At 65.5% G+C, this 57,671-nt stretch carries 52 protein-coding genes, 1 pseudogene and 1 riboswitch (2 of these 54 cut by a window edge); of the genes and pseudogenes, 22 read left to right on the top strand and 31 right to left on the bottom strand.

What is annotated here, in order from left to right:
* The 5 genes in view from purT to G6N32_RS25030 are tightly spaced (at most 34 nt apart) and all read left to right on the top strand, a layout consistent with a single transcriptional unit that may run on beyond the window.
* Positions 1 to 458, top strand: partial view of a formate-dependent phosphoribosylglycinamide formyltransferase gene (gene purT, locus G6N32_RS25050; protein WP_115318430.1) — the 3' portion only. It extends 721 nt beyond the left edge of the window; only the last 458 of its 1,179 coding nucleotides appear in the window; its start codon lies beyond the left edge, outside the window; it ends in the stop codon at positions 456 to 458.
* A complete protein-coding gene (locus G6N32_RS25045) occupies positions 455 to 895 on the top strand; it encodes an Rv0361 family membrane protein (protein WP_115319034.1) in 441 nt (146 codons plus the stop codon). Before purT ends, G6N32_RS25045 begins: the two co-directional genes overlap by 4 nt.
* Positions 896 to 929: 34 nt before the next feature.
* Entirely contained in the window at positions 930 to 1,343 is a 414-nt protein-coding gene (locus G6N32_RS25040; RefSeq protein ID WP_115318431.1) for a rhodanese-like domain-containing protein, read from the top strand.
* Positions 1,340 to 2,560, top strand: coding sequence for an O-succinylhomoserine sulfhydrylase (locus tag G6N32_RS25035; protein ID WP_115318432.1), 1,221 nt, complete (start codon positions 1,340 to 1,342; stop codon positions 2,558 to 2,560). The genes G6N32_RS25040 and G6N32_RS25035 overlap by 4 nt, the downstream gene beginning before the upstream one ends.
* Before the next feature lie 2 nt (positions 2,561 to 2,562).
* Positions 2,563 to 3,009, top strand: coding sequence for a hypothetical protein (locus G6N32_RS25030; RefSeq protein ID WP_115318433.1), 447 nt, complete (start codon positions 2,563 to 2,565; stop codon positions 3,007 to 3,009).
* An 8-nt stretch (positions 3,010 to 3,017) separates the two neighbouring features.
* Here the strand turns inward: G6N32_RS25030 and G6N32_RS25025 are convergent, their stop codons facing one another.
* Positions 3,018 to 3,881: an SDR family oxidoreductase gene (locus tag G6N32_RS25025; protein ID WP_115318434.1), complete on the bottom strand. Its 864-nt coding sequence runs from the start codon at positions 3,879 to 3,881 to the stop codon at positions 3,018 to 3,020.
* 131 nt (positions 3,882 to 4,012) lie between these two features.
* Between G6N32_RS25025 and G6N32_RS25020 the strand changes: the two genes are divergently transcribed.
* Positions 4,013 to 4,489 (top strand): GNAT family N-acetyltransferase, encoded by a 477-nt coding sequence (locus G6N32_RS25020; RefSeq protein WP_115318435.1) that lies wholly within the window; start codon positions 4,013 to 4,015, stop codon positions 4,487 to 4,489.
* A 19-nt stretch (positions 4,490 to 4,508) separates the two neighbouring features.
* On the opposite strand, the gene G6N32_RS25015 is transcribed toward G6N32_RS25020, so the two are convergent.
* A complete protein-coding gene (locus tag G6N32_RS25015; protein ID WP_115318436.1) occupies positions 4,509 to 5,243 on the bottom strand; it encodes an MBL fold metallo-hydrolase in 735 nt (244 codons plus the stop codon).
* A gap of 73 nt (positions 5,244 to 5,316) precedes the next feature.
* Between G6N32_RS25015 and fgd the strand changes: the two genes are divergently transcribed.
* Positions 5,317 to 6,327: a glucose-6-phosphate dehydrogenase (coenzyme-F420) gene (gene fgd / locus G6N32_RS25010; protein WP_115318437.1), complete on the top strand. Its 1,011-nt coding sequence runs from the start codon at positions 5,317 to 5,319 to the stop codon at positions 6,325 to 6,327.
* Here the strand turns inward: fgd and G6N32_RS25005 are convergent.
* The 5 genes from G6N32_RS25005 to G6N32_RS24985 form a co-directional block, all read right to left on the bottom strand.
* The gene (locus G6N32_RS25005) at positions 6,324 to 7,409 is read right to left on the bottom strand and encodes an NAD-dependent epimerase/dehydratase family protein (protein ID WP_115318438.1); all 1,086 of its coding nucleotides are present in this window, start codon (positions 7,407 to 7,409) and stop codon (positions 6,324 to 6,326) included. The two genes, fgd and G6N32_RS25005, sit on opposite strands and share 4 nt — an antisense overlap.
* The gene (locus G6N32_RS25000) at positions 7,406 to 8,494 is read right to left on the bottom strand and encodes a Gfo/Idh/MocA family protein (protein ID WP_115318439.1); all 1,089 of its coding nucleotides are present in this window, start codon (positions 8,492 to 8,494) and stop codon (positions 7,406 to 7,408) included. Before G6N32_RS25000 ends, G6N32_RS25005 begins: the two co-directional genes overlap by 4 nt.
* Before the next feature lie 82 nt (positions 8,495 to 8,576).
* Complete coding sequence (locus G6N32_RS24995) at positions 8,577 to 10,118, bottom strand: lipopolysaccharide biosynthesis protein (protein WP_115318440.1); 1,542 nt, start codon at positions 10,116 to 10,118, stop codon at positions 8,577 to 8,579.
* Positions 10,119 to 10,224: 106 nt separating this feature from the next.
* The gene (locus G6N32_RS24990) at positions 10,225 to 11,292 is read right to left on the bottom strand and encodes a glycoside hydrolase family 6 protein (RefSeq protein ID WP_163789446.1); all 1,068 of its coding nucleotides are present in this window, start codon (positions 11,290 to 11,292) and stop codon (positions 10,225 to 10,227) included.
* A 95-nt stretch (positions 11,293 to 11,387) separates the two neighbouring features.
* Complete coding sequence (locus tag G6N32_RS24985; RefSeq protein WP_163789444.1) at positions 11,388 to 12,632, bottom strand: O-antigen ligase family protein; 1,245 nt, start codon at positions 12,630 to 12,632, stop codon at positions 11,388 to 11,390.
* A gap of 257 nt (positions 12,633 to 12,889) precedes the next feature.
* On the opposite strand from G6N32_RS24985, the gene G6N32_RS24980 reads away from it, so the two are divergent.
* Both G6N32_RS24980 and G6N32_RS24975 read left to right on the top strand, forming a co-directional pair.
* Positions 12,890 to 13,978 carry a glycosyltransferase family protein gene (locus G6N32_RS24980; protein ID WP_115318443.1) on the top strand — a complete coding sequence of 363 codons (1,089 nt, stop codon included), beginning with the start codon at positions 12,890 to 12,892 and terminating at the stop codon, positions 13,976 to 13,978.
* A gap of 115 nt (positions 13,979 to 14,093) precedes the next feature.
* Positions 14,094 to 15,020 (top strand): DUF6492 family protein, encoded by a 927-nt coding sequence (locus G6N32_RS24975; RefSeq protein WP_115318444.1) that lies wholly within the window; start codon positions 14,094 to 14,096, stop codon positions 15,018 to 15,020.
* 25 nt (positions 15,021 to 15,045) lie between these two features.
* Here G6N32_RS24975 and G6N32_RS24970 read toward each other — a convergent pair whose 3' ends face one another.
* The 3 genes from G6N32_RS24970 to G6N32_RS24960 form a co-directional block, all read right to left on the bottom strand.
* Positions 15,046 to 15,873, bottom strand: coding sequence for a glycosyltransferase family 2 protein (locus G6N32_RS24970; RefSeq protein WP_163789442.1), 828 nt, complete (start codon positions 15,871 to 15,873; stop codon positions 15,046 to 15,048).
* Between the two features lie 37 nt (positions 15,874 to 15,910).
* Positions 15,911 to 16,540 (bottom strand): WecB/TagA/CpsF family glycosyltransferase, encoded by a 630-nt coding sequence (locus G6N32_RS24965; protein ID WP_163789440.1) that lies wholly within the window; start codon positions 16,538 to 16,540, stop codon positions 15,911 to 15,913.
* 170 nt (positions 16,541 to 16,710) lie between these two features.
* On the bottom strand, positions 16,711 to 18,087 hold the full coding sequence (locus G6N32_RS24960; protein ID WP_419538670.1) for a tyrosine-protein kinase domain-containing protein: 1,377 nt from the start codon (positions 18,085 to 18,087) through the stop codon (positions 16,711 to 16,713).
* A gap of 443 nt (positions 18,088 to 18,530) precedes the next feature.
* Here G6N32_RS24960 and G6N32_RS24955 point away from each other — a divergent pair, with 443 nt between their 5' ends.
* On the top strand, positions 18,531 to 20,507 hold the full coding sequence (locus G6N32_RS24955; RefSeq protein ID WP_115318448.1) for a hypothetical protein: 1,977 nt from the start codon (positions 18,531 to 18,533) through the stop codon (positions 20,505 to 20,507).
* Between the two features lie 24 nt (positions 20,508 to 20,531).
* Here the strand turns inward: G6N32_RS24955 and G6N32_RS24950 are convergent, their stop codons facing one another.
* Together G6N32_RS24950 and G6N32_RS24945 are read right to left on the bottom strand one after the other, a co-directional pair.
* The gene (locus tag G6N32_RS24950) at positions 20,532 to 22,217 is read right to left on the bottom strand and encodes an FAD-dependent oxidoreductase (protein WP_115319035.1); all 1,686 of its coding nucleotides are present in this window, start codon (positions 22,215 to 22,217) and stop codon (positions 20,532 to 20,534) included.
* 12 nt (positions 22,218 to 22,229) lie between these two features.
* A pseudogene (locus G6N32_RS24945) lies at positions 22,230 to 23,138 on the bottom strand (aldo/keto reductase); the annotation flags it as partial.
* Positions 23,139 to 23,961: 823 nt separating this feature from the next.
* On the opposite strand from G6N32_RS24945, the gene G6N32_RS24940 reads away from it, so the two are divergent.
* The gene (locus G6N32_RS24940; protein ID WP_115318449.1) at positions 23,962 to 24,927 is read left to right on the top strand and encodes an NAD-dependent epimerase/dehydratase family protein; all 966 of its coding nucleotides are present in this window, start codon (positions 23,962 to 23,964) and stop codon (positions 24,925 to 24,927) included.
* 8 nt (positions 24,928 to 24,935) lie between these two features.
* Here the strand turns inward: G6N32_RS24940 and G6N32_RS24935 are convergent, their stop codons facing one another.
* Genes G6N32_RS24935 through G6N32_RS24920 form a run of 4 tightly spaced genes read right to left on the bottom strand, consistent with a single transcriptional unit; the run spans position 24,936 to position 31,423 of the window.
* A complete protein-coding gene (locus tag G6N32_RS24935; RefSeq protein WP_115318450.1) occupies positions 24,936 to 26,672 on the bottom strand; it encodes a glycosyltransferase family protein in 1,737 nt (578 codons plus the stop codon).
* On the bottom strand, positions 26,669 to 28,600 hold the full coding sequence (locus G6N32_RS24930) for a hypothetical protein (protein WP_115318451.1): 1,932 nt from the start codon (positions 28,598 to 28,600) through the stop codon (positions 26,669 to 26,671). The genes G6N32_RS24935 and G6N32_RS24930 overlap by 4 nt, the downstream gene beginning before the upstream one ends.
* 32 nt (positions 28,601 to 28,632) lie before the next feature.
* Entirely contained in the window at positions 28,633 to 30,060 is a 1,428-nt protein-coding gene (locus G6N32_RS24925; protein WP_232077320.1) for a glycosyltransferase family 2 protein, read from the bottom strand.
* Positions 30,053 to 31,423, bottom strand: a complete 1,371-nt coding sequence (locus tag G6N32_RS24920) for a hypothetical protein (RefSeq protein WP_147291984.1) — start codon at positions 31,421 to 31,423, stop codon at positions 30,053 to 30,055. The genes G6N32_RS24925 and G6N32_RS24920 overlap by 8 nt, the downstream gene beginning before the upstream one ends.
* 361 nt (positions 31,424 to 31,784) lie before the next feature.
* Between G6N32_RS24920 and pta the strand changes: the two genes are divergently transcribed.
* A complete protein-coding gene (pta, locus tag G6N32_RS24915; protein ID WP_115318453.1) occupies positions 31,785 to 33,869 on the top strand; it encodes a phosphate acetyltransferase in 2,085 nt (694 codons plus the stop codon).
* Positions 33,869 to 35,056: an acetate kinase gene (locus tag G6N32_RS24910; protein WP_115318454.1), complete on the top strand. Its 1,188-nt coding sequence runs from the start codon at positions 33,869 to 33,871 to the stop codon at positions 35,054 to 35,056. The genes pta and G6N32_RS24910 overlap by 1 nt, the downstream gene beginning before the upstream one ends.
* A 17-nt stretch (positions 35,057 to 35,073) precedes the next feature.
* Here G6N32_RS24910 and G6N32_RS24905 read toward each other — a convergent pair whose 3' ends face one another.
* The 3 genes from G6N32_RS24905 to G6N32_RS24895 all read right to left on the bottom strand — a co-directional run bounded on the left by G6N32_RS24905 (position 35,074) and on the right by G6N32_RS24895 (position 38,513).
* Positions 35,074 to 36,429 (bottom strand): alpha/beta hydrolase, encoded by a 1,356-nt coding sequence (locus tag G6N32_RS24905; protein ID WP_232077318.1) that lies wholly within the window; start codon positions 36,427 to 36,429, stop codon positions 35,074 to 35,076.
* Complete coding sequence (locus tag G6N32_RS24900; RefSeq protein WP_163789436.1) at positions 36,426 to 37,658, bottom strand: lipase family protein; 1,233 nt, start codon at positions 37,656 to 37,658, stop codon at positions 36,426 to 36,428. Before G6N32_RS24900 ends, G6N32_RS24905 begins: the two co-directional genes overlap by 4 nt.
* Before the next feature lie 111 nt (positions 37,659 to 37,769).
* Complete coding sequence (locus tag G6N32_RS24895; RefSeq protein ID WP_115318457.1) at positions 37,770 to 38,513, bottom strand: DUF899 domain-containing protein; 744 nt, start codon at positions 38,511 to 38,513, stop codon at positions 37,770 to 37,772.
* Between the two features lie 80 nt (positions 38,514 to 38,593).
* Here G6N32_RS24895 and G6N32_RS24890 point away from each other — a divergent pair, with 80 nt between their 5' ends.
* From G6N32_RS24890 to G6N32_RS24880, 3 genes are read left to right on the top strand one after another with little or no spacing between them, the layout of a single operon-like run.
* Complete coding sequence (locus G6N32_RS24890; protein WP_083118059.1) at positions 38,594 to 38,929, top strand: ArsR/SmtB family transcription factor; 336 nt, start codon at positions 38,594 to 38,596, stop codon at positions 38,927 to 38,929.
* Complete coding sequence (locus tag G6N32_RS24885) at positions 38,926 to 39,369, top strand: SRPBCC family protein (protein WP_115318458.1); 444 nt, start codon at positions 38,926 to 38,928, stop codon at positions 39,367 to 39,369. Before G6N32_RS24890 ends, G6N32_RS24885 begins: the two co-directional genes overlap by 4 nt.
* A gap of 27 nt (positions 39,370 to 39,396) precedes the next feature.
* Positions 39,397 to 40,188, top strand: a complete 792-nt coding sequence (locus G6N32_RS24880) for a cytochrome c oxidase assembly protein (protein WP_115318459.1) — start codon at positions 39,397 to 39,399, stop codon at positions 40,186 to 40,188.
* Here G6N32_RS24880 and G6N32_RS24875 read toward each other — a convergent pair.
* Genes G6N32_RS24875 through glnX form a run of 3 tightly spaced genes read right to left on the bottom strand, consistent with a single transcriptional unit; the run spans position 40,185 to position 44,729 of the window.
* The gene (locus G6N32_RS24875) at positions 40,185 to 42,437 is read right to left on the bottom strand and encodes a serine/threonine-protein kinase PknG (RefSeq protein ID WP_115318460.1); all 2,253 of its coding nucleotides are present in this window, start codon (positions 42,435 to 42,437) and stop codon (positions 40,185 to 40,187) included. The two genes, G6N32_RS24880 and G6N32_RS24875, sit on opposite strands and share 4 nt — an antisense overlap.
* Entirely contained in the window at positions 42,437 to 43,405 is a 969-nt protein-coding gene (locus tag G6N32_RS24870; RefSeq protein ID WP_115318461.1) for a glutamate ABC transporter substrate-binding protein, read from the bottom strand. Before G6N32_RS24870 ends, G6N32_RS24875 begins: the two co-directional genes overlap by 1 nt.
* A gap of 4 nt (positions 43,406 to 43,409) precedes the next feature.
* A complete protein-coding gene (glnX, locus tag G6N32_RS24865; RefSeq protein WP_115318462.1) occupies positions 43,410 to 44,729 on the bottom strand; it encodes a protein kinase G-activating protein GlnX in 1,320 nt (439 codons plus the stop codon).
* 151 nt (positions 44,730 to 44,880) lie between these two features.
* Between glnX and G6N32_RS24860 the strand changes: the two genes are divergently transcribed.
* Complete coding sequence (locus G6N32_RS24860; RefSeq protein ID WP_115318463.1) at positions 44,881 to 45,462, top strand: NUDIX hydrolase; 582 nt, start codon at positions 44,881 to 44,883, stop codon at positions 45,460 to 45,462.
* Here G6N32_RS24860 and thiE read toward each other — a convergent pair.
* Positions 45,455 to 46,132: a thiamine phosphate synthase gene (thiE, locus tag G6N32_RS24855; protein ID WP_115318464.1), complete on the bottom strand. Its 678-nt coding sequence runs from the start codon at positions 46,130 to 46,132 to the stop codon at positions 45,455 to 45,457. The genes G6N32_RS24860 and thiE overlap by 8 nt on opposite strands.
* Positions 46,133 to 46,156: 24 nt before the next feature.
* Positions 46,157 to 46,266: riboswitch (TPP riboswitch) on the top strand.
* Between thiE and thiO the strand changes: the two genes are divergently transcribed.
* From thiO to G6N32_RS24835, 4 genes are all read left to right on the top strand, one after another.
* Complete coding sequence (gene thiO / locus G6N32_RS24850; RefSeq protein ID WP_115318465.1) at positions 46,261 to 47,304, top strand: glycine oxidase ThiO; 1,044 nt, start codon at positions 46,261 to 46,263, stop codon at positions 47,302 to 47,304. (Overlaps the previous riboswitch by 6 nt.)
* On the top strand, positions 47,301 to 47,498 hold the full coding sequence (thiS, locus tag G6N32_RS24845; protein WP_115318466.1) for a sulfur carrier protein ThiS: 198 nt from the start codon (positions 47,301 to 47,303) through the stop codon (positions 47,496 to 47,498). The genes thiO and thiS overlap by 4 nt, the downstream gene beginning before the upstream one ends.
* Complete coding sequence (thiG, locus tag G6N32_RS24840; protein WP_115318467.1) at positions 47,491 to 48,249, top strand: thiazole synthase; 759 nt, start codon at positions 47,491 to 47,493, stop codon at positions 48,247 to 48,249. The genes thiS and thiG overlap by 8 nt, the downstream gene beginning before the upstream one ends.
* Positions 48,250 to 49,017, top strand: coding sequence for an SGNH/GDSL hydrolase family protein (locus G6N32_RS24835; protein ID WP_115318468.1), 768 nt, complete (start codon positions 48,250 to 48,252; stop codon positions 49,015 to 49,017). It begins immediately after the preceding gene.
* On the opposite strand, the gene G6N32_RS24830 is transcribed toward G6N32_RS24835, so the two are convergent.
* Both G6N32_RS24830 and G6N32_RS24825 read right to left on the bottom strand, forming a co-directional pair.
* Positions 49,008 to 49,703 (bottom strand): TIGR03943 family putative permease subunit, encoded by a 696-nt coding sequence (locus tag G6N32_RS24830; RefSeq protein WP_115318469.1) that lies wholly within the window; start codon positions 49,701 to 49,703, stop codon positions 49,008 to 49,010. The genes G6N32_RS24835 and G6N32_RS24830 overlap by 10 nt on opposite strands.
* Positions 49,700 to 50,677, bottom strand: coding sequence for a permease (locus G6N32_RS24825; RefSeq protein ID WP_115318470.1), 978 nt, complete (start codon positions 50,675 to 50,677; stop codon positions 49,700 to 49,702). Before G6N32_RS24825 ends, G6N32_RS24830 begins: the two co-directional genes overlap by 4 nt.
* Positions 50,678 to 50,732: 55 nt before the next feature.
* Here G6N32_RS24825 and G6N32_RS24820 point away from each other — a divergent pair, with 55 nt between their 5' ends.
* Positions 50,733 to 52,223, top strand: a complete 1,491-nt coding sequence (locus tag G6N32_RS24820) for a M28 family metallopeptidase (RefSeq protein ID WP_115319037.1) — start codon at positions 50,733 to 50,735, stop codon at positions 52,221 to 52,223.
* A 76-nt stretch (positions 52,224 to 52,299) separates the two neighbouring features.
* On the opposite strand, the gene G6N32_RS24815 is transcribed toward G6N32_RS24820, so the two are convergent.
* From G6N32_RS24815 to G6N32_RS24790, 6 genes are all read right to left on the bottom strand, one after another.
* The gene (locus G6N32_RS24815; protein ID WP_163789435.1) at positions 52,300 to 52,782 is read right to left on the bottom strand and encodes a hypothetical protein; all 483 of its coding nucleotides are present in this window, start codon (positions 52,780 to 52,782) and stop codon (positions 52,300 to 52,302) included.
* Between the two features lie 155 nt (positions 52,783 to 52,937).
* Positions 52,938 to 54,203, bottom strand: a complete 1,266-nt coding sequence (locus G6N32_RS24810; protein WP_115318472.1) for a uracil-xanthine permease family protein — start codon at positions 54,201 to 54,203, stop codon at positions 52,938 to 52,940.
* On the bottom strand, positions 54,157 to 55,392 hold the full coding sequence (locus G6N32_RS24805; RefSeq protein ID WP_232077828.1) for an APC family permease: 1,236 nt from the start codon (positions 55,390 to 55,392) through the stop codon (positions 54,157 to 54,159). The genes G6N32_RS24810 and G6N32_RS24805 overlap by 47 nt, the downstream gene beginning before the upstream one ends.
* Before the next feature lie 260 nt (positions 55,393 to 55,652).
* A complete protein-coding gene (locus G6N32_RS24800) occupies positions 55,653 to 55,913 on the bottom strand; it encodes a DoxX-related protein (RefSeq protein ID WP_115318473.1) in 261 nt (86 codons plus the stop codon).
* Between the two features lie 17 nt (positions 55,914 to 55,930).
* Positions 55,931 to 57,412 (bottom strand): flavin-containing monooxygenase, encoded by a 1,482-nt coding sequence (locus G6N32_RS24795; RefSeq protein ID WP_115318474.1) that lies wholly within the window; start codon positions 57,410 to 57,412, stop codon positions 55,931 to 55,933.
* 106 nt (positions 57,413 to 57,518) lie between these two features.
* A protein-coding gene (locus G6N32_RS24790; RefSeq protein ID WP_115318475.1) for an alpha/beta hydrolase family protein crosses the window boundary here: on the bottom strand, positions 57,519 to 57,671 show its 3' portion. It continues 468 nt past the right edge of the window; 153 of the gene's 621 nt are visible here — the last part of the coding sequence; its start codon lies beyond the right edge, outside the window; it ends in the stop codon at positions 57,519 to 57,521.

Here is a 57,671-nt window from a genome sequence, read left to right as displayed (position 1 = left end):
CGAAGTCCGTGGCCGCACGCATCGTGCGGGCGCTCGGCGGCCGCGGCGTGTTCGGGGTGGAGCTGCTGGTACGCGGCGACGAGGTGTATTTCTCCGACGTCAGCGTGCGTCCCTACGACAGCGGGCTGGTCACCATGCGTACCCAGCGATTGTCGGAGTTCGAGCTCCACGCGCGTGCGGTTCTGGGGCTGCCGGTGGACACCATCATGATCTCGCCGGGCGCCGCGGAGGTCACCTACGGCGGCGCCGAGGAGAGCTCCGGTCGCACCGACATCAACCCCGCGGTGCTGGCCGAGGCCCTGGCCGTGCCAGAGAGCGATGTGCGCCTGCTGGGCAGGCACGAGGGTGCCGCGCGGTTGCGGCTGGGCGTCGCCCTGGCCACCGCATCCGATGTCACCGCCGCCCGCGATAGGGTTCGCCAGGTGTCGACCGCCCTGCACCGCGTGTGGCAGCCGTGACCGAACGTGAGGACGACGGCGCCAGCCCGATGCCCATCCTGATCGCGCTGGGTGTCGCGGTGCTGGTGCTCGCCGCGGTGGGGATCGCCTGGCTGGTCGACGACAGGAAGCCGATGAGTGAGGACGTGCTGGTCGGCCGCGCCGCGGTCGGGCAGAACGACGCGCTGCAGCGCGACAACTACCCGGATTTCCGCAAGTACACCTGCGCCGCGCAGCAGGGTGTCGAGGCGGATGTTCTTGGCGGCCAACAGAAGTCGAAGGCCGCACATGGTGCTCGATACGTCGACGATGTCACCGACGTGAAGATCGATGGTGACAAGGCCACCGCAACCGTCGTCTACCACTTCGAGAAGGCGGCGGATGCCAAGCTCAAGACCCCGATGACCTTCGTCCGGGAGAACGGGGAGTGGACCGTCTGCTCGCCCGGTCCGGTCTGAGAGCCATCCAGAATCGTGTGGAAGGATCGGACGGGTGAGTTACGCAGGAGATATCACCCCTGAGGAGAGCTGGAAGCTGCTCAGCGAGAACCCCGAGGCGGTGCTGGTGGACTGCCGTACCAACGCCGAGTGGCGCTGGGTCGGTGTGCCCGATCTGTCCAGCCTGGGCCGCAATGTGGTGTTCGTGGAGTGGAACCGCAGCAACGGCCAGCGAAACGAGGACTTCGTCGCCGAACTGAACGCTGCGGGCGTGACGGCCGGGGAGCGCCCGGTGGTGTTCATCTGTCGCTCCGGAAATCGTTCCATCCCCGCAGCCGAGACGGCGACTGCCGCGGGAATCGCGCCGTCCTACAACATGCTTGACGGGTTCGAAGGCCAGCTCGATGCCGACGGACACCGCGGCAGCAATGGCTGGCGTGCGCTGGGTCTGCCCTGGAAACAGTCATGACCGACTCGACTGATCCGGTGCCGTCGGTCCGGATCCCCGCGCCGCTGCCCGACGGGGTTAGCCAGGCGACCATCGGGGTTCGGGGTGGCCTGCTGCGCTCGGAGTTCGAGGAGACCGCCGAGGGGCTGTATCTCACCTCCGGGTACGTGTATTCGTCGGCCGCCGAGGCCGAGAAGGCTTTCACCGGCGAGATCGACCGGTACGTCTACTCCCGCTACGGCAACCCGACGATCTCGATGTTCGAGGAACGCCTGCGGCTGATCGAAGGTGCGCCTGCCGCATTCGCGACCGCGTCGGGCATGGCCGCGGTGTTCACCGCGTTGGGCGCGCTGCTGGGTGCCGGTGACCGGCTGGTGGCCGCTCGCAGCCTGTTCGGATCCTGCTTCGTGGTGTGCAACGAGATCCTGCCGCGCTGGGGTGTGGAGACCGTCCTCGTCGACGGTGACGACCTCTCGCAGTGGGAAGAGGCACTCTCGGTTCCGACGCAGGCAGTGTTCTTCGAGACCCCGTCCAACCCGATGCAGTCGCTGGTCGACATCGCGGCGGTTTCCGAAATGGCGCACGCTGCCGGGGCAAAGGTAGTGCTGGACAATGTGTTTGCCACCCCGCTGCTGCAGCAGGGTATCCCGCTCGGCGTGGATGTTGTGGTGTATTCGGGTACCAAGCACATCGACGGTCAGGGCCGGGTGCTCGGCGGTGCGATCCTCGGCGATAAGGAGTACATCGACGGCCCGGTGCAGAAACTGATGCGCCACACCGGCCCCGCGCTGTCCGCGTTCAACGCCTGGGTGCTGTTGAAGGGTCTGGAGACGATGGCGGTGCGGGTGGATTATTCGAACCGCTCCGCGCAGCGGGTAGCCGAGTTCCTGGAAGCCCAGGCCGGCGTCAACTGGGTGAAATATCCCTTCCTGGAATCACATCCGCAGTTCGATCTCGCGAAGCGACAGATGCGCGGCGGTGGCACCGTGGTGACGTTCGAACTGGACGGCGGCAAGGCACGCGCCTTTGAGGTGCTCGACAGGCTTCAGGTCATCGACATCTCGAACAACCTCGGCGACGCCAAGACGCTGATCACGCATCCGGCGACCACTACGCACCGTGCGATGGGGCCGGAAGGGCGCGCGTCGATCGGGCTCGGTGACGGAGTGGTGCGGATCTCGGTCGGCCTGGAAGGCACCGAGGACCTGATCGCCGACCTGGATCGCGCGCTGGGCTAGCGGTGTCCAGGAAATCCGACGCCAAGAAGGCCCGCCGCAAGAAGCGGCAGGCAAGCCGTGACGAGCGCTGGTTGCCCGGCGACGTCAAGGGCGCCCTGGACGACGTCGACGTCGAATTGGCCCAAGCGGTCGAGACATTCGATGAGTGGCTGACATCGCGCGGCTGGACGTTCGACGCGGAATTCTCCACCGACACTCTGATCAGCTGGTTCTTCGAGCCGTCGGCTGCCGCGGTGATGGACGAGGGATACGAGCCGGTCACCCGGATCTGGATCACGGCCTCCGGGGAGGACGATGACTTCCCGGCGGGGGTGAAGGCGGTGCTGGTCGGCACTGGCGAAGACGCGGGTGCGCTCTACACCGTCGAGCCGGAAGTTCTTCTCGCCCAGATCGGTCCGATCGAGGCCTACCGGCCCGGCGATGCCGTGCCGGTCCTCGGCGACGCCTAGGCGCCCGGCTAATCCTGCTGCGGGTCCTCCACCACGCCGGTGGCGCTCTGAGCCCGCTTCTCGTAGGCGGCGCGGGCCGTTGTGTCGAAGTCGAGGAACACCCGGTCGGTGCCCATCTTCTTGGACAACCAACGCCGGCCGCGCGGAGGGAGGAACATCACGGCGGTGGCCAGGAAGCGTGAGTAACCCGGAACGGAGATCGACGTTGTCGGGTTGTCCAATGCCTTGACCACGGCGGCGGCGATGTCCTCGGGCTGCACCGGTTTGGTGGCCGCGGTGGTGTGGGTGCCTGAGATCAGTTCGGTGTTGGTGAATGTCGGCATGACACAACTGATCTGGACGCCCTGGGGCGCGTACTCGTCCGCAAGCCCGGTGGACAGCCCGACCACGGCGAACTTCGTCCCGGCGTAGAGCGCCTGGCCGGGCACGGCGAGCATGCCGGCCATCGAGGCGATGTTGACGATGTGGCCGCTGCGACGCCGGACCATCTCCGGCAGCGCCAGGCGGCAGCCGGTCACGACACCGTAGAAGTTGACCTCCACAGCGGTGCGCACCGCCTGATCGGAGTGGTCGAGGAACGGCCCGACCGGCATGACCCCGGCGTTGTTGATCAGCACGTCGATGTGTCCGCCGCCGTCGGCGCGAGCCTTGTCCAGGAAGGTCGCGAACGACTCGGGATCACTGACGTCGAGGGGGTAGCCCGAGACCGGCCCGAGCTTGCTGAGCTGGGCGACGGCCGACTCCTCGAGCGTCACATCCCGGTCGCCGATGACCACGCGCGCGCCGCGCTGCAGAAGGGCCCGTGCGGTCGCGAAACCGATACCCCGGGCCGCGCCGGTGATCGCGATGGTTTTGCCCCGGATGTTGTCCATGACCCGAAACTTTACAGGTGTCAACTTTTGGAGGAAAGGCTGTTTGTAATCGACCGTGCATTCAGGGTCTCGAGCGTGCGTCCAGGTCGAGATTTCGTCCGAATCGTCGCACTGAGTGCACACTCGATTCAGTGAACGCAGTGCGCTTCGTCCCCGTCGACTTCGACGATGCGCTGGCAGAGCCACTATTGGCCGAGCTCGCCGTCGAGTACGCCACCCGCTATGAGGCTCCCGAAGCGGGGGTCGCGCGGTGGCTGCGCGACCATCCGGCCGACCAGTTCCACCCGCCCGACGGCGGCATGCTGATCGGGCTGCTCGGCGATCAGCCGGTGACGGGCGGAGCGTTCTGTCGCTTCGACGACGACACCGCCGAACTCAAACGGATCTGGACCGACAGCCGGCATCGGCGTCAAGGCCACGCCGCCGCGCTACTCGCGGCCCTGGAAACCGAGATCGCCCGGCGCGGGTATCACCGCATCTACCTCACCACCGGCAACCGGCAGCCCGAGGCCGAAGCGTTGTACGACAGCGCCGGCTACAGCCGCCTCGATCAACCGCTGCCCAGCGATGCCGAGCAGTATCCGATCGCCTTCGTCAAAATGCTCTGAGGGCAAGCGAATTCACGGCTCAACGAGGCATCGCCTGACGTGCCGCTTCGCGGACAGGTCCGATCCACAGGTCGCCGTGCCCGGGAATCAGCACATCGATGTCCAGCGTCGCCAGCGCTGACAGGCTGCGCACACAGCCCGGTTCGTCATGGTTGAACACCCGGTGCAGTAGCTGCGGCCCCTTGGTCGGGGACAACGGATGCCCGGTCACCAGAGCGTCGCCACTGACCAGAACGTCGTCGACGATGTAGGAGCAGTGCCCGCCGGTGTGGCCCGGCGTCGGCACAGCTTGCGGCCGGCCGGGCAGCGTCTCGGCGACGGCCGGCGTGAGGACGCCCGCTGTCGGAATCCCGTCGTGGCGCAGCGCGCCCTTGCGCACGATGTCCAGCGACCACTTCACCCAGCGGGGCTGCCAGGCATGCAAGACCAGATCGACCGGGGATGCCTGTTGCAGGTACTCGCGTTTGGCGTGGCCGACCTCGTCGGCGTGGCAGTAGACCGGGGTGCCATGTGTGTTGGCGAACCAGATCGCCGTGCCGAGGTGGTCGACGTGGGCGTGGGTCAGCAGGATTGCCGTCACATCGGTCGGGCCGAACCCGAGTTTCCGCAGCGAGCCCAGGACGTCATCGCGGCTGCCGGGGAATCCAGCGTCGATCAACATCACGCCCGCGTCATCGGCGACCACCGTCCAATTGACCAACGGGGTCTGCGCCATGTGCACGCGATCGGTGATAGCGGTGAGATCCACGGCCATGCCGCGAGTGTAGGCCGCGCTCGACTAGGACTCGGCCACTCGCTGTGCACCAAAGGGGAGTAGAAACGAGAGCGTGGCTGAACTGAAACTGGGATACAAGGCGTCGGCGGAGCAGTTCGCGCCGCGTGAGTTGGTCGAGCTGGCGGTGCTGGCCGAGGCGCACGGGATGGACAGCGCGACGGTCAGCGACCACTTCCAGCCGTGGCGTCACGAGGGCGGGCATGCACCGTTCTCACTGGCGTGGATGACGGCGGTGGGGGAGCGCACCAAGCGGCTGGTCCTCGGCACGTCGGTGCTGACCCCGACCTTCCGATACAACCCCGCCGTGATTGCACAGGCGTTCGCCACAATGGGATGTCTGTACCCGGATCGGATTTTCCTCGGGGTCGGCACCGGAGAGTCGCTCAACGAGATCGCCACCGGCTACGAGGGCGAGTGGCCGGAGTTCAAAGAGCGGTACGCGCGGCTGCGCGAGTCGGTGCGGCTGATGCGGGAGCTGTGGCTGGGCGACCGGGTCGATTTCGAGGGTGAGTACTACAAGACCAAGGGTGCTTCGATCTACGACGTGCCCGAAGGTGGCATCCCGATCTACATCGCCGCGGGTGGTCCGCAGGTGGCCAAGTACGCAGGCCGTGCGGGTGACGGGTTCATCTGCACCTCCGGCAAGGGCGAGGAGCTCTACAAGGACAAGCTGATCCCGGCGATGAAAGAGGGTGCCGAGGCGGCGGGCAAGAACCCCGACGACATCGACCGGATGATCGAGATCAAGATCTCCTATGACACCGATCCCGAACTGGCGCTGGAGAATACCCGGTTCTGGGCGCCGCTGTCGCTGACCGCCGAGCAGAAGACCAACATCCACGATCCACTCGAGATGGAGAAGGCCGCCGACGAGCTGCCCATCGAGCAGGTCGCCAAGCGGTGGATCGTGGCCTCCGACCCTGACGAAGCTGTCGAGAAGGTCGGCGACTACGTGAAATACGGTCTCAACCACTTGGTGTTCCATGCGCCGGGCCACGATCAGCGCCGATTCCTCGACTTGTTCCAGCGGGATCTGGAGCCGCGGTTGCGCAAGTTGGGCTAAGTGCGGTCCGAATTCTCGAAACCGGCGAAGCGCAGCCACTTTCCGGCTGCCGTCATCAGTTCATCAAACGGCTTGAGCTGCAGCTCGGGATACTGCTCGGCGAACTTCGTCGACGGTAGTTTCCTTGCGGTGCCTTGAAGCCACCAAAGCTGTTTGGTGACAGTAGGTTCGGGCTCGATGGGCTGAGGTTCGGTAATCGGTGGCGAGATGCGATCCTGCAACTGCTGCTTCAGCCGGCCTTTGGTGCCGGCGCTGAGTCGACGTTTGATGGCGCGGGCCGGCGCAATGTTGAGGATCTGCTGGATTTTCTGGAAGTTGCTCTCGTCGTACTTTGCATCGCCAAGCAGACGTATCGTCGATGGATCAACGCCCACTTCGTGTGCAATGGCGCGATAGTAATCGGCCCAGGTGAGCGTCTCGTTGTCGGCGATGTTGAAGACATCGGAGCGGGGCGCAGCGGACTTCGCCAGTTGAACCAGGTGCTCGATGAGGTTGTCCACGTGGATCAGATTGCAGATCCCGCGCCCGCCGTTCAGCAGGTACGCGGTGCCGTCAATCAACGCCTTGGCCGGCTCCACGAGCCATCCCGACCCTGGGCCCCAGATCAGTCCCGGTCGCAGGATGACTGTCTGCACCGGCCCGGCGGACTGGGAGCGCAACCACGCTTCGGCAGCGGATTTCGCCTGGGCGTACTCCATCCAGTGCTTTCCATCTGGTACCGAATCGTCGTTCAGACCGTGAGTCTCTGCCCGGCCGAATACCTCAGCGGAACTCATGTGCACGAACAGGGGAACGTCCGCCTTCTGGCATGCGGCGTGAATGGACTGAGCGTCGCCGACCGTGCGCTTGTCGTCTCCCATGGTCAGGTTCACCACCGTTCCGCACCCCTTCAGTAGCGGAACCAGAGATGCCGGATCGGAAGCATCACCATGCACGGTGCGAATGCCGAACCGCGCCAACCGACCCTGACTGCGCGGGGATCGGACGATGGGCACGAGGGGTATGTCGCCGCGAAGTTCGGCACGTTCTATGAGACGGGCGCCGACGAAGCCCCCGGCCCCGATGATGGCGATGGGTTTCATTGCGGCTGACCGGCCTTCCAGTGCTTGGCCCGCGCGGCCACCTGTTCGTCTTCCGGCAGCCAGGGACACTCCAGCGGCTCGGCTCGCTCGTAGGCCTGGTCAATGGCGGCTTGCACACTCGCGGCCTGGAGGCCGGTCACGGGAAATGCTTCGCCGTAGCGAATGCATCTGAGCATGGCGATCAACTCGGCCTCGAAGCACGGGCCGTAACCGGCGGGCCGGGTCCGCTTGCCGCCCGTTGGCGCAAGGTCCACGGGCCACGATGTCTCGGCCGGTACCAGCGACCATCCCTGAGGGGTCTTGCGGCGATAGGTGCGAATGTCGGCATTGTCCAGAATCACCTCACCTGAGGAACCCCGGATCCGCAGACCATTATTCAGCGGGTACTCCCAGCTGACCTGCATGACGCCGCGGCCTCGCGGAAACACCAGCGACAGAAGCGAATTAGTCTCGACTCCACCTTCGAAACTGTCGTCGAAAGAGCGAGTTACCACCGGATCGCCGAAAATCCAGGCCAACTGATCCAGCATGTGCACGCCGATGTCCAGCAGCACGCCGCCGCCCGAACGTTCGCGTCGGAATGCGGCGTCGGTGGCCGCCTTCCAGCCATAGGTGCCCCCCTCGCGGTAGGTGAACTCGAGGTCCTCCCCGAGGTCGCCGTTCGCGACGAGTCGTGCGACGTCGGCGAAATTCGAGTAGAACCGCCGGGGATACGCCACCCCCAGCGTCCTGTTGGCTTTCGCTGCTGCCGCGTTCATGCGATCCGCATCGGCCACCGTTGTCGTCATGGGCTTCTCGCACAGCACATGGCAACCGTGTTCGAATGCCGCACACGCATGCTCGGCATGCAGAGCCGGCGGTGAGGCGATGATGGCGAGATCGTATGAGCCGTCCCGAAACGCCGCCGCGCAGTCAGGGTACGCGCGCGCCCGCTTGAACTTAGACGCGATCTGGCGCCCTCGTGATTCGTTGGGGTCGACGACGCCCAAGACCTCGACGGCCTTCGCCTTTTCCAGTCGCTGCAAAGGGAATTGGTAGAGCTCCTCAACCACGGCTCCTGCACCGATCAGGAGGATACGGATCATCGACAGCCTCTCTGCGCGGAGCCCCGCCCCTACCGGTTCATTCTCGAGCCAAGCCTAGTACCCCGGGGACGGGCAGATAGGTCTAATCCTGTTCTGCGCGCCCCGCGGTAGGCGGCACCAGCAGCCGCAGGACCCGGGAAATCAGCGGTTCGAGCCGCGCAGGGGTATGCGACATGAGTCGACTCGGCAGCGTGGGGTCGACCATCGGCAGTATCGCAAATACTCGAAGACCGATGAGGTAGGTGATGACCGCGGCGGGTAAGGCGACCACCAACGACCATGCGCCGCCTATGTTTAAGACCACCACATACGCCACCGCGCCCTGTGCCACCGCGGCAAGTGTTATCGCTCCCAGCGCGCGATACGGTGGGTGGAATCCGGTTTGTATTGCCGTGCAAATGATTTCGATGGCAATGACCAGTACTTGGACGATCCCTCGTGACCAGGCTGCTCCCATCAACCCGTATCGGGGTATCACCAGGAAGCTCAGCAGGATCAGAGCGACCAGGCCAACGGCGTTGGACACCACGAGAATCTTGGTCTTACTCAGGCTCAGCATGAGGTTGTTGTTGGTACCGCCGACACTGCAGATCCCAACGACGATCAGCAGTATCGATGCAACCGAGGCGGCTTCGGCGAATTCATCACCGAAGATCAGCGGGACCAATACCGGCGTGATCGCCGCAAGGCCGAGGCAGAGCGGAAACATCACCAACGCCATCAGCGCGGTCATCGTCCGGTACAGGCGCATCATGTGGTCGTGGGCGCCTTGACCGCTCTGCTCGCTGAAACGTGGGAGCAGGGCCGACAGGAAGAGCTGCGGCAGTTGCGACGCCATCTCGGCCACAGTCAGTGCGGCCGCGAACAGGCCAACGGCGGCGAGCGTGGCGTAGTGCTCGAGGAAGACGATCTGCGTTCGGCCGAACAACAGCTGGCCGGTCAGCGCGATCATCCAGCTCACCAGCGTGAACCTGAAGACTTCTTGTCTGAGGTCCGGACGGACGCGGGGCTTGTTGCGTAGCAGCGGCAAGGCCCGGCGGGCGGGGAGGATAGTGGCGGCGATATTGCCGGCGAGAGCACCTGGGACCCCGAACAGCCAGGCGCCGAGCACCGTTGTTGTCACCCTCAGCAGAGCCGAGACGGAGGAGATGCGAGCGAGCTTGTCGAATTGCTGCTCGCCTCTGAGATTGTAGAGATACAGGTCAGACAGTCTCCAGCAGATGAACCACGTCAAAGCGACTGCGATGACGACGATCTGGGAGGTATCGGAAAGCCCGGTGAGTGCACCTCTGCCTGGCCCGCTAAGGTAGAAGAACAAGACCACCGCAGCCACGATCGCGACAGCCACGGACAGCCGCAGGATCGCTCCGACCAGGGCGGCTACCTCATCGTCTCTGCCCATGGCACGGAGGCTGGGGATGAATCGCTGCTGTACGACATCGCTGCCCACGGTCGCGACCGCCACGGTGAGCGTGACGCACCAGATGATGTAGGCAACGACGCCAAGGTCGTCAGGCCCGAGCAGTCGGGCGGCAATCGCGCTGCCGACGAAGCCGGAGAGAGTGACGGCGGCACCGGAGATGGCGCCGAGAAGTGTGTTGCGGGCAAAATTCGGCGGCGCCAACCTTTATTCCTTCGAACATGACTGGCCGAGCCCGATGCGGTGCACAGGAGTCATGGTGTCATCTCCACGGAGCGAAGAAGGAAAGATCGGCATGTGGTCTCCGGTCTCACCGAGCGGTTCGGCGCCTCTTGACGACGACCCAGCCGATCAAGGCCGCCAATACCGCCAGTGCGGCAACGGCCGCGACCGAGTATCCGATCCATCCCGGAGCACCTCGATCGCGTGCCGCCGCCCCATCCAGCCCGAGTAGGCCCAGCGCGGCCGCTGGCCAGAACCCAACGTCCGGGCCACCCCGACAGGCCGATCCGTCGGTCTCTCCGGGATTCTTCACCCACAGCAGCCCATCGAGTGTGCCGCCGTGGAACAGCTGAGGTGGCTGTCCCAATCGCGCTCCCGGCGGGTTGCAGGTGGTGTCTTGGGTGCCTGCGCCGTTTCGGCTGATGTCGATCACGTAGTGCGCGTCGTCGATGCCGAGCTTGCTGAGTTCGATACGCACGCTCTCGGCATACCGGACTTCGCCTTCTGTCGTGTTGAAGTTCGACACGTTGAGGCTGAAGCCGGCAACTTTGTCGACGTCGACCTTTTTCAATCGGTCCGCGGCCTCGGCTGCGCTCAGCCAGTTCTCATGTCCTGCATCGATATAGACCCGCGCCCCCGTCGCCGAAAGCGTGTCGACTGCATATCGCAGCGTGCCCAGGCGATCGCCCTGCTCGCACTGTCCCAGCTGCGGAAGTGCGTCGGGTTCGAGGATGACGATCGCGTTGACATGACCCATCAACGCGGCGGCGGCGCCGTCGACCCAGTCCCGGTACTCCTGCTCATCGCGTGCACCGGTGTAGACCTGATCACCGGGCGTGGGGCCGCCGCAATCGAGATGAGGGATCCGGTAGAGCACGATCGTCGGGATTGCATTCGCCAACGTCGCGCCCCAGAGGTAGTCGCGAATGTCATGCTGGACAGTCGTAGTCGTGGACCAATCGGAGAACCACTTGGCTTGCGGCGTTTCGGCGATCGGATTGAATCGGGAGTCCTCCCGCGCCGCCGCGATCGCCTGCAGTTGTGGATCGCGATACAACGTCGCGCTGACCGGCTTACTGCCCTCTATCGTTCCCGAAGCGGGGCCATCTGACCGTTGCCCCGAATAGGCGACTGCAGCGAAAGCCAGCAGGATCACGAAGACTGAAGCCGCACCCGTAGCGAAAACGGTGCGCTTTTCTCCTCGCTTGACGCGCCGCCACCATGACGAAATCGGACCGGCTCGCCGATCGCTCACCGGCTAGGGCTTTCTTGGTGTACTTCTTCACGTCGCGCCAAGAACAAGATCGCAAGTGGAACGATTGTGACGGTCCAGTTCGTCGACCAATCGACATAACCCAGCGGCACCTCCAGCCATCCACTGACGGCAATCGCGGCGACAATCATTGCGCCGATTACCAAGTAGCGGCTTTTCGGCGCCGTGATGACATACATCTGCACGAGCAGCGACCCGAGAGCGAGGACGGCGAGCACAGCCCCGCCGGTGGCGACGAACTGTACGAACTGATTGTGGCCTGAGTAGGCCCCCGAGATCAGAGTGGTTGTTTCGCTCTTCGTGATTCGCGAATACCAATCCCTGCCGCCACCAAACAGAAGCGCCCGCTCGACCCAATGCGTCAGCGACCCGTTCCAGATGACTCCACGGCCGGTGTAGGCATCGGGATCCCATCCGCTGGACGACAGCCATCCCGTCAACGGCACCACGCACATGACCACAAGTAACGCGCCGGTTGCGAGACGGGCCACCGTTGACGCCACACGGCGCCAGCCGAACTCGGCAATAACCCAGATAACGGCACCCAACAGCAGGGAAACCGCCGCTGCGAACATGGAATTACGAGCCGACGACCACGCGATGGCGAATGCCACGATCGCCAACCCCGGGAACCGCAGCCACCAACGCGGCAGCAGGACCACCGCTGCGATCCCGACGGAAAGATACACACCCAGGCTGTTCTCCTGGGTGAACATTCCCTGCAGCAATCCCAGGGAGGGGAACACCGCCTTGTCGGGGCGGACGCTCAACACCCCTTCCGCAAGATGCGCTCGGCCGGCATCCGGCAGCAAGACACCGAACGCGATCGCGATGGCCGCCGTCAGCACCACGAGCACTCCCAGCGCGATGAGCACACGAGGGCGGGGGCGCAACGCTGCCAGCGCCAAAATCAGCACCACGTAGAGCACACCCTCGGGGGTTGGCCAGCTGCCGGAATACAGGTTGCGAATGATGATGTACAGCCAGGGCGCCAGCAGGACAGCGAGCCGCCACAGGCCCGGCCGGGTGACGTCGTTGATGCGGAAGATGATGATGCCGACGCACAGAAGGACCGCAAGCAGGTAGAACAGTTTGGAGACGGCGTTGGCGGCGGGCGGCCAAATCGGATCTGCACCGATCGGGACGAACACCTTTTCTGCAGTGATCGATAGGGCGATGAGCGAGCCGATTGCCCGGACCCACAGAATGACGATGAGCAACACCGCTGCTGCATCACACGTGATGAACAGCCGGCCTCTCCGGTGCATCGGTCCCTCCGCTCGCACTGCCCGGACCGTGCCATCGCGATGGTGCACGCACGGGAAGTGTGGATGTTACCGGCTGGTGAGCATCACTATCGGCAACGCGCTCCCTGCTTCACCGGGCTTTCCTTGGCCGCCGCGACGCTTCCAAGCTACCGTCACGTGGCGGGCGTTCTGGTGGTTGCTGTCCGAAGTGCGCAGCGCGAGAGGGGAAGCCGATGAGTGCACCACGACTGAAGGTCCTGATGTCGACGGGACCGCTCAAGCACCATGACAACCCATACCTGCAGCAGCTGGTCACCGATCTGAGTGATCAGGTAGACGTGCAGCCACTATCGTGGCGCACCGCCCTCTTCTTTCGTCCTGACGTCTTCCATGTGCACTGGCCTGAGCAGCTGTATCGCGCCAACGGGCGAGCGAAGACGATGGTCAAGCGGGTCTTGGTGGCGATACTGCTTCTGCGGTTGCGTGCGCGCCGAGTGCCTGTCGTTTTGACCGTGCACGACCTCGCGCCCCACGACCAAGACCGAGGCTTCGAGCGGTTGCTGTCGCGCGCTCTGGAGCGAATGTTCGCCCTCCGTATCTACCTCAACGAGTCGGAGCTCAACGACCCAGCGCGCGGGGTGGTCATTCTGCACGGGGACTACCGTGGCTGGCTGCAAAAACAAGGTGTCGACCTGACGCCACGGGAGCCCCACCGAGACGTCATCCTGTTCGGATTGCTGCGGCGATACAAAGGGATCGAAACCCTCATCACCGCGGCACGCGATGCGGATGCAACGCTGACGATTGCCGGGCGGGCGATCGACGAATCCTACGAACGTGAGCTGCGCGCGCTCGTGGCAGACGTCCCTTCCGCGGTGCTCGACATCAGGCACCTGGAAGATGACGAACTCACCGCCGAGATTTTCAATCACCGAATCGTGTGCCTTCCGTACACGCATATGCACAACTCGGGAGCGCTGGTCTACGCGCTCAGTATTGGGCGCCCGGTTCTTGCCCGGCGCAGTCCTTTCAACGAGGTCATTGCGCGCGAGGTGGGCGAGGAATGGGTGATGCTGTACGACGGCCCGTTGACCGCGCAAGATTTGAAGGACGCACTCAGTCGGACTCCACCTGCGGGACTGCCAGACCTCTCCCGGTGGGATTGGTCGACGGGAATTGCTTTGCATATGGCTTGTTACCGCGGTCTCGCCACAATGGCGCATGATCGACGGCCTCCCGCGAGGGTTGTCCAGGCGCTTCTCGAGGCCGAGCCCGGATTCGCCGCGCACTCGGCCTTTAATGCCCCGGTTGAGATTTCGTAGTCACAATTTCGCGAATGTCGCCAATACATCGGGCAGGGGCAAATGCGGTGCGCTGTACACTATGGACGTTCCCACCACGCCGGTTGGGACCCCGGATCGGTCAGAAGCGGAGCCAATGAGCGGAAACTCGGTCCAGCTCATTACGTGCTCCTACAGTGGCGACCTTGAGGTGTGTCGGCTGCTGTGCGCGAGCGTCGATCGATTCGCGCCAGAGGATGTGACCCATAGGCTTTACGTCCCCAGGCGGGATCTTCCACTATTTGCCGATCTCGCGACGTCGCGGCGGATTCTCGGCGCGCAGGAGGACCTGCTGCCGAAGTGGTTGTGGAAGGTACCGCTGCCCGGGCCGAAATGGCGTGCGAGACTTCGACTTCCCCGGCGCAACGTGTATTTGACCCCGTTCACCTTGCCCGTTCGTGGCTGGATTGCGCAACAGATGATGAAAATCGCTGCCACCCTCCGCAGCGATGCCGACATCGTCGTCCATGTCGACAGCGATAGCGCATTCATCCGTCCTTTCACCGCCTCGTCGTTCATGATCGACGACAAGACCCGCTTTCATAAGAGTGAAGAGTCGCTGCGACTCGAAGCGCACATACCCTGGTACGCGGCAGCGGCGCGGTTGCTCGGCCTTCCGGAAGCCGATTACTACACCACTGAATACATCGATCAGATCGTGGTATGGCGGCGCACGGTAGTGGAGGCTATGACGGCGCGAATAGAAGAAACGACGGGAGAGAACTGGGCAAAGTCCCTCGCCAGGACACCCCACCTCGCCGAATACGTGCTCTATGGGGTCTTCGTCGATCAAGTCCTCGGATTGGAAGCCGCGGGATTGTCGAATCAATCCCGCTCGCTGTGTCATTCGCGGTGGACGGGGGACTTCACTGGGCCGGCCGACGAGGCGGCCTTTGTCGATAGTCTGTTGCCCGACCCCATAGCCTGCGCCATTCAGTCGACGAATTCGATAGACGTCGAGGGGCGCAGACGAATTCTCGAGCGCGTCACCGAGCGCGCCGCGGAACAGGACTCACAGCGCTAGCAAATATCGGCGTGCGAGGCCCGGTTCAGACCTTGTAGGCCTCGCGCCAGAACCCCAACGGGTTGCGGATTGCTCGGCCGAGCTTCTCGCGCTGCATCCGGGCGTGCGCCTTCTTCAATTCCGGTGCGAACGGGCCTGGGCCCGCAGTGAGGTAGCCCCACAGCAGCGCGAGCGCGCCGATCACGTATGGACGTCGCGCAATGTAGCGGGCGCAATGCACGAGGAAATAAGTGAAGTCGTAGCCGATCCAGCGACTCGTCCGGCCATTGCGATACCGCCCCTGGATCTCTCCCGCGCTTGCGCCGATAGCGCGCGTCAGCTCGAAATGAGCGCCGGTGTCCACGCGGGTTTCCAAACCCGTGTGGTAGCTGACCGCGATCTCGTCGATCGCATCGAAGCCATGTGCCGTGGCCAGCGACTCGGTCGCCCGGTACGCGTCGATCGTGTACAGCTTGACCGCACCGGGCACGTGGAACTTCTGCTCGGCCATCCCTCGCGTCGCGATGACGCCGCCTGCGATGCCGACTCGACCGCTCGCAAGCGGCACGATCCGTTCGAGGTAATCCGGGGCCAGTCGCGCGTCGGCGTCCAGCTTCATCACGTGCGAATAGGGTTTCTGGGGCAGCGCCCTTTCGACGCCGAAGCGCCATGACCTGAACTCCGACCCGGAGAGCAGTCCGCCGTCGTTCTTCTTCGACAGGATGGTGGCGAACTTGTCGGTATCGAGTTGCGCAAGACGGTCGGCGGTGCCATCGGTGCTGCCGTCATCGACCACTACCCAATCGAAGTCCCGGAATCGCTGCGCCTTGAGGCACTCGAGGAGGCCCGCCACGTTGTCGACCTCGTTGTACATCGGCGTGACGATGAGCAGAGTCATATGTCTTCCCCCATTATTCCGAGTTGGCATGAGACTGCCGGACAACCCGCAGAAACGGAACCACGTCGCCGACATAACGCTTCAGGAGTCGGCCGGGATCGGTCAGAATGCGGTGCAACCATTCAATCCCGAGGCGCTGCATCCATTTCGGCGCGCGGCGGGCCGTCTCGCCGGCGATGAAGTCGATGGAAGCGCCGACGCCCATCAGCACCGCGGTCACCCCCTGCGCGCTGAGCAGGCTGACGGCGACCCGCTCCTGTAACGGAGAACCGACGCCGATCAGCACGAGATCTGCGCCGAATGCGGCCACCCGCGCGGCGAGCTCACGCATATTGTCGGCTGAGCCAAGCCACCCCATAGGAGCTTGCTCCGACTCGACGAGCCAACCATTTTCGCGGAAGACCGCCGCAGCCGCTTCGAGCGAGGCCGGCGTGGAGCCACCGACGAGGAAAACGCGATGGCCCCCGCCGTAGGTATGCGCCAAGGTGTATGTGATCCCACTTCCGGTGGAGCGGCCCGAAATCCCAGCACCCAGGCTTTTCGCGAGCCGCACTACCGGCCAGCCGTCGGCCAGAATCAGCCTGGCACGCTCGTAGATCGATCCGAACTCAGCTGAGGACTGAAGTCGAGCAACGTGATTCATGTTCGGTGTCACAACCAGGTGGGGCGCTCCCGCGGATAGCGGAGCACTACGCGTCAAGATCGCCTTGATAACCTCTGGCTCGCTTATTTCTGAAATGTTGAAGCGTGCATGGCGTGTGACTATCGGTCGCGGCATCCGCCGCTCATCCCGCCGACGTCATCTGCCGGTCATCATCGATCGGATGTCGCCTCATCGTTTCGGTCCTTCTCTTCGGCGGGCGCCGACTGCTCATCCTTGCGAACTCGCGACAACACAACACCCAGGATTTTAGCTCCGGCGTGCCGCAGGGAGTTGGTGGCAAGCAGGAACTCCTTACGTCGCGTATTGACCGCTTCGGCGACCACCACGACGTCCTTGATGTTCTGAGTGAAGAGCGAACCCTCGCTCAAATTCGTGATCGGCGGGGCGTCGACGATGATCACATCGAAGTAGCCGGCAAGGTCTCTCATCACCTCGCCGAACTTCTCGCTGGCGAGCATCTCGCCGGCATCGATGGCGCTGCCGCCGCACGGAATGATGGTGAAGCCGCGCCATGTCGATTCGAAGAACGACTCGTCCAGTTCATTACGGCCGGAGACCAGGTCGGTGATCCCCGGCGATTGCTTGATGCCGACCTGAGAAGCCAGGCGGCGTCCCCGCACGTCCGCGTCGATGAAGACCACATGGTTGCCTGCCTCGGCGAGCGCACCGGCGATGTTGGCCGCCACCATCGTCTTGTCCACGCCCATCCGTGGGGAGGTGAATACCAGACGTGTCGGTGTCTCATCGACTGCGTGGAGAACGTCGATGGCGATCCGCCGAAAGATCGCCTCGCGGTCGGGTGCCTGCGTCGAGACCTGCGAATCCTTGGCCTTGGTGCGACGTCCCGCCGGTATCCCGCCAAGGTACGTAGCGCCCAAAGCGGTGACGTCACGGCGCCTTCGCACCCGGGTATCGAAGTTGTCCACGAGAACCGCAGCGAATATCGCTGCGATGAACGCCAACCCAGCCGCGACGATGAGGTTCAACGTGACGTTCGGGGTCGTGTGGAAAGAGGGTATTTGGGCGGGTTGAAGCACGGAGACTTGGATCGGCGACGCAGCGACCGAAGCCGCGCCCTCGAGGCCGGCCACGGCGAACGGCATTGCGTTAGCAATGCGGTTGGCTGTGCGGTTGGCTGTGGCGGCGGCCTCCTCACCGGTCGGCGCCGACACCGCCACGTCGATAACCTGGGTGCCGGTGGGGATCGTGACTTCTGTCCGTTTGACCAGCTCTGGCACCGTGACACCCAGACTGAGCGAGTCTATGACCGGTTGCAGAACCTGGTTGGTGGTCACTACCTGTGCGTAGGTCTTCATGCGATCCGCGAGATACAACTGGGCAACCTGGCGGGTTTGCATCTCCGTATCCACGGATAAGTTGGGCGTGAATACTATTCGGGCGTTGGCGGTGAAGGTCTCCGGAACGAGGAACCCCACTCCGGCCACCGCAGCGCCGACCAGGACGAACACGGACATGAGTACCGGCCAGCGCCGCACCAACACACGGCAGTAGCTACGAAGGTCCACATTCCACCAGACTTGTCGGCACCAAAGGACTAGCAAGCCCGGTCAGACGTGCCTGCTCCTTGCTGACAATAGCGCGGGGAATCACGATGGGTTGCCCTGACTTACCTATCAAGGTAATTATTTCGCGGCCGCTCTAGGTAGTCCTTACAGCCGCGGCGGGTCAATCGACCCGGCAATAAACGGCTGGAGTGTTCGCGGCATCTGTGCCGACTGCTGAACAGTTCAATTCAACGGGCGTTTCGCGCGCACCTTGACATGTGGCAAACGGGATATGATCCTAACCCTGCTGAGGCCTGTCCCTCTCAGCGGTTGGGATTACCTCAATTTCGGACTCGAAAGTAGAACAGCGTGCACTCGATCGGTTCAGTCTGGTTCCCGGTTCCGCCGCAGCCACGGGGGCAGGGCACCTTCGTGCACATCGATACCTCTTTCAAGGCTCTCCGATGAACCGCTTCACAGCGAAGCGCGCGGTCACCTGGGCGATTTTGCTGGTTCTGTCGGCGACGCTATTCGGGTCATCCGCTGGGGTGGCCTATGCGGCGCCCGGCGACACGGCCGATCCGCCAGCTGCGGTCGAAGCCAATGTGTTGTCGTGGCCGGCCCTTGGTTTGCAATCGACGGTAGAGCTGTACGGGCGCGCCCGCACGCCCGTGACCGTTCCGCTGCCCGCAGGGATGACTGCTTCGCGGCTGAGGGGCATGATTGGCATGCCGGAGAATGTCACTGCCGGTTACCTCGAGATCGATGATGGCGACGGCAAATTTCTAGCGTCAGTCGATTTGTCCGCTGCGGCGACGGCCCAAGCCGCAACACCTTTCGATGTCGACATTTCGGCCGCACGTGTGCAAGGTTCGTCGATCGACCTGTCATTCGTGATCCGCGTACGCGACACTGTCGACCGTGCTTGTGCCCCTCTCCAGCGATTGACGATCAGTGATCTGACAACCGAATTCACTGGGACAAATCCTCCAGTGACCACGATCGCGAGCTTTTTCCCCTCAGTGCTCGGACGGGTAACAATCTATGCGGCATCCGATGCCAATTCCGCCGAGCAGCAGGCGGTGTTGACGCTGGTGTCGACCTTGGCGCGAATCTACGCGCCCCGGCCGCTGCCGATTACGGTCGTCAGCCAGCCGCGTGGCGCGCAACCGCCGCCGGCCCTTGGCATGGATCGTGCGGTTGTCGTAGAGACCGGCGAACCCGGCTTGAGCGTCGAAAATCCCGGGGCGCCAGACGCTTATCTTCGGATTTCCGGTGACGGCGACCAACTCTCGGCACAGGTGTCGTTGCTTACCACTGAGCTGCAACCACTGGCGCAGGTGGCCGCGGCTCGCGTCACCCAAGCCGGGTCCGACACGGTTCAGCGCGGAGACACGCTCACGTTCGGCGAGTTGAAAGTGAGCGGGCAAGCCACTTTTTTCGAGACGAGCACTTTCGAGGTCGGTTCTGACCGTGCATCGTTGGGCCCCAGATTCGACGGGGTTCAGGTTCATTTGCTCGCCGACTACACGCCTGTCCACCAAGGTGACGCATCAACGGTGATGATCCGCTCCAACAACGTCATCGTCTATCGGGGCACGCTCGACGGCACCGGACGTCTGGATACGACGTTCAACCTCGACAGCCGAATTCTCGACCAGCGGTACATCAATCTCCAATTCACGCTGACTGATACGCCGGCGCAGGACTGTTCACCCTTGGTTGCGCCCATGACATTTCAGATTGATCCACGATCCACGCTCACCATGCACAGGGGTGGCGCTCCACTTGGCGGCTTCACCGCGTTTCCGTCCGAGTTCAGCCCCAAGTTCGTGGTGGCGCTCGACGGAAGTAGCCCTAATCAGCTCAGCTATGCCGCCGACATAGTTGCGGTGGTGTCGCGCATTACGAAAACCCCTCTCACGCCACAGGTTGTCAGCCTTCAGTCCGCGGTAGACGGCAACTCGGGGGCACTGATAGTGGCCAATTCCGGGGCCATCAAACAAACTGCACTGAACCCGCCGATTGGCGGCGAGGGTCCGATGGTGAAGTTCGGGCTGCCGACCGAGTTGAACGTCAACATGGAGGGTGGCCTTGGATCTATTCAGGCTTTCGCCGATCCGCAACGCAATCGATCTGTCATCCTCGTCACGACGACTGGCGACTGGAAGCTGGTGGACCCCCTGTTCAGCTATATCGCGGCTTCGGACCGTAACTGGTTGGGGCTGACCGGGGACGTGCTCGCAGCAGGCGAGGCAGGCACGCCGACCAATGTGGCGATCCGAACGACCAGCGACAGCCTCGCGCCGACTCAGACCAGCGGCAGTTCGGGCGGGTGGCTCAAATACGGCCTTATAGGTGGCGGCGTGCTCGCGGTCATTGCGGTCTTGGCCGTGATCTTGGCTTTACGCCGGCCCAAACCCGCTGACGTCGATGAATAGTCTGCCGACGAAATCGGCGGTCAGCTAGCTTCCCTCAGCGGCCCGGGCATCGGCGAGGTGATCGGCCAGTCGGACTCCCAGCGCGATCCCGACGAGCGTCGGGTTGGCCTGACTCGAGGTGGGAAGCACCGAAGTGCTCGCCACGTACAGTCCGCGTACCCCGTGGACCTGCAGGTCGGAATCCACCACGCCGTCCTCGGCAGATTCGGACATACGCGTTGTCCCGGCCTGGTGGTAGCCGGCGAACCCGCGCATGAACTCCCGTACCGAACCTTCGGGATCGTCGGTGAGCCACTCCACATTTCCGGCACCGGTGGCACGCAAGTGGGCGTCGATGAGTTCGATTGCCTTGCGGGCGCTTTCGTAGTCGGCGTCCGAAAAGTGCATATGGGTCCGGACTTTACGCATGCCGAGTGCGTCGCGCTCCTCGGTGAGTTCGACCCGACTCTCCCAGTGCGGTAGATGCTCACCGTGGTAGTGGAGCAAATACCGGTTGTCGGCGCTTTTGATGAAAAAGCCCGGCGCCTTGCGCCCCTTGCGGATGAGGCGGGCGTAGGAGAATGTGATCGCGAACCGGATGGACGGGATCAGATCGCGCACGATGTTGCGGACGTGGGCCATGATTTGCGGTGGACCCTCGGTCTTGGTGTGGGCCTCACGAATCGCCTCGGCGAGCAGGAAACGACCCACCGGGGAGATCAAAGTCAGGTAGACCCCCGACAGGATCCCACTTCCGTGTCCCGGGTCGCTGATCGGCGGATTGACCAACCAGGTTGCAGCATTGGGGATTTCGAGCTCGCGCTGCAGTTGCGGACTGAAGGTGAACCGTCGCCGGACGTACACGCCGTCGCGGTCACGCTCGTGCTCGTAGATGACGTCGTCGGTGTTGAATTTCACGCGGGCGAATCGGCCCTCGGTATGGGCCATATACCAGCGCCCCAGATGCCCACCCGCGTTGCCCAGCCCCGCCGGATGATGGCGGTCTGATGCGAGCAGCAGCCGGGTTGCCTCCACGCCGCCGGTCGCGATGACGTAATCGTTTGCGACCACCTTTCCTTCCTTACCGTCAAGGGTTTTGACGACGAGGTGATCCACGGAGTCGCCGCGCTCGGTGGTCACGACCTCTGTGCAGGTCAGGCCGGTCCACAGCGACAACAACGGGCTGTCGTGCATGGCGTCGCGGTACTCGCGGCCGAAGCGCGTCGGTAGTGCCCAGCGTTCGAGGTCACTGGTGCGCACGTCACCGTCGGGCAGTCCGGCGACCAGATCGCGTTGCGCGAGTTCGGGAATGTCTCGCACGTTGAAGGCCGCCCGGCCGCACTGCGCCCAATCACAGGCGCGTTGCATATAAGGCTCGACATCGGAGTGCCGGATGGGCCACGGCGCCTGCGCCGTCAGCGGTCGGTCCTCGAAGTCGATCGGGTCGAACGCGACACAACGCCCACCCCATAACGCCGATGCGCCGCCCACCGCGCGGCGGACAGTCAGATCGCTGCGGGCATGGAAGACGTCGTCTTGTCGCGAGTCGAACGACGCCAACTCCTGTGCGGTGTGATCGGTGCGCTCCAGACCGCTTTCGATGAGCGCCACCTCGACACCGGACTTCGCGAGCTCCAAGGCGGTGGAGATACCGATCGGACCGGCGCCGACGACAACGACGTCCGTCCTGATCGTCGTACCCGCGACGAAATCTTCGGTCTTGCGCACCATCCGGCCACTGAGCCGGAACTCCGCGGCGAGTTCCAAGAACCGGGACAACGTCTCGGCATCGTAGGGCGACGAGACGGCGTCGGCCGCTTGGGCGATGCGCTTGGGATCGGTGGTGCTGTAGAGGATCGCGCGGGATTCCGTTGCCGCGGTGGCTGATCCAAGAAGCAGCTTGGCCAAAACGCCGGGAGCCAGCGGGTCGAGCTGCAGAGCATCACGCCACTGGCTCGCCATTCGGGTATCAGCCTGCAACGCGGAAGAGATCATCTCGAGTGGCCGATTCAGGACACCGAACGTGATATCAGACGCACGCGGCGGAGGATGGAGCACGTCGCTGCGAAGCTGGTCCACCGCCTCGGGACCGAACCGTCCAACGAAATCCACCTCGAGGTCCTCGTCCTGAGACACCCCCCAGGCGCGGATCTTGCCCTGCTGGCGAGCGCGCTCGAAGAACTCGCGGAGCTCGTCGGTGGCCACGGTGTCCATGTGCCGCGGGCCGTGCACGAACAGGATGTCGACGTAATCCACCCCCAGCGCGGTGAGGCTTTCGTCGAGACTGCATGCCGCGATGGTGGCGTCGTACGCCCGGGGGATCGGGGCCGGGGCCTGGCGGCTCTTGACGGCCGCCCGCAACGCGGGTGCTTTACGAAGCAGCGCCCGCGCGGGAGCCTGAAACCGGGCCAGCCGGCTGGCGAGGCCACCGACGGGGGTGCCGAACTTGGTGCCGATGGTGACGCGGTCTCTGTCGATGGTGCGCAAGAACGCACCTAGCTCAGCTTCTGCCATCCCGAGTCCGTACATACGTGCGGTGTCGAAATGGGTCATCCCGCTGTCGACTGCGCTGCCCAGGACAGCCATTCGCTCCTTGCGGGAGGGTGACTGCATCAGGCCACCACATCCGAATCCGACCGCGCTCACGGTCAACTGTGGTCCCTGGAGTTCAACCCGCCCTAACACCCAGCCCCCGTATGTCTGGCGAAACGCCCCGTCGCCACCGCGGATACATCTCCGTAGGCTATGAGTACAGCCGGGTCAGGCGCAATCTTTCTGTCCGGTTTGCCGCCATCAGGTTTGCCGCGAACGGTCCGCGAGTCGCCACTGTGCACGATTGCGGCACGGCTTCGAGCTGGTCGATTCCGGCAAGTGCTCGCAACGGTGCTCGTCCTGGTCCGCGCGGCTAAAGACTTTGCGGACGGTAGCTCGCGAGCAAGAGTTGGCCGCCGGCGGGTCCGCAACCCCAAGCCTTGTGAAAAATGTTGGTGCCTAAACACTTTGAGGTTGAGTCTGCCATGAGACTGACGAAGCCGATGGTCCGCTGCGGCCTGTGCGGAACGGGGACATCACGCACTGACTCCGGATACCATCCATCTGCCGACCGGCCACGGACGGCGTGCTCTGCGAGGGCTATTCATATCGGCGCTTTCGAATCTCGCGGTGAGCGCGCAGTGCTATGCTCCGTTCGCATCGGGGGGCCATTCCGGGGGGTGAGCGTTGGGCGATCACTTGGAGTCTCTCCCTGTGCAACGACTCGACGAGCAATGCTGTACCGCTGTGGGGTCTTCCCCGCGTGAAAAGTGAAGCCAGCGAGTGTTTTCGATGCCCGGCCGGGGTGGGCTGGGTTGGGCGGCAATTCTCAGCGCCGAAGTCGTATATTGACAGTTGGCTTATCAGGCGATGCGAAGGCGATTAATTCCATGCCGGTAACTGAGGGGCGATTCATGATCACACTGTTCGGATCGGCGCTTCAATGACGACTGACGGGGCCGTGATGGTCACGGGCAGTGCGGGTTTCATCGGCAGTGCGTTGGTCTCGCACCTGCGCGAGATCGGCCGACCCGTGGTGGGAATCGACCGTGACGCCAAGCCGGCCGCTGACTCGCTGCGTCTGGATCTGAAGACCATCACCGCGGCTGACTTGCCCCGGCCGTGCCCGCCGACGATCGTGCACCTGGCCGCGCTGTCCAAGGAACCCGGTTTTCCGTGGCGGGACTACTTCGCCAACAATGCCGAGGCGACACGTCGCTTGTGTCAGGCCGCCGGTGAAGCGGGTGTGGACAACATCGTCTTCACCAGTTCGATGATGGCCTTTGCTTCTGGTCCGTGGCGCCGCAGTGAAAGCGACTTCGGCGACGCAGACACCGCGTACGGCGCCAGCAAGCTGCAGGCAGAGGAGATCCTGCGGACGTGGCAGGCCGAGAAGCCGGGACGGCGCCTGCGCATCGTGCGTCCGGGCGTGGTGTTCGGCCCCGGCGACACCGGCAACATGCGGCGGTTGATCCGCGGCCTCAGCAAGGGCCGCTTCGCCTACATCGGCCGCGACGACACCGTGAAAAGCTGTATCTACCTCAAAGACATGGTTCGGCTGTTGACCCTGCTCACCGAAGACGACGGGCCGCACGTGACCTACCATGCTGTCTATCCGCAGCCGACCACGATCCACGACCACGTCGACGCCATCAACGCGGCCTGGGGATGGGACCGCCACCCGCGGACTGTTCCCTACCGCCTCGCCCTGGCTGCGGCCACGCCGTTCGCGGTGGTCGATCCGACGGGAGCACGTTTCGGCCTGCACCCCAGACGTATCCAGAAACTGCAGTTCGATACCAACATCAGCTCGGAGCGTCTCGCCGACATCGGCTTCACCGCGCAGTATTCGCTTCGCGAGGCCTTCGCCGACTGGCGGCGGGACTGCGGCGGCGGGTTGCCGCAGTGAGCGGTACCTCAGCGCGGTGGTTTGACCGGCTCCACAGCTGAGACCGGACGAGGCGCTCCAGGGGTGCTGACCGGATCGACGGGCTTGCCGATGACCTCGTAGACGCGGAACATCTCGTCGCTTGTCACGCCGTCTGCCGAGTAGATCAGCCTGCCGATCCCCGCGCCGGTAGACCACAGGTCCGGGTAGCGGCGGTTGATCGCGTCGGGGATATTGAGCCGGGGATTGGTCGCCACGATGTAGCGGATTCCCATGTCCCACGGCCTGTTCAAGGCCGCCGAGAAATCGTAGTCACTGGTGATCACGAACTGTTTCGGGTGGTCCGAGGACAGCCAAACCCCCCACGCCAAGAAGGTATCCATCAACACCGCGCCGTCCGGAAGCTTCTTCGCGTCGAGCCAGGCGGCGAGTTGCCGCTCACTGATCAGGCGCCGGCGTGCGGACTGCTTCTCCGGAGGATGGCCGACCGGATCGACCAGAGAGATGAAGCTGGATTCCAGCTGCCCGTACGCGATGTCCTCGTTGACGATCAGCGGCGTCGTCACCGGGATCGCCACCACCACCGACGCGGTGAGTAAGACAGCGGCGGCTTGGGTGGAACGCCTATCCGCCGTGCTGCGGGCAGCGCCCGGCCGCGCCGACGTCCAACAGGCAACCGCGATGCAGACCACCATCGGGATGGCCAGCAGATAGAAGCGGAACCACCCGAACGTCATCGAAAGATGCTGTGCCACTGCGGCGAACGTCAGGGTGGCACCGAGGACTGCCACCGGCACGACAGTGCTGACCTGTCTGCGGAACACCGCGACCAGCACCGCCGTCGCAACGGCGATTCCCGTCAGCGGTTGCATGCCGAAGAGCCGTGCGGAGACGACCAGCCATCCGGAACCGGGGTCGCCGCGACCCACATGTGCCAACCGCTGTGCCACCTGGCTGCTGTTGCCGTACTGGGAGGAGAAGGTGGCGAACAGTTCCCCGTTGATGATCCAGCCGGTGACTGCCCAGATGAGGATGGTAACGGCGATCGGGAATCCGATGATGCCCAGGTTGAGGACGGTGGACTGCAGACGGTCGGAACCGCGCGAGCGATGCCAGGTGACCACACCGACCAACAGGGCGGCGCCGGCGGCAGCCGGGACCACCTCGTATCGGGTGAGATATCCACAGCCCAAAGCGATGCCGGCCCAGGCGAGGTCCCCGACGCGCTCGCTATCGCACCATCGCATCAAGTGCCGTACAGCCCACACCAGGCAGAACATCTCCGCCGCCTCGCTCAGGCCGGAGCCGCCGTACAAAATGATCATCGGGTGCAGGGCCACCGCGCCGACGGCGACCCACCGCCACGCCGTCGGGAGTCCGCGGTCGAGCGCGATACCCCGGACCATGAGCGCGGCGCCGGCCATGAACAGCGAACTCTGGATGACTCCGGCGATCCCGTAGTACTTCAGCGCCGGCCACCAGTGACTGAGTGCCACGAACGGTATGTCGACCATGCTGGGCAGCGGATTCCAGACGAACCCGATGGCCGACAGGTGTGGATCGCGGGCGTAGATCGCAAACCCGGCGTTGGCCACCCGATTGGGTGCATCCGGCTCGAAGATGTTGTACCGCAGCACCAGAACGGTCCCGACCGCACAGTAGAGCGCAGTCAAGACGGTGAAGAGCAGCAACCCCGGCCAGCGCGTGCTGCCCTGGGCCGACTGGTCGGAGTCGGCCTGGATCGGAGCGGCTACGACCGTGGTCACAGCTCAGGGCTGGTGGTGGTGCGCCTGCGTAACCGGATCACCAGAACTGTCGCGGCGATGACGAGCGCGGCGGTGCCGATGCCGAGACTGAGCCACGCCCACCATTTCCAGGCGGCGCCGGGATTGGGCTGGCGGGCCATCGGGCCGCCCTCGTTGACGGACATGTTCACCGTACGGCCCTGCGATCCGGTGGCGACCACGTCGCCGACCACCGATGCCCAGCGACTGGGCAGGCCGCGGATGTAGTCGAACGACGCGTCGACCAGGGACCAGTCGCCGGTGGCCGAGATGGCCAGCACCGTGCGGTTGTTGGAGGTGAACGCCTGGATGGCACCGACCTGCCCGTTGACATTGAGATCGGTGGCGGGGTCGCCGTTGACGCCGACGTCGCTTGCTCCGTTGGGAACCAGCGGAGCTTTCATGCCTGCCTTGGACAGAGCGGCACCGCTGGTGACGGCCAACAATCCGGTGCCGGAACTGGACGCTTGGCCGAAAGTCGTCACTTTCGGGCGCAGAGTCACCGACGTCTGCTGCGCCATCAGATTGATGGCCTGCGCGGCGTACCTGATGTATTCGGGACTGTCCAGTGTCACGTAGAAGTCAGGGGTGAATGCCATTGGCAATACCGGGAATCCGCCGCGGTTGTTGGTACCCGGCGTAACCGTGACCGTCGATTGCCCGTCCAGGGCGAACGTCATGCGGTCATTGAGGGGGGCGCATTCCTGCTGTGGAATGTAGCGAAGCTCCAGTGCGAGTCCGACGTTCGAGGCGATCTCTTCCGGAGGGATCACGCCGCTGATGTCCAGCGTTCCCGAATTGTCCAGCCGGTGGGTGGCCAAAACCGTTGATCCCGAACGGATCAGCACCGATGCCTGGCCGCTGCCGACCGGGGTGTACTTGGCCATCAGGTGGACGCTGGCACTGCTGATCGGACCCGCGCCGAAGGCGCTCACGTCAAAGCCGGCGTAGATGGTGGTGACCCCGAGGACCGAGGCCTGGCCGTTGACGCCGAGCTGGTCAAAGGTCTTGGTGTTGCTCGACAGTGTGGTGTCGTCCTTGGACGACAGCACAACGGCTGCCGGTGCCTGGGCCAAATTCGTTCTCTGGTCGACGAATAGCTGCACCTGTCGAGCCAGTGTCTGTCCGGTGCCGCTGATCACCAGCGTCGCCGCGGGCGTGCCGGCGTTCTCGACGATCACCCCTGGCTGGCTGTTGTCGCGGATGTCGATCACCCGCACAGTGGGTTCCGGCGCGGGTGCGATGTCCTGGGTGGTGACGTCGATGCGGACCGGCATCGGACGGTACTTCTTGGTCAGTTGTGCCACCAAGTCCAGTGCCGCCTGCTGCTGAACGTAGGTCGGATTCGGGCCGACGTTGATCAGGATCTTGTCGAGAAAGCTCGGCAGGTAGTCGGCTACCGATGCCGGGTCGGTCGGCGGCCCGGCGAACGAACTGGCGAGCTGGCTGATCGAAAGCGCCGGTATCTGCGTGCAATTGTTGACGTTCTGGTTGTTGTCGCGGATGACGAAGCTCAGCTTGGCCATGCCGTTGGCGACGAGCGCCGGGCTGATGTCGATTTCGAACGGTACGGTCGTCGCGTCGGCCGGTACCGGGATGGTGCCGAGCACCATGCCGCGGTCGTCGAGAACGTCCACCCGCCCGCTGACCACGTTGACGACCGCGCCGATGACGCCACTGAGCGTCGTCGGCACCGTGCCGGCCGGGACCGGGATCGCGGTCTCGCTGGGTTGATTGGCTCCCAGTAGATCGATCCTGTCCGGCAATCCCAGCTGGGGCCACCCGATCAACCGTGGCGGCTCGGGTGCGGGCTCAGTGGAGATCACCTCGACCACGTCACTGTCCGGGTCTGCCGACGCGGGCGCGAGCGCGCTGCCCAGCATCGGTGCCGCAAGCAGAACCGACACCATACTCACGGTGCCGAGTCTGGCGAAAAGTGCTCTCACGAAAGATTTCCCGTCGACTCAGGGACAGTGTGTTTTTCGGACAGGCCGTGGACGGTCTTCTCCCAGAAACACGGCTTGGTCACCAGCTGATAGAACGCCTTCACCGCCGCAATGGATTGCAGGAACCAATACAGCGGGACCAGCGCAGCCGCCCACCAGAGGTGGGGTTTACCCAACGCCTGCGCGACGATGAGGCCGACGAAGACCGACATCGGTGCGCCGATGAGAAGCAGAACCAGACAGACGTAATAGGTCATCGGTGGGAACACCACTTCGACGGCGTGGGGCCGGCCCAACATCCACGTCGCCAGAATGAACCAGAACAGCAGATTGCACGCCGCGGTAAGCGGCACACCGCCGGTCATGTTGATCAGGCGCCAGGTGCCCTTGACGCCGATCTCTCTGCGCAGGGCCGCGGGATTGCGCAGATGGACCAGCATGGTCTGCAGGTAGCCCTTGTACCAGCGCGACCGTTGCCGAATCCAGTTCACCACATCGGAATTCGCCTCTTCCAGCGTCACCGAATCCAGGATCCGGGTTCGGTAGCCGCAGCGCGCAAGCCGCACACCGAGATCGGCGTCTTCGGTCACGTTGTACTCGTCCCACCCGCCGATCTCCCTCCACACGTCGGCGCGCATGTGGTTGGAGGTGCCGCCGAGCGGCACAACGCAGCGGGCCCGTTCCACCGCAGGCAGCACGACGCCGAACCATTGGTCGTACTCCAAGGAGAAGAATCGCGTCAGCAGATTCTGGCGCTCGTTGAAGTAGCCGAGCCTGGCCTGCAGGCACCCGACCTCGGCCGGGGTCTGTCGGAATGCGGCGACGGCCCGACGCAGCTGCAGCGGGTCGGGGATGTCCTCGGCGTCGTAGATGGTCATCAGCTCACCGCGAAGGCCGGGCGTTGCCATACCGTAGTTGCACGCCTTCGGCTTCGTCTTCGGCATGCTGTGGGGAACGATGATGACCCGGATGGATGTCAGATTCGCGTCGAGCAATGCCATCTGGGTCGGCAGATCGTCTTCCTCGACGAGCAGCAGGATTTCCAGTTTGTCTCTGGGGTAGTCCAGTCGCCCCACTCCGTTGAGGAGGTTGGCGACGATGGTGGGCTCGTCGTAGACGGGCAGCAACACCGTGTACACCGGCAACTCGTCATCGGTGAGTGCCAGCGCCTCGTCGTCGGAGACCCGGATGAGTGCCGACGAGCGAATCCCGCGCAGCAGAAGATAATTCCGGTCGATGCTGGATGCGAGATAGAAGGCGGCAATCAGTGCGGTCACGGTGGGTGCGACAGCGTAGGGGAATGCGACGCCGCCGGCGATCAGGGCGGCGGTGGCAACACCCAATGCGGTCAGAGTGCGGGCGCCGAGGAGATTGTGGGCCGAAAACCGCGGGTGCAATTGCGCGGGTTGCAGGGTCTCAGTCACGTCTGTGGGAGCCTCCGGGGTAGGCGGTGCCGGATCTGCCACTGATCGCGGCCACCAACTTGTCGGCGCGCTGACTCACCAGCGGATCGACGTGATCGAGGCCCTGCGGCCGCTGACGTGACAGCCACAGCCACGAGCCCACGGATGCGTCGAGGACGTCGGGCGGCTGGGGTGCCGGGGGTGCCTGATCACCCGTCAGCGACTGGCTGACGATCACGGTCACCCGCTGGAACAGTGAGCCGGCGCGTTGGGTCCAGGTCAGCGCATACCAGTCCACCCCACGGGCGTCGGCGGCGGCGTCGGCGTCGCTGTGGATGGCACGGGTGCCGGCCGGGATTGCGGTGGAGGCGGTGACGGCTCGATAGCTCACCGGCCGTGCGGTCGGATACCAGACGACATCGGCGAGGTCGTCCAGAACGGCCTCGCTGGGTGTCGAGAGCACGTCTACCGCGGCGGTCGGCATGTCTTTTTCGGCCGGCACGGCATATCTGACCAGTGTGGAGCCGGGCCCGGCGACGTTGGTGACGAAGTCATAGGACGCACCGCGGGACAGACCGCTGCGGGCCGTCCAGTCTGTTGGGACCGTTCGCAGGGTCGGCGCCTCGTGCTGGTGCAGCCCGGCGGCGGCCAGGATCGCGGTGCCGACGGCGAGGAAACCCACCGTCCGCGAGGAACGGTGGGGCATTGCCGCGCTGATCGAGCGTTCGGTGGAGTCTGCCGAGCGGCGATCCGGCGCAAGCCGGGCACCGAGAACCGACAGGACGGGAATGACTCCGCCGGTGACGATGATCGTGGGCAGAAACCAGGATGCGCAGCCGAACACCAGCGGTGCGCTGGCCACGAGGCTGATGGCGGTGGCGGCTAGTCGACGCTGTGTGGGAAGCGGGCGGGTGGCCAGGTAAACGGCAACCGCGCCGATCGCGGCGGCCACCACTGCGCCGGCGGTAGGGGTTCCGCCCAGGGCGGCCGTGGCCGCCAGGTAGGGCACGGGCGTGGCGAAGAACGCCAGGAAAAGCCACAACGCCCACATCGTGAGGGCGTGGCGCATACCGAACAAGACGACGACGCAACACACGGCCCACACCAGGACCGCCAGTGACTCCAGACGCCACCACGCTGACAGCGTCGGCATCCGGCCGATCAACAGATAGATGGCCGCCAGACCGAGAACGGCGATCAAGGTGGCCACGATCCAGTCCGATTCACCGTCGCCGACCCCGTGTGAGGTGGTGCGGTATCCGGCGGCGATCAGAAGAGCCAGGACGGGCAGGACGATCAGATACGCGGCTCGAGAGCCGGCGACCGCGTCGGCGAAGTTGTGTGCGTAGCTGGATGCGTACGCGACGAGGCAAAGCGATGCCACCGCTATGCCTCGATGCAACACGCCGAGACCGGTTGGCCGGGCCGGGGCGTCAGTCGAAATATCGTCTGGGAGTTCGCGGTCGGTAACGGGCCGCGGCGCGACGGTGGCCGTCACATCGATGTTTGGCATCTATCCATCCGGTGTCCAAATGATGGTTGCAGCAGCTAACTTGCGTTTGCATAGCTGCGTGTGGCAGATAATGGCTCTGGATTGATCATGGTCGTGACTAGCGAAAAGTTACGCCAACTACAAATACAGCAAATATTTGATCCATCGCTGAAAACCCCGCCCTCTGTGGTGCAACTCACGTTTGAGCTGTGAACGACGGGTGCGGCGGGTACGGAGCCGCGGTGGATGCGGAATGCTGAAGATCGTGACCGCCGCGCGCACCACTACGTCGATCTACATCGCGTCGCCCGAGGGTGACACCGGTAAGTCCACCGTCGCGCTGGGCATCCTGCACCGCCTGACCGCGATGGTGCCGAGGGCGGGCGTGTTCCGCCCGATCACCCGACGGGAGAACCGCGACTACATCCTCGAGCTGTTGCTGGCCCACAGCAACGCCGGGCTGACCTATGAGGAATGCGTCGGCGTCAGCTATGAACGGCTGCACGCCGATCCCGACGGCGCCATCGCCGATATCGTCGACCGCTACCACGAGGTGGCCGACCGCTGCGACGCTGTCGTCATAGTCGGATCGGACTACACCGATGTCGCCTCACCCACCGAGCTGAGCGTGAACGCCCGCATCGCCGCCAACCTGGGCGCCCCGGTGCTGCTCTCGGTCCGCGCCCGCGACCGCACGCCGGGAGAAGTCGCACAGGTCATCGAGCTCTGTCTGGCCGAATTGGCCGCCCAGCATGCACACACCGCGGCGGTGGTGGCCAACCGTGCTGACCCGGCCCAGCTGGCGGCAGTCGCGCAGGCCTGCGCGGCGCTGGGGCCGCGCATCTACGTCCTCCCCGAGGAGCCGCTGCTGGTGGCCCCGACCGTCGCCGATCTGAGCGTTGCCGTCGGTGGCGTTCTCGTGCATGGCGACTCCTCGCTGCTCGGCCGCGAGGTGATGGGTGTGCTGGTGGCGGGCATGACCGCCGAGCACTGTCTGGAACGACTCACCGAAGGCGTTGCGGTGATCACCCCGGGTGACCGCTCCGACGTGGTGCTGGCTGTGACGAGCGCGCATGCCGCCGAGGGCTTTCCCTCCCTGTCGGCCATCATCCTCAACGGCGGGCTGCCGCTGCACCGGTCGATTGCGCAACTGGTGAACGGCCTGGGTCTGCGACTACCGATCATCGCCAGTGATCTCGGCACGTTCGAGACGGCGAGCGCAGTGGCGAGCACCAGGGGTCGGGTAACCGCAAGTTCTCAGCGCAAGATAGACACCGCTATCGCCCTCATGGAGCGCTATGTCGACATCGACGAGCTGCAGGACCGGCTCAGCCTGCCGATCCCGACCGTGACGACGCCGCAGATGTTCACCTATCAGCTGATGGAGCGAGCCAGGGCCGACCGGAAGCGGATCGTGCTGCCCGAGGGAGACGACGACCGCATCCTGCGGGCCGCGGGACGATTGCTGCGCCGCGGGGTAGCCGATTTGACAATCCTCGGCGAGGAAGCTCAAGTCCGCTCGCGTGCAGCGGAATTGGGCGTGGATCTGACGGCGGCAACCGTGCTGAATCCGCGGACCAGTGAGCTGTGCGACCAGTTCGCCGAGCAGTATGCCGAGCTCCGGAAGAAGAAGGGAGTGACGCTGGAGCAAGCGCGCGAAATAATGCATGACGTGTCGTACTTCGGAACGATGCTGGTGCACAACGGAATCGTCGACGGGATGGTCTCCGGCGCGGCACACACCACCGCGCACACCGTGCGGCCGGCCTTCGAGATCATCAAGACCCAGCCGGATGTCTCGACGGTGTCGAGCATCTTCTTGATGTGCCTGTCCGACCGGGTGCTGGCCTACGGCGACTGCGCGATCGTGCCGGATCCGACCGCCGAGGAACTCGCCGACATCGCGGTCAGTTCGGCGCGCACGGCCGCGCAGTTCGGGATCGACCCGCGAGTGGCGATGTTGTCCTACTCGACGGGCGACTCGGGCAGCGGTAGCGGTGTGGAGAAGGTCAGGACTGCCACCGAGTTGGTCCGGTCACGGGCGCCGGAGCTGTTGGTGGAAGGGCCGATTCAATACGACGCCGCCGTCGACCCAACCGTGGCCGCCGCCAAGATGCCGGGCTCGGAAGTGGCCGGACGCGCGACGGTGCTGATCTTCCCGGACCTCAACACCGGGAACAACACCTATAAGGCAGTCCAGCGCAGTGCGGGTGCCATCGCGATCGGGCCGGTGCTGCAGGGGCTCAACAAACCCGTCAACGACCTGTCCCGCGGCGCGCTCGTCGAGGATATCGTCAACACCGTGGCGATCACGGCGATCCAGGCACAGGGGCTGTGATGGCCGATACCGTTCTGGTACTCAACTCCGGCTCGTCGTCACTGAAATACCAGCTCGTGCAACCGGATACCGGCGCCTCTGTGGCGCATGGGATCGTCGAGCGGATCGGCGAGGACACGTCGGCCGCCACGTTGAAGTCGGGCACCGAAGAGATCCGCCGTGACGGCCGGATCGCCGATCACGAGGCGGCGCTGCGCACCGCGTTCGACTTGTTCGCCGAGTCGGGCCAGCATTTGGACGATCTGGGGCTCGTTGCCGTCGGGCACCGCGTCGTCCACGGCGGCCAGGATCTGTACCGCCCCACCGTCATCGACGATGCGGTGATCGTCAAACTGAAGGAGCTCGCGGCGCTTGCCCCGCTGCACAATCCACCTGCGGTGCTCGGTATCGAGGTCGCCCGCCGAGTGTTGCCCGACCTGCCACACATCGCGGTGTTCGACACCGCGTTCTTCCATGATCTGCCGTCCGCCGCGGCCACCTATGCGATGGACCGGGAATTGGCCCAACGCTGGGATATTCGCCGTTACGGCTTTCACGGCACCTCTCATCAGTACGTCAGTCAGCAGGCCGCACAGTTCTTGGACGCGCCGGTCGAATCGCTGAACCAGATCGTGCTGCACCTGGGCAACGGTGCCTCTGCGTCCGCCGTCGCCGGTGGCCGTCCGGTCGACACCTCGATGGGACTCACGCCGATGGAGGGGTTGGTGATGGGGACGCGTTCCGGTGACATCGACCCCGGAGTACTCGTATACCTCTGGCGGACCGCGGGCATGGGGGTAGAGGAGATCGAGACCATGCTCAATCGGCACTCCGGAATGTATGGCCTTGGTGGTGAGATCGACTTCCGGGTGGTGCATCAGCGGATCGAATCCGGCGACGAGGCAGCGCAATTGGCCTACGACGTCTACATCCACCGGCTACGCAAATACGTCGGCGCCTATCTGGCTGTTCTCGGACACACCGATGTTGTGACGTTTACGGCCGGGGTGGGGGAGAACGACGCACGAGTTCGGCGGGACGCGCTGACCGGTCTGGCGCCTCTGGGCATCGAACTCGACGAGCACCTCAACGACAGTCCGGCCAGGGGCGCACGGCGGATCTCGGCCGACAAGTCACCGACGACCGTGCTGGTGATCCCGACGAACGAGGAGCTGGCGATCGCGCAGGCCTGCCTGACTGTCATCTAGGTTCTGCGCCGCGGACGCTACTTGGCGCCGGGCATCGGAATCGGGCGAACGCCCGGAGTGCCGAGCTTGCCTGCCAGCCATGGCAGCGCGTCGGCGAACGCGTCACCCGCACCTTGGAAATCGTGCGATGCATGGGTTTTCACCACGGCACACTCGATGCCATAGCTGCTCACGAGCGAACACAAAGCATGGGCGATGTCAGCGTGGTTCTCGGAATTGGTGTCCCATTCGGCCGGTGTCGAGGGCGGGACGTCGGTGTGCTCGCCCGGCCGGTATTCAGCGGTGGTGTCCGACGACACCGCGAACCATGCCGACATCCCGGTGTAGGGACCATGCCGGATGATCGCCGACCGTGGATCGAATTCTTCCCACGCGGCGGCATCGCCACCGAACAGTCGGGCGATGGTCTGCTCGCGCGTTCCGGCATTGGGGCCCAGTTGACCGTCGACACTCACGATCGCGCTGAACACGTCGGGGTGCATGACCGCGAGCATCAGCGCGCAGGTGCCGCCCGACGACCATCCGGCGACTCCCCAGTTCTCCGCTTTGGGGCTCACGCTGAAAGTCGAGATCACATACGGCACCACATCTTTGATGAGGTGATCGGCGGCGTTGCCGCGAGGGCCGTTAACACACTCCGTGTCGGTACTGAAGGTCCCGCCGACGTCCGGGAAGACGAACACGGGCGCGTTGCCGTAGTGCCGCGCCGTGAAGTTATCCAGCGTCGCAAGCGCATCGGCCGATCGCAGCCAGTCGTCGGGACGGCCGAACTGCCCGCCGAACATCATCACCGCGGGGAGTTGGGGCGGTGGTGACGTCGCGAACCATGCCGGCGGAAGATAGACGTACTCCTGGCGATGCTGAAAGCCCGACGCCGCATCGGGTGTCGTCACTTTCACGACGACGCCTTGAGTCGGCCGGACTCCTTGGCGCTGCATGTCGGCCAGGGTGGCCTGGTCGATGTAGCGCGGCGACTCGGTACCGGTCATTCGGTCCCAGGCGGATTGCACGGTGGGGAAGTAGCCGGTCCAGGTGTTGAGTGCCAGCGCCACGCAGAGCAGGCACAGCGGAACTGCCACGAACGCTGCAATCCTGCGGGGCCACCCGGCACCGCGCCACCCGAAGATCAGTACGACGATGGCCGCTCCGAGGCCGACGATCCACACCCAGAATGTCGCGGGTGCAGGATCTTCGGACAGCCCCTGGTTGTGGATGAACCAGAACGTCAGTCCGGCGAAGATGCCACCGACTATCACCGCGATGGGAAGCCAGAGCAGCAGCCACCGTGGTGATCTGCGCCCGATCGCCGCCAACAGCACTGCCGCGGCCACAACTTGAGCGGCGATCACCACCCAGCCATGTAGCAAGCTCACGAGGAACGGCCTTCGCAATCGTTGGGTGCCGGAACGGAGTTGACGCGTTGGTTCATCCAGTCGAGTGCCTCGGCCATGTCGAGCTGGTCGGGGGCGTCACCGGGCAGCCGGCGAATGGTGATGACGTCGCCCATTTTGCATGCGCGATCCAGCGCGGCCTCAGTCCACGCCGCGGGCGTCGCCGGATCTTGGTCGCCGTATATCACCAGCATCGGGCCTTGGGTCGGTCCTTGCGGGAGGCTGCTTTTTTCCAGGAAGCCGCGAAGCGTGTTCGCCGCGGCGGGGGAATGAGGCCGTAGGTCGTCGGGGGTGATCTGACTCGCGATCGTCGCGCGTTCGGCGAGGCCGGCGGGATCACATGCCAGCAGCGCGTCCCACTTCTGCGCGACGATTCCGCTGCGGTAGTCGTCGAGCGGGAAGTCGTTGAAGTACGAGTTCTTCACTCCGGAAAGAAATGCCAGGAGATCGAGTTGCTGCTGGCCGTTGAGTGTGCCTGCCTCGGCGGCATCGGCCAGACCGGTGATATCGGCGGCCGGGGAGATGGCGACCGAGCCGAGCAACGTCATACTCCAGCCCTGGTTCGCCGCAAGCTCATTGGCGGCCCACGCCGCCTGTCCGCCCTGACCGATGCCAAGGGCGAGCCAGGACGTCGACGCCTGGCCGCCGGCCCGTTCGATCACCTGGCGTCCGGCACGCACCGAATCGATCAGGTTGTAGCCGACTGTCGTCGAATCGAGATAGGGATGGTAATGGTCCCGGTCCGGCCGATCCTGGATCTTGGCGAGGTCGCCCAGCCCCTGATAGTCCGATACAACGACCGCGTAACCGGCTTGCAGTAACTGCAGTACCACGGCCGACGAATCGAGCAGTGTCGGCGACGTTGACGGACCGCAGCCTGGTTTGGTGCCGCTGGCGGGATGCCCGAACGCAACGAGTCGCCACCCGCCGTCCGGGGCGGGCCCCTTCGGCACCAACAGAATCGCCGTGACATGGGTGCCGTTGTCGTTGATCCCGGACCGGGACGCGTACGTGAAGCGCTGGGCCCACTCGACTGCCGACTGCAGTGACGGATCGAGATCCCTTGCCGCATCACTGGTGATCACATCGCCGTACTGCTCTGACGGCGCGGGCTTGTCCGTCGTGGGCTGCGGTGACGGGGACTTACCGCATGCGGCGCCGCTCAGAACCACGATCACCAGCAGGGACAGGGCCGTCACTATTCGTCGCACGAACCAGATGGTAGTGGTCGCCGAAGGCGCATCGGCGTCGGTTGAGCTGCATCCGTTGGTGCTGCCGGCCGGTTGTGCGACCTGACGTGGGATAACTCGGCCCGGTGGTCGCTAGCGCGGCGGTCGCGGATCGCTGGGGTCGTCCGGGTTCGGGTCGCCGAACCAGCGCGACGGGGTGTGGCCGGGGTAGTTGTCGTGCCAGGCCCACCATTCGTAGGGCTTGCTCTGCGGGTAACCCGGTGGGGAGTCCTCCCAGGTCTCTTGGCGGCCGAGTGCGGTCATATCGAGGAAATGCCATGTGTTGACGAAGATTTCATCGCCGCGACTGTCGATGAAGTAGGTCCGGAAGATCTGGTCGCCGTCGCGGATGAACGCATTGGTGCCATGCCACTGGTCGACGCCGAAGTCGACGTCGAAGGCGCTGTCCTGGCCGGGCACCATGGTGTACCACGGGATGTCCCAGCCCATCCGGGCCTTGATCCGCGTGATATCGGCCTGCACCCCCCGTGATGCGTAGACGAACGTGGTGTCCCGGGCGTTGAGGTGGGCGAGATTACCGATGTGGTCAGCCATCAGTGAACATCCGACGCAACCATGGTCGGGCCAGCCGTGGACACCCGGGTCGAGGAAGGCGCGGTACACGATCAGCTGTCGCCGCCCGCCGAACAGGTCGAGCAGGCTGCAGGTTCCGTCCGGCCCGTCGAATACGTAGTTCTTGTCGACCGGAGTCCACGGCATACGCCTGCGCTGTGCCGCCAGGGCGTCGCGGGCCCGCGTCAGTTCCTTTTCCTTGACCAGCATTTGGTTGCGGGCGGCCTCCCACTCGGCTGCCGACACGATGTCGGGCATCTGCACGGTTACTCCTTCGAATCATTCAACAAGTTAGTTGAGTATCTGAGTTCAGCCAACCACTCTGAGCGGCTATAGTCAACAAGATGGTTGAAGATCAAGTGTTGGACCGGGCGTACGCCGCCCTGGCCGATCCGACCCGCCGCCACCTGATCGAGGTGTTGCGACAGGGCGATGCCCGGATCACCGACCTTGCCGCTCCGCTGCCGATGACGTTCGCCGGAGTATCACGCCACGTCGGGGTGCTGGAGTCGGCCGGCCTCATCCAGCGGGAGGTGCGCGGACGCGAACACTGGGTGTCGCTGCGTCCGGAAGGGCTTACCGCAGCTCAACACTGGATCGACGAGCAGACCCGGTTCTGGTCGACCCGCGCGGATGCGCTGGCCGCGCGACTGCGCCGCAAGAAGGCCGACGGCCGATGACTGACACGGTGACCGTCGTCGTCTCGCGGGTCATGCCGGCCCCGCCCGCGGTGGTGTTCGACGAGTGGCTGGATCCGGAAGCGCTGCAGGAATGGATGTGTCCGAATCCGGTGCGCGTCGTCGAGGTCACCGTCGAGCCTCGGGTTGCCGGGACGGTGCGCTTCGACGTCGACGACTCGGGCACCAGGGTGCTCATCAGCGGGCAGTTCCTGACCATCGACCGCCCGCGTCTGCTGAGATTCACCTGGAGCAACTCGAATTGGGAGGATCCCTCACAGGCCAGCATCGTCGCGGTGACGTTCGAGCCGGTCGGCGTGGACGAGACCTTGATGTCGATCGAGCACACTTTGCTGCCGACAAGTGAATTCGAATCGTTCCACAGCGGCTGGATCGATACCTTCGCCCAGCTCGCCGCCCGGTTGACGTCGACTGTGCGGTGACCGTCAGAACGCACAGTCGATCCCAAGCTGACCGGTTTACCGTCGGCAGCTGTGGTTCGCTGGTCATGTTTGCTGCTCGGCATAACCGTGTGCGCGTTGGCCACGTTCGGTCCCGTCGGCGAGTACGCGCCGGTGCTGTTCTGGGTGCGCGCGTTGCAGGTGCTGCTGCTGTTGTTCGTCACACCGCTTCTGCTGGCATCAGCTCGCCCGGTGGCATGGGTGTGCTCGCGCTCGATGCCCGTGGGACAGATCGTGGACCGGGCGCTGAGCTCGAGAGCCATGCGGGTGGCGCTGTCGCCGTTGACGACGTCAGCCGCCATGCTGGCGACACCGTGGCTGCTCTACCTGACGCCCTGGTATGTCGCCTCGATGACCGGACCGCTGGCGGCGCTGACCCGGGTGTGGCTGGTGCTCGTCGGGTTCGGGTACTTCTACACCCGGCTGCAGGTCGATCCCGTGCCGCGACGATTCTCCCCGCTGCTGTCCATCGGCATCAGCGTCGTGGAGTCGTTGGCCGATGGCCTGCTCGGCATCGTGCTCTGGCTTGGACCACTCATCGCTGTCGACTACTACGCTGCGCTGCAGCGTGATTGGGGACCGAGCCTCCGCACCGATCAATCGATCGGTGCGGGCATTCTGTGGATCCTCGGCGATGTGCTGAGCATTCCGTTCGTCGCCGCACTGATGCGTCAGCTCGGAACCGATGAGCGTCGGAAGGCCAAGCGGGCGGACGCCGAACTCGACCAGGTGAGCGGGGACGGCGCGTCGACGTTGTGGTGGGAGAACGACCCTGCGCTGCGCGATCGTTTCTCGCGCTAGAAGGTGCTGGTGGGCCGCACGTTGTTGGCCATGTCGACCAGCGCGTAGCGGTGTGCCTGACTGGTCGCCACCCGCGCCAGGCTGCGCAGCGAGGCTTCCACGCCCAGGCGCAGACCGTGTTCGGTGAACGGGAAACCGAGAATATGGTTGGTACTGGCGGTGTTCTCGCTCATCCAGTCCATCGCGGTGCCCAACACCAGTGCGCGGATCTGCAGCACCCGCGGTTCGGAATCGGGCAGCGCCTCCACCCGGTGCGCGGCATCGCGGATCTGCTCCTCGGACAGCTCGTGGGCTGACCGTCCGGACAGTAATGTCACCGCGCTGGTCAACCGGGCCGTCGTGAAATGCCTTGATGCGGCGGGAACTTCGTCGAGCGTTCGGACCGCGGCTTCGCGATCGCCTTCCACGGACAGCGCCCGGGCCAGACCGAACGCCGCCGAGATGGAGTTGTTGTCGGTGTGCCAGACAGTCCGGTAGAACGGCAGCTCGTCGGAGGTGGCGGCCAGCTCGGCCGTTGCCGCCAGGGCCAGCTTCGGCGCCAACTCGCCCGGGAAGATGTCCAGAACCTCGGTGAAATGCTTTGTCGCCGAATCGTAGTCGCCGGTAAGCAGCTCGGAGACCGCCTTGAACCAGATCAACCGCCAGCGCCAGCCCACCCGGTCGGCCAGATCGTCGAGCTTGCGGTTGGCCTTCGCGACGTCGCCGAGGTCGAGGAGCGCGCGGACCTCCATCAGTGGCAGTTCGATCGACTCCGTGAGGTCGACCCCTTCGGAGTCGAGTACGCCGTGCCGGGCTGCGCGTAGCGAGTCCAGCGTCTGAACCGGCTGCGACAGCACTGTCGCGGACAGCACTGTTGCGGCAATGTCGCTGGGATCCACCAGGGGAACCGGCAGGGCGGTGACGATCTCGGCGGCGGTCAGCTTCTCGGCGTGGGCCAGCCCGTCAAGGTAGACATCGGTATGCGCCACCAGCAGCTCCACCCCGAACGCCGCCCGGGTGCGGGTGAAGACGTTCGACAAGCCGGGCCGCGGCACACCGGTGTCCTCGGCGACCACCTCACGCAGGACGCCCATGAGCTGCGAAGACATCTCTTCTGCGCTGGCGAATCGGCGGCGCGGATCAGGGTCGATCGCCCGGCGCAACAACCGTGCGAACGAGTCGTACTTCTTGAGCACCGGATCGTCTTCGGGCAGCCCGTCGACGTAGCGGCCCTTGCGGGTTCGCAGGTTCAGCGTCAAGGCGGCCAGGGTGCGGCCCACCGTGTAGATGTCGCTGGCGACGGTGGGTCCGGTCCGGACGATCTCGGGCGCCTGATAGCCGGGCGTGCCGTAGAGGTAGCCGAACGAATTGATCCGTGACACCGCGCCGAGGTCGATCAGCTTGAGCTGCTCCTCGGTCACCATCACGTTCTCCGGCTTGAGATCGTTGTAGCACAAGCCGATCGAATGCAGATAGCCCAGCGCCGGCAGGATCTCCAGCACATAGGCGATGGCTTCGGACACCGGAAGCTTCTCGCCCTTGGGCAGTTTCAGCGACTTTCCGCCGACGTACTCCATCACGATGTAGCCGACGGGCTCGCCGTGGGAATCGGGGTGCTCGACGAAGTTGAAGATCTTGACGATCGACGGGTGGACCACCTCGGCGAGGAACTGGCGCTCGGCCATCGCGATGGCCTGTGCCTCGGCGTCCCCGGAATGCACCAGGCCCTTGAGCACCACCGGCCGTTCGTTCACGTTGTGGTCGACGGCCAGGTACACCCAGCCCAGGCCGCCGTGCGCCACGCAGCCCTTGATCTCGTATTGGTCGGCGACCATGTCACCGGGAACCAGCTGCGGCACAAATGAATACGGGCTGTTGCAGTGCGGGCACCAACCCTCGGACGGCGCCTCGCTGTCCTCGGTCGAGCGGCCCACCGGACGTCCGCAGTTCCAGCAGAACCGCTTCACCTCGGCGACAACGGGATTGACCATCAACGCCTTGAGCGGGTCGATCTCGGGGTACCGGGGAATCTCCACCAGCCCGCCGCCGAGACGTCGGGTCGGCGACAGCTTGCGGGCCACGGTGGGGTGATGCATGGCCTCCGGCTCGGTGCCCGCACTGCCGATCGAGTCGTCGTCGTCCTCGAATTGCGGCCGGTAGATCGCCTGGGTGGCCATCGGCCGCATCGTCGACGCCGAGTCCATGCCGAAATCGTCGAACGACGCGGGCTGGGTTCCGACGTCGACGTCTGGCTGATCGGAGGCGGCCATCAGTCCAGATACCTCGGCGTCGGGGGAGCCGGCGCGGGCCCCAGCACCGTCAACCACTTGCGGTACAACGTGTTCCACGTACCGTCGCGGCGGATTCGCTCCAGAGTGCCGTTGACGAACCGCACCAGACCGGTGTTGGTCAGGTTGATGCCGATGCCGTACGGCTCCTGAGCCATGTTCGGTCCGATGATGTGCAGGTACGGGTCCTGGGCCACCAGGCCGGCCAGAATGGAGTCGTCGGTGCTGATCGCGTCGACCTCGCGCTGCTGCAATGCGACCAGGCAGTCTGCCCAGCTCACCACCGTGACGATGATCGGCGGCGGGGCGATCTGACGCACCCGGTCCAGTGACGTGGTTCCGCTGGCGACGCACACCCGGCGCCCGGACAGGTCGGAGGCCTGCGAGATGGCCGACTCTCGTGGAGCCAGAATGCGTTGATAGGCGGTGAAATACGCCGTGGAGAAGTTCACCAGCTTGCGGCGCTCGCAGGTGATCGTCATGGTCTTGACCACGATGTCGACGGTGTTGTTCTGCAGCGCGGTGATCCGGTCGGCCGACGACAGGATGCGGTACTCGACCGCCGACGGAGTCCCGAAGATGTCGCGGGCCACCTCACCGGCGATGTCGACGTCGAAACCGGTGATCTCCCCGGTGATCGGATCGCGGAAGGAGAACAGGTTGCTGCCGACGTCGAGCCCGACGATCAGCCGGCCCCTGGCGCGGATACCGGCGACCGCCGCGTCGGCCTCGGCCTTGGTGGGGAAGGGGCGCAGGCTGGCGGTGCGGTCGCACGCATTCTCCGCCGGATCGGGCCGCAGCGGCGGTTCCGGCGCGAGCTCCTGCATCCCGGCCGGCGTCGGCGGGGCCAGGGTGGGCACCGGGGGAGCCCCGATGAACTCCGTTTTGCCGCAGCCGCTGAGGACGGTCGCCGCGGCGACCGCGATGCAGAGCAGCCGGTGAGCTTTCATGTGATCACCGGTACTCGCTGAGCCGCGGCCACAGGCCGAGCGCCACCGACAACGCCGCGCCGACCGAGAGCACCACTCCGCCGACAGTGGTGCCCGACAGCACCCGGCGAGCGGACAGGATGTCGTTGCGCAGTTGGTTGCGGCTCTGCCGGATACCGCTCGACAGCGCCGCGTCGAGCTTGTCGAACGCCGGTGTCGAGTCGTCCTCCCCGGTGCCCAACGCGACCTGAGTCGCAGCCTGATAGTTGCCGACCGAGATATAGGCGTTGATCCGTTCGTCGGCCTGCCGCCACTTGGTCAGCAACCCGTCGGCGTCGGCCAGGTCGTCCTTGGCGATGGCGTCCTTGCGGGCGAGGTAATCGGTGAGCTGTGTGTGCATGGCTTCGACGCGTTGGTAGTAGGAACGCTTGCGGACGTCTTCGTCTCCCCGCCGGATCAGCGACAGCGTCTCGTCGGCGCGCGCCTGCTGGGCGGTGATCGCCAGGTTAGTCACAGTTTTCAACGACTCGGCCGCGGTGTTCTTCGCAGCCCGGCTGCCTGCGGTGGAGATGAGCAATGCCGAGCCCACCCAGATGATCATCACCACGATCGCCAAGCCGCCGGCGATCAGGCCGACGTTCACCCGGCGTTTGGTGCGATCGGCCAGCCACCGGTGACCGAACGCCCCGAACAACAGCGTCACCGCGACCACCATGATCACCGGGGCCGGAATCCGCGTGGAGGCGGTGGTCTCGGCGTCGACCCGCGCCGAGGTCTGCTCGTACAGCCGCTGCGCGTCCGGCAGGATCTGCTGCTGCATCAGGGCCGAGGCTTCCGAGAGATACGACGAGCCGACCGGATTGCCCATCCGGTTGTTGGTGCGGGCGGTTTCGATCAGGCCGGTGTACACGGCCAACTGCGCGTTGATCCGGCCCAGCAACTGCACCAGCGGCTCGTCGGTGAGACCGCTGGAGGCGCGGGTCACCGCAACGGCCGCGTCGGTGATCGCCTGCTCGTAGCGCTGCCGCACGGCGCGCGGCTCGGAGCCGGCGATGAACGCGGTCGCCGCGGCGGCGTCGGCCACCGACAGCGTGGTGTAGAGCTGGCCGGCGGCGAAGGACAACGGCTCGGTGTGGTTGAGAACGGCGGTCAGCTGCGTTTGCCGGTCGGTGATCGTCGTCGAGGTGGCGAACGCGCTGAGGATGCCGAGCGTGGCGAGGATGACGCCGAGGGTCAGGATGCGTCCCGGTGTGGTGCGGACGAACCACCACCGGGGGTGAGCGGGCGGCACCGTCGACCGCTGGCCCAACGGCTCGGTCGACGGGTGTGCCAGCTCGACGGTCACGTTCGCGGACCTCATTCCGTGTTGTCCGGATCCACTGCTGCCCTTTGCCGGGAGGCCCGGCACTCTTTCTGAGACAATCCTAAGAGGTGCTGTGACGGATGGGGCGGGATCGACCGACCTACATCCGGCGTGGCGTGCTTATCCTGAACGCGTGCGCGGGGATGGCGACGGTTGGGTGGTGTCGGATACCGGCACGCCTTATTGGGGACGGCATGGCGCCGCGGGGTTGTTGCTGCGGGCGCCTCGCGCCGACGGTACCCCCGCGGTGTTGCTTCAGCATCGGGCCCCGTGGAGCCACCAGGGTGGCACCTGGGCGCTGCCCGGCGGTGCTCGCGACAGCCACGAGACCCCCGAGCAGGCCGCGGTGCGCGAGGCCCACGAGGAAGCCGGTCTGCGCGCCGAGCATGTCGCGGTCCGCGCGACCGTGGTGACGGCGGAGGTCGTCGGCACCGGCGGCGCGCAGTGGAGCTACACCACCGTCGTCGCCGACGCTCCGGAGCTGCTGAGCACCGTCGCGAACCGGGAGAGCTCCGAATTGCGCTGGGTGGCCGAGGACGAGGTGATCGAGCTGCCGCTGCACCCCGGATTCGCCGCCAGCTGGGAACGTTTACGCATCACCACGATGCTGAGCGCTCACGAGCACGAGGAATGCCTGCTGGCCGTGCCGCACACCGTGGAGATCCGGGCCGGGGTCTTCGCCTGGTGTACGTCGGCGGCCGCGGAAGTCAGCTAGGTTCGGCGGGCTGGTCCAGCGCCGCCAGGAGTCTCTCGGCGGCCGCCTTCGGGTCGTCGGCCCCGGTGATCGCCCGCACCACCACAATTCGGGTCGCGCCGGCCTCGAGCACCTCGGGCAGACGCTCCTCGTCTATCCCGCCGATCGCGAACCATGGCTTGGCCGGTCCCATGGCCGCGACGTCGCGCACCAGATCCAGGCCGGGCGCGGGACGTCCCGGCTTCGTCGGCGTCGGCCAGCACGGACCGACGCAGAAGTAGTCGACGTCCTCGGTGAGCGCGCGGGCGGCCTCGCCGCTGGCATGGGTGGAGCGGCCGATCAGCGCCTGCGGGGCGACCTCGCGGGCCACGGTCAGCGGTAGGTCGTCCTGGCCGAGGTGCAGGATGTCGGCGCGCGCCGCGCGGGCGATGTCGGCGCGGTCGTTGACCGCGACCAGCGCGCCGTGCCGGTGGGCGGCCTCGGTCAGGATTTCCAGTGCGGCCAGCTCGTCGAGGGCCTCCAGCGGGCCGAACTGTTGCTCACCGGGTGAACCCTTGTCGCGAAGCTGGATGATGTCGACGCCGCCGGCCAGCGCCGCCTCGGCGAACTGGCCCAGGTCACCGCGTTCGCGGCGGGCGTCGGTGCACAGGTACAGCCGTGCGGTAGCGAGCCGGGAGCGAGGTTCGTGCACACCGCGACGGTAGCGGCTAGCGTGGAGGATCGGCACGGGAGCCCCGGGGCGGGGCTGAGAGTGGGGCGCAACGCTCCAGACCGTCACCACCTGATCCGGGTCATGCCGGCGAAGGAAGCGAAAGGGATATGTCGAAGGATTCTCTGGCCGTCGTCGGAGGCGGTGTCATCGGACTCGCGGTGGCGCGGCGCGCGCTGCTCGACGGGCTCGCGGTGCGGGTACACCGGACCTCCGGAGGGCCGGAGCGCAGCGACCCGGGAAATGATCGGGGCCTTGGGGCGTCGTGGGTCGCCGGCGGCATGCTGACCCCGCACAGCGAAGGCTGGCCGGGCGAGGAGCAACTGCTGACGCTGGGGTTGGAGTCGCTGCGCCTGTGGCACGACGGCTTCCTCGACGGTCTGCCCGCCGATGTCGTCACCGCGCGCCAGTCACTGGTGGTCGGTGTGGACCGGGCCGATGCGGCCGATGTGCGGACCGTCGCGGACTGGCTGTCGGCCCAGGGCCATCCGGTCACCGTGACGACCGCCGCCCGCGACACCGAACCGCTTCTGGCTCAAGGTATTCGCCACGGCTTCGTCGCCACCGACGAGCTGGCGGTGGACAACCGCAAACTGGTGGCGGCCCTGGAGGCCCACTGTGAGCAGCTCGGGGTGCAATGGGCCGCGCCGGTGGAGCGTCTCGACGACGCCCGCAACGGTGTCGACACCGTGGTCATCGCCAACGGCATCGACGCGCCCGCACTGTGGCCGGGCCTGCCGGTGCGGCCGGTGAAAGGCGAGGTGCTTCGGCTGCGCTGGCGGCACGGCTGCATGCCGGTGCCGCAGCGGGTGGTTCGGGCCCGGGTCCACGGCCGCTCGGTCTACCTGGTGCCGCGCGCCGACGGCGTGGTGGTAGGCGCGACCCAGTACGAACACGGCCGCGACACCGCGCCGTCGGTGGCCGGGGTGCGCGAGTTGCTCGACGACGCCTGCGAGGTGATGCCGGCGCTGGGCGAATACGAGCTCGCCGAGTGCGCGGCGGGGCTGCGGCCGATGACCCCGGACAACATGCCGATCGTCGGCCGTCTCGACGAGCGCACCCTGGTGGCCACCGGGCACGGCCGGTCCGGCTTCCTGTTGGCGCCCTGGACCGCGCAGCGCATCGCCGCCGAGTTGATGGGAGCACACGCGTGAAGCTGATGGTCAACGACGAGGAGCTGGAAGTCGATGACGGCACCACCGTCTCGGGGCTGCTGGACGCCCTCGGCTTTCCCGACCGCGGCATCGCGGTCGCCGTGAACTGGTCGGTTCTGCCTCGTTCACAATGGGATTCGGCGGTGCCCGACGGGGCCCGGGTTGAGGTCGTCACGGCGGTGCAAGGTGGTTGAACAACTTACGATCGCGGGACGCACGTTCGGCTCCCGGCTGATCCTGGGCACCGGCGGCGCGCCGAGCCTGACCGTTCTGGAAGAGGCTTTGGTGGCCTCGGGTACCGAGCTGACCACCGTCGCGATGCGCCGGGTGGACGCCGAGGGTGGCACCGGTGTGCTGGATCTGCTTGCCCGCCTGGAGATCACCGCACTGCCCAATACTGCGGGCTGTCGCGGTGCGGCCGAAGCGGTGCTGACCGCGCAACTGGCCCGCGAGGCGCTCGGCACCAACTGGATCAAACTCGAGGTGATCGCCGACGAGCGCACCCTGCTGCCCGACGCTGTCGAATTGGTCCGGGCAGCAGAGCAATTGGTTGACGATGGGTTCGTGGTGCTGCCGTACACCAACGACGACCCGGTGCTGGCCCGACGGCTCGAGGACACCGGGTGTGCTGCGGTCATGCCGCTCGGCTCACCGATCGGTACCGGGCTGGGTATCTCCAATCCGCACAATATCGAGATGATCGTGGCGGCCGCAGGTGTACCGGTGATCCTCGACGCTGGGATCGGCACCGCCAGCGACGCTGCGCTCGCGATGGAATTAGGTTGTGATGCGGTTCTTTTGGCCAGCGCTGTGACTCGGGCCGCTGATCCGCCTGCGATGGCCGCCGCGATGTCAGCCGCTGTGACCGCGGGCCTGCTGGCCCGGCATGCCGGGCGCATCCCAAAGCGGTTCTGGGCGCAGGCATCGAGCCCGAGTCTGGCCTAGATGAGTCGGTATGTGGCACTGGGCAGTTCGATGGCGGCCGGCCCTGGGATCCGGCCCAGGGTGGCCGGTTCTCCGATCCCGGCCGGCCGGTCGGCCCGCAACTACCCACACCTGACCGCCGAACGGCTCGGCCTCGACCTGGTTGACGTCACCTACTCCGGTGCCACCACCGCGCACGTGCTGCGCGATCGGCAGCACGGTGCCCCGCCGCAGATCGACGCCCTGGACGGTTCGGAGGAACTGGTCACCGTCACCATCGGCGGTAACGACGTCGGCTACGTGCCGCTGCTGTTCGCCGCAACCCTGCCGCCGGTGCTGCGCAGGCTTCCGGTACTCGGTGCGCGACTGGACGAACTCCTGGACCCCGCAGCCAGGGGCGCGGCGCTGAACCAGGTGGGTGCGTCGCTGCGGGAAGTGGGCCGGGTGCTGCGGGAGCGATCACCGCGAGCGCGCATCATGTTCGTGGATTACCTGACGCTGCTGCCTCCCGCGGGAAAACCGGCGCCACCACTGCCGGATGACGTCGCCGACCTCGGCCGCCACATCGCAGCACGCCTGGCCGATCAGACTCTCGAAGCCGCGCTGGCCACCGGGTGCGAGGTGGTCCATGCCGCGGAGATGAGCCGAGACCACCACCCCTGGTCGACCGAACCGTGGACGGTCGGTGCCGGTTCCCTGCTGCCGTGGCGCCCGAAGCCGTGGCACCCCAATGCGGCCGGCATGCGCGCGGTCGCCGATCTCGTCGTCGCGAGGGTGCGTCAGCCGTAGGTGTTGGCCGGTGGGTCGATCCGCACCACATCCGTCACCTCGAGGGTGGGTATCGAGCCTGTGCCGGAATAGGTTTGGCCCGCCGGCGCCGTGCCCACCACCCGCAGCCAGGTGTTCTCCGGCATCGCGGCCGCAGCCCGCGCTGCCGGTCCGGACAGGTGCAGTCGGGCCAGTTGAGCGTCGGCCGCACAACAGACGATCACGATCTTGGCCAAGTCGACGCGATCGCCGTCGCGCATCGTGAAACCGGTCGTGGTGATCGGGTGGTCATCCAGGCCGCCGACCTTGCCGACCGCCACCCTCATCAACACCTCGGGCAGCGACAACGACGGCGCAGGCCCGGGCGGCAGTGGCGGGAACGACCGGGCGATCGACACCGTCGCGGGAGCGGCGGCCCGGGCACTCAACGCCGGTGGCACCACGAAGATCAGCAGGATAACCGGCAGTACCAACAGCCAGACGATGCCGTTGCGGTGATGGTGACCGCCGTGCTCGTGGTGGGGGCCGCCGCGCCGAACGTCGCGCGCGATCGCGGTCAATGCCAGCCCGAGCAGCACGACGGCCGAGATCGCCAGCCACGGCAGCATTCCCGGTTTGACGTACCGGGTGTATGCGCCCGTGACCGTGACCATCACCAGGGCGATCCCGACGATCAGAAGCAACGTGTTCTCGGTTTCGCGCCTCACAGCAGCACCAGCCCGACTGCCGTCGCCAACACCGTCGCCACCACCAGGGTCACCGGCGCGAAGCGCAGCGCGAAACTCCGGCCGAACAAACCCGCTTGCATGGCAACAAGTTTCACGTCGACGGCCGGCCCGACCACCAGGAACACCAGCCGAGGCACCAGCGGCACCATGGTGAGGCTGGCCGCGACGAAGGCGTCGGCCTCCGAGCACAGCGCCAGCACGAACGCCAGCAGCGCCATGGTGATCACACCGATCAGCAGGTGGCCGGCCACATGCTCGAACATCCACGGCGGCACCACGACGCGCAACGTGGCGGCGGCCGCGGCGCCGATCACCAGATAGGAGCCGGCCTGCAGGAAGTCGTGCCGGGCGGCTTCGGTGAACGCGATCCAGCGGGATTGATCCGCGTCGTCCGAGCGGGGCAGCCTGCGGGTGACCCAACCTGGGCGGCCCCACCGCGACCACACCATTCCCATCACCACCGCGGTCGCCAACGATGCGGCGCAGCGCGCGGCCACCATCTCGGGCTGACCGGGGAAAGCCACCGCGGTGGCCACCAGCACCACCGGATTGATCGCCGGCGCACTGAGCATGAACGTCAGCGCCGCGGCACCGGCCGCTCCGTCGCCGAACAGGCGCCGGGCCACCGGAACCGACCCGCACTCGCACCCCGGCAGCGCCGCACCGGCCACGCCCGCGGCCAGCACCGCCGCGGGCGCGCGGCGGGGCAGCCACCGAGCCAGCCGTTGCGGGGACACGAATGCTGCGATCAGTCCGCTGATTATCACGCCGAGCACCAGAAACGGCACAGCCTGCAGAAACACCCCGGCGAACACGGTTCCCGCGGTGGACAGCCGCGGATCGCCCGCGACCCCGTCGCGTATCCACGTGCCCGCCAGCGCGCATACCACCAATGCGGCCGCCAGCACCTCGGTGGAGGTCACCAAGCGGCGGCGCGGGGACGTGACGGTCATCGGGCACATGGTGCCACCCAAACCTGCGCACTCACCGATACGTACCCTGGGCGCGATGAAGTACAGACACGTGGCCGTCGCGCTGGCCGTCGCCGTCATCGCGGTGGCGGGATGCAACCGGCCGGCCGACTCCGGGCAACCGGCCGCCCCGGCCAAGGCCGCCGCGCAGTTCGCCGACGAGCTCCGCCAGCGGGTCACCACCGACGCCATGATGGCGCACCTGCAGAAGCTGCAGGACATCGCCAACGCCAACAACGGAACCAGGGCGGTGGGTACCCCCGGCTTCGAAGCCAGTGTCGACTATGTGGCCGGCGTGCTGCGCTCCAAGGGGTTCGATGTTCAGACCCCGGAGTTCCAGGCCAAGGTCTTCAAAGCCGGCAAGCCGGAGCTGCGGGTCGGCGGCGACACCGTCGCCGCGCAGGCCGCGGAATTCAGCCTCTCCACCCCGCCGCAGGGCGTCACCGGGCCGTTGGTCGCCGCACCGGCGGACGACACACCGGGCTGCGCGCCTGCCGACTACGACGGTATTGCCGTCCAGGGCGCCGTGGTTCTCGTCGACCGGGGCAGTTGCCCGTTCTCCGACAAGCAGGCCATCGCCGCCAAACTCGGCGCGATCGCGATGGTCGTGGCCAACAACGTCGACGAGCCGTCGATGGGCGCCACCCTCGGCGAGGCCACCGACGTCAAGATCCCGGTGGTCGGGGTGAGCAAGGCCGACGGCGCGCGGCTGCGCGCCAATCCCGGGCCGACGATGCTCAAACTCGAGGCCAACACCCAATTGGTCAACGCGCGCAACGTCATTGCGCAGACCAAGACCGGATCGACCACTGACGTGATCATGACCGGCGCCCACCTGGACAGCGTTCCCGAGGGACCCGGCATCAACGACAACGGCTCCGGGGTGGCCGCGGTGCTGGAGACCGCCGTGCAGCTCGGCCCCAATCCCGATGTCAAAAACGCGGTGCGATTCGCGTTCTGGGGTGCTGAGGAGCTTGGGACGATCGGATCCAACAAGTACATCGAGTCGCTGAATGTGGATCAGCTCAAGGACATTGCGCTGTATTTGAACTACGACATGATCGGCTCACCCAACCCGGGCTACTTCACCTACGACGGCGACCAGTCCACCGCCCCGGGGCGCGGGGAGCGGGCGCCGCGGGTGCCGGAGGGGTCGGCGGGTATCGAGCGGACCTTGGTGGCCTACCTGAAGTCGGCCGGAAAGACCGCGCAGGACACGTCTTTCGACGGTCGGTCGGACTACGACGCGTTCACCAGGGCCGGCATTCCCTCCGGTGGCCTGTTCTCCGGGGCCGAGGAGAACAAGACCGCCGATCAGCAGAAGCTGTGGGGAGGTACCGCCGACGCGCCATTTGATCCGAACTATCACAAGCCGACCGACACCATCGATCACATCGACAAGGCCGCGCTGGGCATTCTCGGTGGGGGAGTGGTGTTCTCCGTCGGGCTCTACGCTCAGGACATCGAGGGCCGCAACGGCATTCCCATCCGGGATGACCGCACTCGGCACGCCGGCACGGTGTCGTAGCTTTTCGTTGAGACCGCACTCAGATCCACATTTCGGCGGAGATATGGATCTACGTGCGATATCAATGCCTGCGGAATCAGCGGCCGCACACTCGCCAAAGCTCTTCTGCATCATCGAGGTTGGCGGCGCTCAACCGCTCACCGATGACCGGCTGGGCAAGGAAGTTCACGACGAGATCCTTGACGGCAGGCTCGATCGGCTCGCGCACGCTGAACGCCCACTCCACGAGTTCACCGAGGTGCTCGGCGGCCGATACCGTGTCGATCATCTGCCAGCGGTTCAGGTGAACCTGCAGGGGTTGGTCACACCAGTAGGTGAAGTCGATGAGAGTCGGACTGTCGGAGAAGTAACCCAAATCAGCCGGGTACTCCGCAAGCAGGCTGCGCCACAGGCCGTCGACCAGACTGGTGACAGCTGCACGCTCTGGTGCCGGCCAGGACAACGTCCGGCTCCGTAGCTTGCCCAAATCGAAGGCGAACACCGGTGCCTTCTCCGCGAGCAACGCCTCGATCAGTCGCGGAAAGTAATAGCGAAAGTCGTCGTCGCTCAACGACATCACATGAAGCGCCTCTAACTGCGCCAGCGATAGTGACCGCAGCGGAGTCGACGTGATGTCGGCGGCCGACCACTCCGGACCGCACTGCTCGCACACTGTCAGATTCCTGGGCGTCGGGTACCTCGCGAAGCAAACATACAGGTTCTCAACGGCAGCGATCATGACGACCGTCCGCCGCGCAGCACCCCCAGCGCCCGCATGCCGTGATAGATCACGAGTGCGGCGATCGACCCGAGCGCAATGCCGGTGAACGTGAGATTGCCGATCTTCCAGGTGAAGTCGGCGATGCCGATGATCAGTGCGATCGCTGCGGTCATCTGGTTGATCGGCAGGCTGAAGTCCACCCGATTGGTCAGCCAGATCCGTACACCCAGCACGCCGACCAGACCGTAGAGCACGATCGTCGCACCGCCGAGCACGCCGGGCGGGATCGCCGAGATCGTCGCTCCGACCTTGGGGCACAACGCCAACAGGATTGCGGTCACACCGGCCACCCAATACGCGGCCGTGGAGTACACCCGGGTGGCGGCCATCACGCCGATGTTCTCGGCGTAGGTGGTGGTGGCCGAACCACCGCCGAAACCGGCCAGCACCGTGGCGACACCGTCGGCCGCCAGCGCACGGCCGGTCAGCGGGTCGGTGTCGACCCCTGTCATCTGGCCTACCGATTTCACGTGCCCGATGTTCTCGGCGATCAGCGCGATCACCGCGGGCAGGAACATCGGCAGGACCGAGAGGTTCAGCGTCGGCGTCTGGAACTGCGGAAGTCCGATCCACCCGGCCGCCGCGATCCCCGCGGTGTCCACTTCGCCGAGTGCCAGCGCCAACAGATAACCGGCGACCACCGCCAGGAAGATCGCCAGCCGTCCGATGATGCCGCGGAAGAACGCCAGCGCCGCCACCAGCAGCACCAGCGTGACGAGACCGACCAGCGGGCCCTTCTCGAAGTTCGTCTTGGCGGCCGGTGCCAGGTTGAACCCGATCAGCGCGACGATGGCGCCGGTGACCACCGGCGGCAGCGCGATGTCGATCCAGCGGGTGCCGGCCAGATGCACGGCCAGACCGACGACGATCAGCAGCATCCCGACCGCGATCAGCCCGCCCAGCGCGCTGCCGGTTCCGTGCGAGGCCACCGCGGCGGTCACCGGGGCGATCACCGAGAAGCTGGAGCCGAGGTAGCTGGGTAGCCGGTTGCCGGTGATGACCAGGAACAGCAGTGTGCCGATTCCGGAGAACAGCAGTGTGGTGGCCGGCGGGAAGCCGGTGAGCACCGGGACCAGGAACGTGGCACCGAACATCGCCACTACGTGCTGGGCTCCGATACCCAGGGTGCGCGGCCAGCTCAGCCGCTCGTGTGGGGCGACGACAAAGTTCTGGTCAGCCCGGCTTTCCACCGGTGTCCAGGTCATGGGAATCACGGTCATACCGTAACCGCCGCACCGCGTAGATGACGGCGCCGACGACGAGCACCGCCGTCCCGGATAGCACGGCCGGAAGGGGCAGCGCGATCGCCAGCACCACGCAACCGATCAGTCCGACCGCTGCAATGAGTCGGCCCCATCGGCGGGCTGGAGCGAGGCGCCCCGGGGACTGAGGTGACTCCAGCGTCCAGGCGGACGCGTTCGCGACGGCGTAGTACACCAGCACCGCGAACGACGAAAAGCCGATAACTCCACGGACATCGGTCACCGCGGCGAGCACCGCGACCACCCCACCGACGGCCACCTCGGCGCGGTGCGGGACACCGAAGCGCGGATGCACGGCCGCCAGCGCGACCGGCAGGTGGCGGTCGCGCGCCATCGCCAGGGTGGTCCGCGATACCCCGAGAATCAGCGACAGCAGGGAGCCGAGTGCCGCGACCGCCGCACCGACCCGTACCACCGGCTCGAAGCCGGCCACCCCGGCCATCCGTACCGCATCCGCCAATGGTGCTGCGGCCGTTGCCAATCGCTCCGGACCGAGAGCCGCAAGCACTGTGATCGCAACGGCCGCGTAGATGACGAGCGCGAGCCCGAGCGCCAGGGGGATGGCCCGCGGGATGGTCCGGGCCGGATCGCGCACCTCCTCACCGAGCGTGGCGATTCGCGCGTAGCCGGCGAACGCGAAGAACAACAGACCGGCCGCTTGCAGCACACCCAAGACCGTGCCGTGGCCGAGCCGCAACTGGTCGACGTCTGCGCGTCCCGAGGCCGCCACAATCACCACGACCGCGGCCAGCACCGCCACCACGACGGCGACGATGACGCGGGTCAGCACGGCCGATTTCTGGACACCGCGATAGTTCACCGCCGTCAGGCCCACCACTGCGGCGACGGCCACGGCGTGCGCGTAGGCGGGCCATACGTAGAAGCCGACGGTCAGTGCCATCGCCGCACACGAGGCGGTCTTGCCCACCACGAAGCTCCAGCCGGCCAGGTAGCCCCAGAATTCGCCGAGCCGTTCCCGGCCGTAGACGTAGGTGCCGCCCGATTGCGGGTAGCGCGCCGCCAGCCGCGCCGAGGAGGTGGCGTTGCAGTAGGCGACGACGGCCGCGACCGCCAGCCCGATCAGCAGCCAGGATCCCGCCGCCGCGGCGGCGGGCGCCAGCGCGACGAAGATGCCGGCGCCGACCATCGAACCGAGTCCGATGATCACGGCATCGGTGGTGCCCAATCGGCGTGCAAGCGCGCTCACGGCCGGGATGTTAGGCGCCGAACATGAATGCGGACCGGCGAGGGAGCGGTCGCCCGCGCCCAAGCCGGTCCGGCACGGTCCCCCGACCCATTTCGCGTGGCATCCTCACAAACCAACGACGTACGCGTCGCCGTGCCTGATCAATGTAAGCGAAAAATCTGACGGGGTCGTAAATCTTGTCGGAACTGTGATCTTGAAAGTCAGCGGTTGCGGACGATGTTCGCGCCCAGATAGGCGCCATAGGCCAGCAACCCGGCCACTGCGAATTTGCGTGTCTTGGGCGCGATCAAGGCCAGCCCGATCGCGGTCTCGATGCCGCCGTCGATGTAGGTGTGTTGCAACGTGTTGTCCGGAAACGCCGACTTGGTGGCGGATTCGAACAGCTCCGGGCGTACGAAGTGCGACAACCCGGTGGCGGCCACCACCAGCCCGGTCGCTTTGATCAACGGCTCTGCAGACATCGACGTCCTCTCGCAGGTCAACTGATGTGGTAGTCGGAGAGCGGGTACGTCGACGCCTCGCGTAATGCCTCGTGCGTAGTCATCGGCCGCAACAACGTCGCCTCACCACTGGGATTGAAATAGTACGACCGCGCCGACGCGCAGTTGCCGAGGGTGAACAAAGAGGTGCCCAGCAGCTCGGTCATCTCGTCCAGATAGCGGGCGTTGGCTTCTTCGGTGATCTCGAACGTGGTTGCCCCGCGTTGCTTCAGTTCGCCGAAGAGCCGGTCCATGTGCCGCATCTGATATTCCATCGAGTTGAAGAAGTTCAAGCCGAGGAACGCATACGGACTGGCCAGGCTCAGGAAGTTGGGGAAGTACGGAACCGAGACACCCTGGTAGGCCTGGAATCGGGTCTCGCGCCACCACTTGCCCAGGTTTCGGCCGTCGCGGCCGATCACCTCGATGGCCGGGAAGTTCGCTTCCCAAAGGTCGAAACCTGTTGCCAACACCAGGGTGTCGATGACGGACTTGGTGCCGTCGTTGGCGACGATACCGTCGGCCTCGATGTGGTCGATGCCGCTGGACTGCAGGCGCACGTTCGGTCGGGTGAAAGCCCGATAGAACTTGTTGGAGAACGTCGGCCGTTTGCAGCCGAAGTCGTAGTCCGGGGTGAGCTTGCGGCGCAATTCCTTGTCCCGGATGACGGCGAACCGCCACAACTGGGAGAGGTAGGCCGCGATGCGATTCCCCAGCGGGAAGCGGTTGTAGTGCAGGACGCCCCAGTCGACCAGCACCTCGTAGGCGAAATCGGTGACGGCGCGGATCGCGCGCTGGGACAGCGGTACGCGCGCGAACAGCCGCTTCGCCCTGGCCGAGAATTTGACGTCGAGTTTGGGCACGACGTAGATCGCTGTGCGCTGATACACGGTGAGATCCGCAGCGTCGCGGGCCAATTCGGGGATGAGCTGGACGGCGGTGGCGCCGGTGCCGATGATGCCGATCTTGCGGTTGGTGGCGTCGTAGCTGTCGTCCCACGCCGCGGTGTGGACGATCGTGCCCTCGAAAGTGTCGATGCCCGGGATCTCCGGCGTGCGCGGCTGGGACAGGAAGCCCGTCGCGGTGATCAGGTATCGCGCCGCCAGGGTGTCACCGTCGGCGACCGTGACCCGCCACAGCTTGTCTTCGTCATCCCAGCGGGCGCTTTCGACGGTCGTGTTGAACCGGATGTGGCGGCGCACGTCGTACTTGTCGGCGACGTTGTCGGCGTACTGCTTGATCTCGGCCCCGGTAGAGAACAGCCGGTTCCAGTTCGGGTTGGGCTCGAAGAAATACGAATACGTGGTGGTGGGGACGTCGACGGTCAACCCCGGGTAATGGTTGACGTACCAGGTGCCGCCCAGATCGTCCTCGCGATCCAGAATGACGAAGTTCTCGAATCCGAGGCGCTTGAGCTCGATCGCTGCACCGATTCCTCCGAAACCGGCGCCGACGATGATCGCGTCGTACTGCGTTGGCATGCGAACAGAATACCGTATCTTACTCGTCAGTAAGATACGCCGTTTGGCCCCAATTCCGGGGACTGATGTCGTCTCGGCCGACGTTGCTCACCGCGTCGGGCTGCGCTCAGGGCAACGCCGACAGCGCGGCGTCGACGGCGAGGGCCGGTACGTCGAGCTTTGTGGAGCCGAGGTCGTGGCGGGCGCCGGTGATGTCGACGATCGACGCCGGCGCGGGTATGAGCGCGGCCGCCTCGCGAAGTTCGTCGATGGTCCCGAA

The organism is Mycolicibacterium aichiense, assembly GCF_010726245.1.
GTDB classification, from domain to species: domain Bacteria; phylum Actinomycetota; class Actinomycetes; order Mycobacteriales; family Mycobacteriaceae; genus Mycobacterium; species Mycobacterium aichiense.
The sequence above is the reverse complement of the archived record's forward strand: the minus strand, read 5'-3'. Positions and strand labels throughout refer to the sequence as shown.

Excerpts from the sequence above, each read along its gene's own strand:
- G6N32_RS25035 (WP_115318432.1), top strand. The coding sequence starts at position 1,340 with ATGACCGACTCGACTGATCCGGTGCCGTCGGTCCGGATCCCCGCGCCG.
- G6N32_RS25025 (WP_115318434.1), bottom strand. The coding sequence starts at position 3,881 with ATGGACAACATCCGGGGCAAAACCATCGCGATCACCGGCGCGGCCCGG.
- G6N32_RS25015 (WP_115318436.1), bottom strand. The coding sequence starts at position 5,243 with ATGGCCGTGGATCTCACCGCTATCACCGATCGCGTGCACATGGCGCAG.
- G6N32_RS25005 (WP_115318438.1), bottom strand. The coding sequence starts at position 7,409 with ATGAAACCCATCGCCATCATCGGGGCCGGGGGCTTCGTCGGCGCCCGT.
- G6N32_RS25000 (WP_115318439.1), bottom strand. The coding sequence starts at position 8,494 with ATGATCCGTATCCTCCTGATCGGTGCAGGAGCCGTGGTTGAGGAGCTC.
- G6N32_RS24980 (WP_115318443.1), top strand. The coding sequence starts at position 12,890 with ATGAGTGCACCACGACTGAAGGTCCTGATGTCGACGGGACCGCTCAAG.
- G6N32_RS24975 (WP_115318444.1), top strand. The coding sequence starts at position 14,094 with ATGAGCGGAAACTCGGTCCAGCTCATTACGTGCTCCTACAGTGGCGAC.
- G6N32_RS24970 (WP_163789442.1), bottom strand. The coding sequence starts at position 15,873 with ATGTACAACGAGGTCGACAACGTGGCGGGCCTCCTCGAGTGCCTCAAG.
- G6N32_RS24965 (WP_163789440.1), bottom strand. The coding sequence starts at position 16,540 with ATGAATCACGTTGCTCGACTTCAGTCCTCAGCTGAGTTCGGATCGATC.
- G6N32_RS24955 (WP_115318448.1), top strand. The coding sequence starts at position 18,531 with ATGAACCGCTTCACAGCGAAGCGCGCGGTCACCTGGGCGATTTTGCTG.
- G6N32_RS24950 (WP_115319035.1), bottom strand. The coding sequence starts at position 22,217 with ATGGTGCGCAAGACCGAAGATTTCGTCGCGGGTACGACGATCAGGACG.
- G6N32_RS24940 (WP_115318449.1), top strand. The coding sequence starts at position 23,962 with ATGACGACTGACGGGGCCGTGATGGTCACGGGCAGTGCGGGTTTCATC.
- G6N32_RS24930 (WP_115318451.1), bottom strand. The coding sequence starts at position 28,600 with ATGGTGTCGGTTCTGCTTGCGGCACCGATGCTGGGCAGCGCGCTCGCG.
- pta (WP_115318453.1), top strand. The coding sequence starts at position 31,785 with ATGCTGAAGATCGTGACCGCCGCGCGCACCACTACGTCGATCTACATC.
- G6N32_RS24910 (WP_115318454.1), top strand. The coding sequence starts at position 33,869 with ATGGCCGATACCGTTCTGGTACTCAACTCCGGCTCGTCGTCACTGAAA.
- G6N32_RS24890 (WP_083118059.1), top strand. The coding sequence starts at position 38,594 with ATGGTTGAAGATCAAGTGTTGGACCGGGCGTACGCCGCCCTGGCCGAT.
- G6N32_RS24885 (WP_115318458.1), top strand. The coding sequence starts at position 38,926 with ATGACTGACACGGTGACCGTCGTCGTCTCGCGGGTCATGCCGGCCCCG.
- G6N32_RS24875 (WP_115318460.1), bottom strand. The coding sequence starts at position 42,437 with ATGGCCGCCTCCGATCAGCCAGACGTCGACGTCGGAACCCAGCCCGCG.
- G6N32_RS24870 (WP_115318461.1), bottom strand. The coding sequence starts at position 43,405 with ATGAAAGCTCACCGGCTGCTCTGCATCGCGGTCGCCGCGGCGACCGTC.
- thiO (WP_115318465.1), top strand. The coding sequence starts at position 46,261 with ATGTCGAAGGATTCTCTGGCCGTCGTCGGAGGCGGTGTCATCGGACTC.
- G6N32_RS24835 (WP_115318468.1), top strand. The coding sequence starts at position 48,250 with ATGAGTCGGTATGTGGCACTGGGCAGTTCGATGGCGGCCGGCCCTGGG.
- G6N32_RS24825 (WP_115318470.1), bottom strand. The coding sequence starts at position 50,677 with ATGACCGTCACGTCCCCGCGCCGCCGCTTGGTGACCTCCACCGAGGTG.
- G6N32_RS24820 (WP_115319037.1), top strand. The coding sequence starts at position 50,733 with ATGAAGTACAGACACGTGGCCGTCGCGCTGGCCGTCGCCGTCATCGCG.
- G6N32_RS24810 (WP_115318472.1), bottom strand. The coding sequence starts at position 54,203 with ATGACCGTGATTCCCATGACCTGGACACCGGTGGAAAGCCGGGCTGAC.
- G6N32_RS24805 (WP_232077828.1), bottom strand. The coding sequence starts at position 55,392 with ATGGTCGGCGCCGGCATCTTCGTCGCGCTGGCGCCCGCCGCCGCGGCG.
- G6N32_RS24800 (WP_115318473.1), bottom strand. The coding sequence starts at position 55,913 with ATGTCTGCAGAGCCGTTGATCAAAGCGACCGGGCTGGTGGTGGCCGCC.
- G6N32_RS24795 (WP_115318474.1), bottom strand. The coding sequence starts at position 57,412 with ATGCCAACGCAGTACGACGCGATCATCGTCGGCGCCGGTTTCGGAGGA.